Below are 56,138 nucleotides of genomic sequence, written 5' to 3'. Positions count from 1 at the left end.
CTCGCCGAAGATGTCGGTCTGCCGCTGCCGCCACGCGTCGTTGCCGATCAGCACCGGCGGGCTGTGGCGGTAACCGGCGAGCTGGTCCAGGCGGTGCTCGGTGAGGTCCCGCTCCCCCTGCACCCCGTACATGATCGGCACCGGCTCCTCGCCGATCCGGCCCATCGCCCGACTCACCCAGGAGAACTGCCGCTGCACCTCGTCGAAGCAGGCTGACCGCCACAGCGCCCGCAGGGTGAGGCTGAAGTCGCGCACCCAGACGTAGCGGTAGTCGTAGTTCCGGGTTCCGCCCAGCTTCTCCGGCAGCGAGGTGGTCGCCGCGGCCACCACCGCCCCGCTCGGCCGGTACGTCATGCCCTGCACCACCAGCGCGCTGCGCCGCACCTGCTCTGGGTAACACCCCTGGTAGGGGTGCTCCCGGGTCCAGGACCGCCACCCGGCGACGGTGTCGGCGATCGTCCGATCGGCGTCCGGCACCTCCGGCGGCGGGGCGTCGTAGGTCGGGGCGTACCCGAGGGTGAAGTTGTGCACCGAGCCGGCGCGGGCGGTGAACGTCGTGGTGGCCTCACCCTCGCCACAGTCGAGCCGCATGGTGCCGCGCAGGGTGAGCCGGGCGGCCCCGGCGGTGGCCTCCAGCGTGCCGTCCCGCTCGATGAGGAACGCGGTGGTCCGCCCGTACTCGAAGCGGGGCCGGTAGTGCATCCGCATCGGGACCTCGCCGGAGAGGCTCTGCACGCTGCGCACCAGCACCTGCGGCGAGCGCAGCCCGATGTCGTGACCCCGGGCGCCGGGCTCGAAGGCGAGCGCGTCGGTCAGCGCCACCTCCCCCTGCCCGGTACGGAAGACGGTCCGCAGCACCAGGGTGTCGTCGAGGTAGCAGCGGTCGACGGTGTAGTCGCCCTCCGGTCGGATCGACCAGTGCCCGGCGCCGTCGTCGAGCAGCCGCCCGAACACCGACGGCGCGTCGAACCGGCCCGGGCACCACCAGTTCACCGATCCGGAGCGGTCCACCAGCGCCGCGCTGCGGCCGTCGGCGAGGAAGCCGTGGTCGCTGATCTGTCCGCTCTGCACCTGGCTACCTACCCGGGGCGTCCGGGCGCATTCCTGCCAGACGCGACGGCATCAACGGCGGTAGCTGGCGTTATCGGGCTGCGCAGGCGGGAACCCGGAGGGTTGACGAGGGAGGATGCTCATGACGTCAGCTTCAGGGCCGGCCGCCGCCTGGCGGTCCGCCAACCAGGGCGACCTGCTTCCGTCCGGGCCGGCAGGCCGTCTGTCGGCGCCGGCCGGTGACGGGCACGGGCCGGAAACCGGCCCGCCGACGGTGACTATCGGCTCATACCCGGACTATCCGTCCGCCCAGCGCGTGGTCGACTATCTCGCCGACAACCGCTTCCCGGTAGAGAACACTGCCATCGTCGGCACCAACCTCACGCTGGTGGAGACGGTGCTCGGCCGGATGACCACCGGACGCGCCGCCCTGCTCGGGGCCGGCACCGGCGCCTGGTTCGGGCTCTTCATCGGCCTGTTGTTCGGCATCTTCACCGTCGGAAACTGGCTGGCGGTGATTCTCGTCGGGCTGGTCATCGGCGCGATCTGGGGTGCCGTGTTCGGCGCGGTCGCGCACGCGATGACCGGCGGGCAGCGGGACTTCACCTCGGCCAGCTCGCTACGCGCCGGCCAGTACGCGGTGACCGTCGACGCGCAGCTCGCCGACCCGGCACGGCAGTTGCTGGGCCGGGTGAACATGCCAAGCTCGGCCACGAACGCCGGCTGAGCCACCGGTCGACCGGCCGTCCCGGCAGCACGCCGGGGCGGCCGTCAGCCGTGGTACGCCAGCTCGCCGGCCCGCAGGGGCACGTCGACCCGGTTCTCCGGCGGGGCGAGCGGGCAGGCCCAGCGCTCGTCGTACGCGCAGCTCGGGTTGTAGAGGTAGTTGGCGTCGAGCCGCACCCGGTCGCCGGGCAGCAGCTCGACGCCCCGGCCGAAGGTGCCCTTCACCGTGTCGGTGAGGTACCTGCCACCGCCGTAGGTCTCCTGCCCGCAGGTGCCGTCGCGCAGCGGCACGAACAGCCCTCCCCCGTACGCCTCGATCCACCACAGGGTCAGCGGCCCCCAGGGCGTCTCGGCAACCGCCACCCGCCGGTACGCCACGACCCCGTCCGGGCCGCCGGTGTCCACCCGCAGCTCACCGCTGGCCGGCCGCAGCGGCACCTCCACCACGGCTTCGGGGTTGGCCGGGAAGTAGCGCACCCCGGTGAAGCCGGGCCGCTCCGCGGGCGGGATCGGGCTCTGCGGGTGAGTCGCGAAGAGGTTGTCGCGGCCGGCGCGGAAGCCGGTCAGGTCGACGTCGGACAGGTACAGCCGGGCTACCCGCTCCCGCCAGTCGGCCAGCTCCAGATCATCCACACGTCGAGCCTAGGCCGTTGCCGTCCGTCACCGAGCGGTCTCCGGATCGGCGCTCTGGGCGGGCGGCCAGTTGCTGAGGACGGCGTCGAGGGCGTCCAGGGTGCGGGACCACGAGTCGTCCGTCGTACGCGCCGTGTGGCGGAAACCGCCGGTCCTCTCCAGGCTCACGAAGCCGTGGAACGTGCTGTGCATCATCCGTACCGCATCGGTCTGGTCGGGCTCGGGCAGCCGGTAGCCGCGCAGGATCGCCCGCGTCATCTCCGCGTGCCGGACGCCGGCGCTCGCGGCCGCCGTCTCCGGGTCGAGGTCGATCTGCATCGCGGCGTACCGACCCGGGTGCTGCTTCGCGTAGCCCCGGTAGGCGTTGGCGAAGGCCACCAGCGCGTCCTTGCCCGCGCGACCGGCCAGCGCGGCGCCGACCCGGTCGGCGAGCTCCGCGAGCGCCAGCAGCGCCACCCTGACCCGCAGGTCCTGCCCGTTCCTGATGTGGAAGTACAGGCTCGCGTCCTTGACGCCGAAATGTCGGGCGAGCGCCGCGACGGTCACGTTCTCCATGCCCGCCTCGTCGGCCAACTCCGCCGCGGCCAGGGTCAGGCGTTCGGCGGTCACCCCCGCACGTGCCATGCAGCACACTCCAAACCTAGTCACCTTAATCGTTTGCCTAGGATGGCTAGGCTACTACCTATGCTAGCGATAACCGAGCCCGCCATCCGCTCGTCTTTCGTCAACTGCACCCAGGGCGAGACGAAGCGGCTGGCCGTACCGAACGATCTCGCCCTACGCCCCTGGCACGATCTTGACTTCCTCGGGTGGCGGGACCCCGCCGCGGCCCAGCGGGCCTACCTGGTCGCCGAGTCCGACAGCGGGCTGGTCGGGGTGGCGTTACGGGTGGCCGCGCAGACCACCCGTGTCCGGCGCAGCATGTGCTCGCTGTGCCTGACCACCCACACCGGGGACGGCGTCTCGCTGATGACGGCCCGCAAGGCCGGGCGGGACGGGCGCCAGGGCAACTCCGTGGGCGTCTACATCTGCTCCGACCTGGCCTGCTCGCTCTACCTGCGCGGGAAGAAGGCCGGCGGGCGACGCCTGCACGAGACCATCACCCTGGACGAGAAGATCGAGCGAACGACGACCACCCTCGCCGCCTTCCTGCGCAAGGTGGTCGAGTGACGGCCGGCCCGCGAGTCGCTCAGCGGTCGGTGGCCAGCCGGGCGTGCAGGTGCTCGTCGTGGCGGCGGCCATCGCCGTACCGGTACGACTCGCGCAGCGTCCCCTCGGCGGGATAGCCGGCCCGGTCGGCGACCCGGCAGGAGGCCGCGTTGGCCACCGCGTGGCACAGCTCCACCCGGTGCAGTCCGACCTCGGTGAATGCCCAGTCGGTGAGCCGGACGACGGCGCGTACCGCCACCCCGCGCCCGCGCGCCGCCGGCACCGTCCAGTACCCGATGGACGCGTCGCCGTGGTGGATGTGGTGCAGCGACACCGAGCCCAGCAGCACGCCACCGGCCCCGGCGGTCACCGCCATCGAGGCGTGGTCGCCGGCGGACCAGTCGGCCCGGCGGCGCACCCAGAGCAGGGCGCTCTCGTCGTCGATCGGTCCGCCACCCTGCGGGTTCCACTGGGCGATGGCCGGGTCGCGTAGGGCGTCGCGTACCGCCGGGGCGTCCGTCTCCCGCCAGGGACGCAGCAACAGGTCGGCGGCGGTGAGCTGCACGTGTTCCACGACGCCGGAGTCTGGCACATCGCGGCGCGGCTCCGCCGCGGGATTCCCGCCGGATTCCTTCAAAGCTGCACGAGCCGCTCCGGTAGACCGCCAGGACGTGACCCACACGACTATTCAAGGCACTAGTTAAGTTTTTAAAGAGTGCTACCGTCATGGACGTGACCGAGAACCTGGACAGTGCCCGATCGGCCGCCTGGCGCGCCTACATCGAGGCAAGCCAGCGCCTCTACACCCAGCTGGAAGAGGACCTGCGCGCCGACAGCGACCTCAGCTTCGCCGACTACCACGTGCTGGTCCTGCTCTCCGAGGTGCCGGGGCAGCGGCTGCGGATGGGCGAGCTGGCTGGCCGACTGGTCTTCTCGCCCAGCCGACTGACGTACCAGATCTCCTCGATGCAACGCCGCGGCCTGGTCAGCAAGGAGTCCTGCCCGGACGACCGACGGGGCAGCGAGGCGGTGCTCACCGCCGCCGGGCTGCTCGCCCTGCGGGAAGCCGCACCCCACCATCTGGCGTCGGTGCGTACCCACCTGATGGACGACCTCGACGACGCCGAGGTCGCCTGCCTCACCCGGGTCTTCGACCGGCTCGGCGCCCGCCTACGGGCGGCCCGGGCGACCTCGACCACCCACGCCACGAACTAGGAGCCTTCGATGCCCGCGATCACCGTTGACAACGTTCTCGTCCTGCCGCGCCTGCCTCAGCTCGACGAGTCCACCAAGATCCGCCCGGTCCGCAAGGTGACCACCGCGCCCAGCGGCTTCGAGGGTGAGGGCTTCCCGGTCCGCCGGGCCTTCGCCGGGGTGCCGACCAGCGACCTCGACCCGTTCATCCACCTCGACCAGATGGGTGAGGTGGACTACGCGCCGGGCGAGCCCAAGGGCACCCCGTGGCACCCGCACCGCGGCTTCGAGACCGTCACGTACATCATCGACGGCGTCTTCGACCACCAGGACTCGCAGGGTGGCGGCGGCACCATCACCGACGGGGACACCCAGTGGATGACGGCCGGCAGCGGCCTGCTGCACATCGAGGCCCCGCCGGAGCACCTGGTGATGAGCGGTGGGCTCTTCCACGGCACCCAGCTCTGGGTCAACCTGCCCCGCTCCGCCAAGATGAACCCGCCCCGCTACCAGGACATCCGGGGGCGGGAGTCGGCGCTGCTCACCACGCCGGACGGCGGCGCGCTGATCCGGGTCATCGCCGGTGAGGTGGCTGGGCACCGCGGCCCGGGTTCCACCTTCACCCCGATCACCATCACCCACGTGACCGTGCAGCCGGGGGCGCAGGTTGACCTGCCCTGGCAGCCGGAGTTCAACGCCCTGGTGTACGTCCTCGGCGGGCGCGGCACCGTCGGCACCGACCGACGGCCGGTGCGTACCGGCCAGCTCGCGGTGCACGGTCCGGGCGACGCGCTGCGCTTCAGCGCGGACACCACGCAGGACAGCAACACCCCGGCGCTGGACCTCTACATCATGGGTGGTCAGCCGATCCGGGAGCCGGTGGCACAGTACGGCCCGTTCGTGATGAACACCCGGGACGAGCTGATCCAGGCGTTCGAGGACTTCCAGGCCGGCCGGCTCGGCGTGATTCCCACCGAGCGGCTGCCGCACACCGGTGGTCAGGGCGCTCGGCCCTGACCACGGTCGACCTCTGAGATCGGCGCCGGCGCCCCCGCTTCAACCCGGGGCCCGGCGCCACCTCAGGAGACCGCAAATATCCCAGCGACTCCCAGAATCACCATCACCAACACCGCTACCAGCGCCCCCCGTTCGCTCTCCACCGCCGGCTCGCGGTACTCGGTCACGGGGTTCGTCGTCTCGCGGGGCATGGTGTGGCCTCCTCGGTTGTCGCGCGTCGAACATGGCGGCGGTCAGGTCGACGGGTCCGTCGACCTGGCGTGCGGTTGCACGGCCGGGGTCCTACCGTGAGGACGTTGTCGACCTCGGGGAGGGCTGGACGTTGCCATTGCAGGACTGGTTCCTCACCGCGCAGGAACGCGCCAACCCGGTCTCTGAGTTACCCGTCTGGACCACCGGAAACCTCGCCGAGCCGTTGATTCACGGTGCGGCGTACTTTGACCGGCTGGTCGACGAGGTGGAGGCACTCACCGAGGGCGACCACCTGTTCTTCACCGACTGGCGGGGTGACCCGGACCAGCGGCTGCGCCCGGACGGCCCGACCGTGGCCCAACTCTTCGCCCAGGCCGCCCAGCGCGGGGTGGTGGTGAAGGGGCTGATCTGGCGCTCACACCTCGACGCGCTGTCCTACAGCGAGGCGGAGAACCGCGACCTCAGCGAGACGATCTCCGCGGCCGGCGGCGAGGTGCTGCTCGACCAGCGGGTCCGGCGCGGCGGCTCGCACCACCAGAAGCTGGTGGTGCTGCGGCACCCGGGTGCCCCGGAGCGGGACATCGCGTTCGCTGGCGGGATCGACCTGTGCCACAGCCGCCGTGATGACGCCGCGCACCGCGGCGACCCGCAGCCGGTGCAGATGTCTCCCCGGTACGGCCCGAACCCGCCCTGGCACGACGTGCAGCTCGCGGTGCGTGGCCCGGTGGTCGGCGCACTGGACACGGTGTTCCGGGAGCGCTGGACCGACCCGATGCCGCTGGACTCGGAGAACCCGATGGCCTACCTGCGGGACCGGCTACGCGGCGCCGACCTGCGCCCCGACCCGCTGCCCGAGCAGCCGGCCGAGCCGCCGTCCTGCGGGCCGCACCAGATCCAGGTGCTGCGCACCTACCCCGCCGTCCGGCCGCGCTACTCCTTCGCACCGGACGGCGAGCGGACCGTTGCCCGGGGCTACACCAAGGCGGTACACCGCGCGCGCCGCCTCATCTACCTGGAGGACCAGTACCTCTGGTCGACCGAGGTGGCGGACCTGTTCGCACACGCCCTGCGGGACAATCCGGAGCTGCACCTGATCGCCGTGGTGCCCCGGCACCCGGATGTGGACGGCAGGCTCGCGCTGCCACCGAACATGGTCGGCCGCGAGCAGGCGCTGTCGCTGTGCGAGCGGGCCGCGCCGGAGCGGGTGCACGTGTTCGACGTGGAGAACCACGCCGGTGACCCGGTCTACGTGCACGCGAAGGTCTGCGTGGTCGACGATCTCTGGGCCAGTGTGGGCAGCGACAACTTCAACCGCCGTTCCTGGACGCACGACAGCGAGTTGTCCTGTGCGGTGCTCGACGACACCCGTGACCCGCGGGAGCCCACCGATCCCGCCGGGCAGGGCGACGGGGCACGGGCCTTCGCCCGGGAGTTGCGGCTGCGGCTCTGGCGCGAGCACCTGGACCGCGACCCGGCCGGCGCGGACGACGCCGACCTGCTCGACCCGGCAGACGCCATCGCGACCGTCACGGCCGCCGCCGACGCGCTGCAACAGTGGTACGACGACGGCCAGGTGGGCGACCGTCCGCCCGGCCGGCTGCGCCCGCACCGCCCCGAGCGGCTGCCCTGGTACACGCGCCTGTGGGCGTTGCCGCTGTACCGGCTGGTCTACGACCCGGACGGCAGGCCGCTGCGGGCCAGGTTGGCCGGCACCTGGTGAACCTGCCGGGTCGGCTCGGGTAGGACGGCGGCGCCGTGCACGGTCAGCCCGCCCGGGTAGGCGAACGAGGAGCGCGGCGAGTAGTAGCCGAAGCCGATGGTCAGCGGGTTGGCGGGGCGGAGCGCGTACATCGGGTGCCCGGGCTGCAGGAACTCCACCGACTCGATCTCGAACGGCGCGACCGGCTCCGCCACGAACGGGTAGACCGAGCTGAGCAGTTGCCCGTCGCGGCGGGTGAAGTAGCGGTGGTGACCGCTGCTGATCACGTGGCCGGTCTCCCCCACCCGACATCGGGCCCGGATGAGCGGCGCTCCGTCGACCTCAGTCTCGGAGAGCAGGTCCTCACCGCCCACCTCGATACGCGTCCGTCCGGCGACCGTCGGGGCGCCGCGGGCGGCGGCGTACTCCCGGACCAGCCGGCTGGAGGCCACGTAGTGGGTCCACCAGCCGCCCGGGCTGAGCCCGCCGGGGGCGTCCACACCGACCAGCGAGACACCGAGGTAGGTCAGCGAGTAGGCGCCGAAGCCGGAGGTCTGCGTCTCGTCGTCGACGACGTACTGGTTGAGGAAGACCTGCCGGTCCGGGCGGGGGCGCAGCCCGGGCGGGACCAGGGCGGCGACCGCGTCCGGATCCGCCGGCAGCCAGCTGAAGTAGAGCGTGCGACTGTTCACGACGAGCTGGGGAGCGGCTGGATCGAGCACGGTGCCTCCGAACCGGGTCTGTACGGGCAACGCTACGGCCGGTCCCGCCAGCGGGACAAGGACGGATAGTCGATACATCGGCCCTGATGTCGGATTTCCTGTTGACCACTCAGGCGATCGGGGTGGCCGATCGGCCGGCTCGGGTGGGACGACCGGGGGCGCCACCTACCAGGTAAGGATCCTCACAGGCATCCGAAGATCCGCCCTATCTGCTCCCTTCGCTACTAAAAACACCTTAAGTACATCAACCTTTCGGCTAGATTTCGGGGAGACGATCAGGTTAAGGTGAGTCCCGAACGGCCCATACGAAGCTAAACCAAAGCGTCACGTCTTTTATCCGCGGACGAGGTGCAGGGAGGACCACCCATGACCGCGCCAACGATTAGCGAGCAGCCGACCACCACGGCCCGGAGCACCACGAAGCTGGACCCGCGGGCGCTCACCGACAGCGCCGCCGACCTGCTCAACGCCATGGCCGCACTGCCCGCCAACCACCCGTCGCGCCCCGCGCTGCGGGACCGGGCCATCGAGGCCTGGCTGCCGCTGGCCAACCACCTCGCCCACCGCTACAGCGGGCGCGGCGAGCCGACCGACGACCTGGCGCAGACCGCCGCGATCGGCCTGATCAAGGCGATCGACAAGTTCGACCCGTCCCGCGGCGTCGACTTCGCCGGGTACGCCATCCCCACCATCATCGGCGAGCTCAAGCGGCACTTCCGCGACCGCACTTGGGACATCCGGGTGCCCCGCCGGCTCCAGGAGCTGCGGCTGGCCATCTCCGACGCCAACAGCTCGCTGCTGCAGACCCTCGGCCGGTCGCCGACGGTCGCCGACATCGCCGCCCACCTCAAGCTCACCGAGGAAGAGGTCCTGGAGGGCCTGGAGGGCGCCCGCGCGTACAACGCGGTGTCGCTGTCCACCCCGACCGGCGACGGCGAACGGGCCACCGAGCTGGGCGACATGCTCGGCGGCGAGGACTTCCAGTTCGAGCTGGCCGAGCTGCGGGTCGCCCTCGGCCCAGCGCTGGCCACGCTCGACGAGCGGGAGCAGAAGATCCTCACCCTGCGGTTCTACGGCAACCTGACCCAGTCGCAGATCGCCGACCAGATCGGCGTTTCGCAGATGCACGTCTCCCGGCTGCTGACCCGGGCTCTGACCAAGCTGCGCGGCCAGCTCGACGGCGCGTACTAGGCGGTTCGGCGGTTGAGGGCCGGGTCGGCGGACCCGGCCCTCAACCGTCCGCACCGGTTGTCACGCGAACGTGACAACGGGTCCGCTCGGCGTCCGGCCGGGTCGCTCCCCTCGGGGCAGCGACCCGGCCGGTCCCGTCAGCGGCCGACCGGCTCCCGCCACATCGGCCAGAACGGCGTGCCGTCGGGCACCCGGAACGGCTCGCCGGCCCGGTAGCCGTGCCGCGCGTACAGGTCGCGGCTGCGAGCGCTGCTCGCCTCCAGGTAACCCGGCATCCCGTTCTCGTCCAGCCACCCGTGGTGGTGCGCCAGCAGCGCGGTCCCCAGCCCCTGCCCCTGCCGGCCCGGCTGGGTCGCCAGGAAGGCCAGGTGGTGGTGGTCAGGATGCGGGTGATTGGCCGCGAACAACTCGTCGAGATGCTGGAACCGGTCGGTCCACTCGCCGCAGGCGGCGGCGAGCCGGGCGTCGTAGTCCGTCGGCGGCGGCGCCGGCTCACCGACCGACGGGAACCAGACGGCTACCGCGGACCGGTCCGCGGTGGCGTGGACGAGGCCGTGCCGCATCGCGTGCTCGACCAGGATCTCGAAGTTCCCCGCCAGCACGGCCTCGCGCTTGCTCGCGTCGGGCACCAGCCAGTGCGTCACCTCCAAGGCGGTGAACGCCTCGGCGATCCGGCCGGCCACCAGCGCGGTGTCCTCCGGCCCGAGCCGGTCGATGGCCACGCTCACCGGGATACCTCCGCGCCGGCCGGTGCCGGCGGCTGCTCCACCGGCGGCACCGCGGCAGCGGCGCTCGCGCCGAGGCCGATCCGGGCGTACGTGTCCGGACGCCTCTTGCGCAGCACCAGCGCCCAGTTGACGCCCAGGGCGGCCGCCACCGGGTAGACGGCGGGCAGCGCCCAGCGCAGCGGGGAGTCCGGCGCGACGCCGAGCAGGTTGGCGAAGTTCGACACGGCCAGCCAGATGATCACGACGAGCGCGACGGTGGCCAGGCCGGGTGCGATGAGCCGCCGCCACAGCGTCTCGCCGCCGCCGGACCGGACGAAGTAGGCGATCACCGCCACCGAGGTGGTGGCGATCAGCAGCAGCACGCCGAAGCCACCGGTGGTGCCGACCCAGAAGAACAGCTTGATCACCGGATCCCAGCCGTTGACCGCGTACAGCAGGATGACCAGCAGGCCGAACACGCTCTGCGCCAGCGAGGCGGCCCGCGGCGCGCCGCTGCGGGGCGAGGTCTGCCCGAACACCGCCGGCAGCACCCGCTCCCGGCCGAGCGCGAACGCGTAGCGGGCCGTGGTGTTGTGGAAGGAGATCATCGCGGCCAGCACCGAGGTCAGGAAGAGTGCCTGGCCGATGGTGACCGCGGTGTCGCCGAGGTGCTCCCCGGCCAGGTTGAAGATCAGCCCGACGCTCTGCTCGCCAGCCGCGGCGACGATCTGGTCCGGACCGACGGCGACCGTCATGGTCCAGGCGGAGAGCGCGTACAGCACGGCGATGATCCCCACCGAGAGGTACGTGGCCACCGGCACCGTCCGCTTCGGATCCTTGCTCTCCTCGCTGAAGACCACCGCGGACTCGAAGCCGACGAACCCGAGGATGGCCAGCACCAGCACCGCGCCGACCCCGGGCACGAAGAGGTTGTCCGGCGAGAACGCGGCGAAGCTGACCTCGCCGCCGGCCGGATTGCCGAGCTGTCCCAGGTCGAAGATCAGGATCACCACGATCTCGGCGACCAGCAGCGCCGCCAGCACCATGCCGTTGATGTCCACCCGGAGCAGGCCGAGCAGGCCGACCAGTGCCCACGCCACCAGGGCGACGATCGACCAGTGCGGGTGCCCGCCGAAGATCCGGTCGAGCACCGGCTCGGCGGCTACGCCGATGGTGCCGTAGAGCCCGACCTGCAGCGCGTTGTACGCGGTCAGCGCCACCCAGGCGGCGGCCACGCCGGCCGGTCGGCCCAGACCACGGGAAATGTAGGCGTAGAAGGCGCCGGCGTTCTCCACCCGGCGGGACATCGCGACGTAGCCCACCGAGAACAGGGCGAGCACCGCGGCGACCACCAGGAAGGCCAGCGGGATGCCGGTCACCCCGACCACGCCGTAGCCGGTGGTGACCACACCGGCCACCACGGTCAGCGGCGCGGCGGCGGAGAGCACGAAGAAGATCACCGAGGGGATGCCAAGGCGGCCTCGGGCAAGAGATTCGGAGACGTTGCTGGGTCGCTGGACTGTCGATGTCGGGGGCATACCACTACTCCGGTTGTCGAGGAGGGGGTTACCGGGGAATCAGGGGGCGCCACGCAGCACTGCGGCGCCAACGGCGGCCTCGGTGTGCCCGACGAGTTCCTTCAGGGGCGCCGGCAGCGCCGGGATGAGGACGTTCAACCGGTGGTGGGCGCGGGGTCCGGCGCTCCAGAGCACCTCTCGGGTCAGCCCGGCGGCCACGACCAGGCCGAGCAGCAGGGCGTCCGGCACGCTCGGTGGGTCCGGACGGTCCAGCAGGGCCCGCAGCCGGGTGGCTGGCCAGGCCACCGCGTTGAGGTCGATCGGCACGTAGCTGACCGAGGTGCGCAGCAGCCGGCGGCTCTCCTGGCGGCGCAGCACACCGGCCCGGGCCAGCCGCTCCCCCACCGAGGTCGTCGCGCTCTGCGCCAGGAAGCTGAGCCAGGTGCTGACCGCCTGATGCTGGGACTCGCCGATCATCTGGTCGAGCACGGTGTGCGCCAGCGCGTCGGCCGGTGGGCGTCGGTCGACGAGGGTGATCCGTCCGCTCGAGACGGTGATGTGTCCATACAGGATCAACTCACCGAGCAGCCCACCGGCCAGCCCGAGCCCGGTCGCGGCCGGATGCAGTTTGGCCTTGCCACGGCTGTCGTTGTGAGCGATCAGGAAGAACTCGTCGGCGATGAGCAACGGTCCTCCCGCACGGATGTGTCCACAGTGATCGCGACCGGGAAAGGATGCACCGACAGCTACTGCAATGCAACTCCCAGATTTGAAAGTTGCACTCCGTGCATGTGCGACCTGCGGATCTTGTCGTGACAGACTCGGACGGTGACCGCCACCCCCGCCATCCGACCCGCCGCCAGTCCGACCGTGCGCCGTCGACGAATCGCTCGGGAGCTCCGCCAGCTCCGGGAACGCGCGGGCATGACCCTCGATGTCGCCGCGCGCCAGCTCGACATGTCCAAGAGCAACCTCTCCCGGATCGAGACCGCCCAGATCGGCATCAAGCCGCGCGACGTCCGGGCGGCGCTCGCGCTCTACGAGGTGACCGGGGCGGACGCCGAGGCGCTGATCGAGATCGCCCGGGGTGCACAGCAGCGCGGCTGGTGGCAGAACTACAGCGACGTACTGCCCGAGTGGTTCGAGTTCTACGTCGGGCTGGAGGCCGAGGCGGCGGCGCTGCGCACGTACGAGGCCGAGTCGGTGCCGGGGCTGTTGCAGACCCAGGCGTACGCCCGGGAGATCTACCGGCGCACCGCCGGCGAGGACGGCGTGGAGCGCAAGGTGGCGGCTCGGCTGCACCGGCAGGAGGTGCTGCGCCGCGACAACCCGGTCCAGTTGTCGGCGGTGGTCAACGAGGCGGTGCTGTTGCGCCCGGTCGGCGGCGCCGCCGTGATGGCCGAACAGTTGGTCCACATGAGCCGGATCGCGCAGTTACCCAACGTCACAATCCAGGTACTGCCGTTCGCGGCCGGCGGGCACCCCGCGATGAGCACACCGTACGTGATCCTCAACTTCGCCGAGGCCGCCGACGCGTCCGTGGTTTACCTGGATAACCTCACGATGGGACTGGCGCTGGAGGATGCCGATCAAGTGCTCGGGTATAGCCTTCTGCACGAGGAGCTTTGCCGGATGGCGCTCGATCCGGCGGCGTCGTTGACCCGCATCGAGCAGGCTTCTCGTAACTTTGCGTGACCGCTTCTGCGGCACGCCGACGCAGACGAGGGGTATCGCGGATGACGGCGCTCGACCTGACCCGGGCGGACTGGCGCACCAGCACGCGCAGCAGTGGCAACGGCAACTGCGTGGAGGTCGCGACAGCCGACGGTCAGGTCGCCGTCCGGGACAGCAAGGACCGCTCCGGCCCGGTGCTCGCCTTCGGCCCGTCGGCCTGGCTTACCTTCCTGCGCGGCGTCGGCGAGGTGCGCCGCAACTGACCCACCCGGGCCGGTGCGAGACTTGGCCGTGCTCTCTGACGTAACCCTGGACCTGCCGGTACGCCCGGTGCTGCCGACGCTGATCGCGGCGCTCGACGCGGCCGGCGCCGGGGTCCTGGTGGCTCCGCCGGGCACCGGCAAGACCACCCTCGCGCCGCTGGCCGTGGCCGACCGGGTGACCGGCCGGGTGGTGATCGCGCAACCCCGCCGGGTGGCCGCGCGCGCCGCCGCCCGGCGGATGGCCGAACTGCTCGGCGAGCGGGTCGGCGACCGTGTCGGCTACGCGGTACGCGGCGAGCGCCGGGTCAGCCCGGCCACGCGGGTGGAGGTGGTCACCACCGGCCTGCTGGTCCGCCGGCTGCACCACGACCCTGAGCTGCCCGGCACGGGCGCGGTGCTGCTCGACGAGTGCCACGAGCGACAACTCGACGCCGACCTCGCACTGGCCTTCACGGTGGAGGCGCGGGCCACCCTCCGGCCGGACCTGTGGCTGCTGGCGATGTCCGCCACCCCGGACACCGACCGCTTCGCCGCTCTGCTCGGCGGGCCCAGCCCGGCCCCGGTCGTACGGGCCGAGTCCGCGCTGCACCCCGTGCAGCGAATCTGGGCGCCGCCGCCCCGGCCGATCGCCCCGCCCGGAGCCGGTCCGGTGGACCGGTCCCTGCTCGACCATGTGGCGGCCACCGTCCGGCGGGCGCTGCGCGAGCACGACGGCGACGTGCTGGTCTTCCTGCCCGGAGCCGGCGAGATCGCGGCGGTCACCGGCCGACTGGCCGACCTGCGGGACACTGTCGCGCTGCTCCCGCTGCACGGCCGGCAACGCGGCGCCGAGCAGGACGCCGCCCTGCGTCCGGCAGATCGACGCCGCGTGGTGCTGGCCACCGCGCTGGCCGAGACCAGCCTGACCGTGCCGGGCGTCCGGGTGGTGGTGGACGCCGGACTGTCCCGGGTGCCCCGCATCGACCTGGCCCGCGGGCTCGGCGCGCTGATCACCGTGCCGGTCTCCCGAGCCGCCGCCACCCAGCGGGCCGGCCGGGCCGGCCGCGAGGCCCCCGGGTCCGTCTACCGCTGCTGGTCCGCGGCGACCCACGAGCGACTGCCCGCCCGGCCGGAGCCGGAGATCGCCACCGCCGACCTGACCGGCTTCGCGCTGGAGCTGGCCGCCTGGGGCCGGCCGGACGGCGTCGGGCTCGCCCTGCCCGACCCGCCACCGGCTGCGGCGATGGCGGTGGCCCGGGACACGCTGACCACCCTGGGCGCGGTCGACGCGGACGGCCGGATCACCGGGCGGGGGCGGGCCATCGCCGCCACCGGCGCGCACCCGCGGCTGGCCCGGGCTCTGCTCGACGGCGCCGGACGGGTCGGCGCCGACCGGACGGCCGAGGTGGTGGCCCTGCTCTCCGAGGAGAGCGCGGCCGGCCCGGGCGACGACCTGACCGCCGGCTGGCGCCGGCTGCGGACCGGGGTCGACCCGGCCGCGACCGCCCGCTGGCGAGGCGAGGTACGCCGGCTGCGCGCCGCGCTGCCCGCCGGCTCCACACCCGAGGGCCGTGGCGACGCCGACCGGGCCGCCCGAGCGAGCGGTCCGGGAGCCGGCGGACGTGCCGGCTCAGCTGGGCTGACCGACGACCTGGCCGCCGGGCTGCTGGTCGGGCTGGCGTACCCGGAACGGCTGGCCCGGGTCCGGCGGCCGGGCGGGTCCGCGTACCTGATGACCGGTGGGACCGCCGCGGAGCTGGCGGCCGGGTCGGGGCTGACCGGGTCCGACTGGCTGGCGGTGGCCGTCGCGGACCGCACCCCCGGCGCGCCCTCGGCGCGGATCCGCCGGGCCACGCCGCTGGACGAGGCGACGGCCCGCGAGGCCGCCGGGCCGCTGCTGTCCACGCGCCGGGAGGTCGGCTGGTCCGACGGAGACGTGGTGGCCCGGGAGGTGACCCGACTGGGCGCGATCGAGCTGCAGGAGCGCCGGCTGGACCGCCCGGACCGGGCGCAGGTGGCGGAGGCGCTGCTGACCGGTCTGCGCCAGGAAGGGCTGGGACTGCTGCCCTGGACGCCAGCGGCCCGGGCCCTGCGCGAGCGGTTGGCCTTCGGCCGGCACCACCTCGGCGCCGAGTGGCCGGACGTGGGCGACGAGGCGCTGCTCGCCACCGCGCCGACCTGGCTCGGCCCGGAGTTGGCCGCCGCCCGGCGCCGCGCCGACCTGGCCCGGGTGGACGTCGCCTCGGCGCTGCGCCGGCTGCTGCCGTGGAAGCAGGCCGCCCAACTGGACGAGTTGGCACCGGAGCGGATCGATGTGCCCAGTGGTTCACGGATCCGGGTGGACTACAGCGACCCGGCAGCGCCGGTGCTGGCGGTGAAGCTCCAGGAGACGTTCGGCTGGCCCGCGGCCCCCCGCATCGGCGACGGGCGGGTGCCGGTGCTGCTGCACCTGCTCTCCCCCGCCGGGCGGCCGGTGGCGGTCACCGCCGACCTGGCGTCGTTCTGGCGCACCGGCTATCCGCAGGTCCGCGCCGAGCTGCGCGGTCGCTACCCCCGGCACCCGTGGCCAGAGGACCCGGCTACCGCGACGCCCACCCGGCGGGCCACGCCACGCCGGCGCTGAACGCCGGTTACTCCTCCTCCACGTCGGCCACCACCACGGTGACGTTGTCCGGCCCACCGGCGTGCAGCGCCAGGTCGATCAGCTTGCCAGCACAGGCGGCGCGGTCCGGGTAGCCGGTGAGCACCTCGGCGAGGGTGTCCGGACGGACCACGTTGGAGAGCCCGTCGCTGCACAGCAGCCACCGGTCGCCGACCCGGGGCACCATCGTCGCGTAGGACGGGGAGACGTCGTCGCCCTGGAGCGCCTGGGTGACCACCGCCCGGCGCGGATGGCTGCTGGCCTGGTCCGCGGTGATCACGCCCTGGTCCACCAGCATCTGGACGAAGGTGTCGTCCCTGGTGACCTGCTTGAGCACGCCCTCGCGGAACAGGTAGGCCCGGGAGTCGCCGACGTGCGCGAGGGCCAGGCAGCTGCCGGTACGGGCGAAGAGCAGGGCGGTCAACGTGGTGCCCATGCCCTGGCGCTCCGGATCCTCGGCAACCGCCTGCCGGATCCGCGCGGTGGCCACCGCGATGCCGCCCTGGAGCGCGGCCACCAGGGCGTCCTCGGGGGTCTCCACGTCGAGCGGGGCGACCGCGTCGATGGTGAGCGCGCTGGCCAGGTCACCGGCCGCCATCCCGCCCATGCCGTCGGCGACGGCGACGAGCCAGGTCCCGGCGTGCAGGGCGTCCTGGTTTCCACTGCGGATCAGCCCACGGTCGCTCGTTCCCACGGAACGCAGCTTCAGGGTCATGGGAGGCAGCCTGCCAGGCGAAGGGCGCAGTTGTCTCTAGGAGATCAGGACGACGGGGCGTGGCGCGGCCAATCTCACGTGTCCGCAACGGCGCGTCGCGGCACCCCGGACCGGCGTCGTGCTGGCCGGCCGCCCTAGTCGGGCACCGAAAGCCATCCAGTCAGATCGATTGACATGCCTCTGACGCGCTGGAAACATCGAGCCGACACCTGGGAGCGCTCCCAGCTTCCGCCGCCACCGTTTCACTTCCCGTCCCGGAAGGACTCCCCCGTGACGCCATCCCGACGCCGCCTCCTGCTGGCCGCGGCGACCACCCTGGCCCTCACCGCCGCAGGCGCCGGCCCGGCCCACGCCGACCCGCCACCGGACGCCCCCGAGCAGATCGACAACGGCGACTTCAGCGGCGGCGTGAGCCCCTGGTTCTCCTTCGGCACCGGCGCGCTCGCGGTGACCGACGGCCGGCTCTGCACCACCGTCCCCGGCGGGCTGGCCAACCCGTGGGACGCCGGCATCGGCCAGGACGGCGTGCCGCTGATCGCCGGAGCCGAATACACCCTCGGCTTCGCCGTCTCCGCCACTCCCGGCACCGCGGTCAAGGCCGTCCTGCAGCTCGGCAGTGCCCCGTACACGACGTACGCCGCCGTGGACGCCACCGCGACCGGCACCGCCCAGCGGGTCGAGCAGACCTTCACCGTCCCGAACGACAACCCCGCCGCCCAGCTGATCTTCCAGGTCGGTGGCGCCGTCGAGACGCAGACCGTCTGCCTGGACGACGTCTCGCTGCGCGGCGGCGAGCCGCCCGAGCCGTACGAGCCGGACACCGGGCCACGGGTGCGGGTCAACCAGGTCGGCTACCTGCCCGGCGGCCCGAAGAACGCCACCGTGGTCACCACGGCCACCGAACCGCTGCCGTGGCAGTTGCGCTCGGCCGGCGGCGCGGTCCTGGCCAGCGGCACCACCACCGCCCGCGGCGTGGACGACGCCTCCGGGCAGAACGTGCAGACGGCCGACTTCTCCAGCTACCGCACCCCAGGCAGCGGGCTGACGCTGACCGTGGACGGCGAGACGAGTCACCCGTTCGACATCTCCGGCACCCTGTACGACCGGCTGCGCGCCGACTCGCTCCAGTTCTTCTACGCCCAGCGCAGCGGCATCGCCATCGACGGCGACCTGATCGGCGACGAGTACGCCCGACCCGCCGGCCACCTCGGCGTGGCACCCAACCAGGGCGACACCAGCGTGCCCTGCCAACCGGGCATCTGCGACTACTCCCTGGACGTGCGCGGCGGCTGGTACGACGCCGGCGACCACGGCAAGTACGTGGTCAACGGCGGCATCGCCACCTACCAACTGCTGAACACCTTCGAGCGGACCAGAACGGCGGCCACCGCGGCCGGCGGCACCGGGTTGGCCGACGGCACACTGCGGGTACCCGAGCGCGCCAACGGCGTACCGGACATCCTCGACGAGGCCCGCTGGGAGTTGGAGTTCCTGCTGCGCATGCAGGTGCCCGCAGGCCAGCCGCTCGCCGGAATGGCGCACCACAAGATCCACGACCGGAACTGGACCGGGCTGCCGCTCGCCCCCCACGACGACCCGCAGCCCCGCGAGCTGCACCCGCCGTCGACCGCAGCCACCCTCAACCTGGCCGCCACCGCCGCCCAGTGCGCACGGCTCTACGCCCCCTACGACGCGGCGTTCTCGGGCCGCTGCGCCACCGCCGCGACGACGGCCTACGCCGCGGCCAAGGCCCATCCAGCGGTGTACGCCAGCCCCACCGACGGCACCGGCGGCGGCGCGTACGACGACTCGACCGTCACCGACGAGTTCTACTGGGCGGCGGTCGAGCTGTACCTGAGCACCGGCACGCAGACCTACCTGAGCGACCTGACCGCCTCGCCGCACCACACCGGGGACGTGTTCGGCCCGCAGGGCTTCGGCTGGCAGAGCACCGCCGCGCTCGGCCGCCTCGACCTGGCCACCGTGCCGAACGGGCTACCCGCCGCCGAGCTGACCCGGGTCCGCGCCTCGGTCACCGCCGCCGCCGACGCGTACCTCGCCGAGTTGCGCCGGCAGGCGTACGGGCTGCCGATGCCCGGGGACGCCGGCAGCTACTTCTGGGGCGCCAACAGCAACATCATCAACAACGCCGTCGTGCTGGCCACCGCCTTCGACCTGACCGGCGACGCCGACTACCGCGACGGCGCCGTGCAGGCGATGGACTACCTGCTCGGCCGCAACGCGCTGAACATCTCCTACGTCACCGGGTGGGGCGAGCACGCGGCGGAGAACCAGCACAGCCGGATCTTCGGCCATCAGCTCGACCCGAACCTGCCGAACCCACCCGCCGGCTCCCTCGCCGGTGGCGCGAACGCCGCCCTCCAGGACCCGTTCGCGGCGCAACTGCTCGCCGGCTGCGAGCCGATGTTCTGCTATGTCGACGACATCAACTCGTACGCGACCAACGAGGTGGCGATCAACTGGAACTCGGCGCTGGCCTGGATCGCCTCGTTCCTGGCCGACCAGGGTGACGCCGGCTCGGTGCCGGCCACCACCTGCGCGGTCCGCTACACCAACTACGGCGCCTGGCACGGCGGGACCGGGTTCACCGCACAGCTGACCGTGCGCAACACCGGCGCCACGGCCGTCAACGGCTGGAGCGTGCGATTCGCGTTCACCGGGGACCAGCGGGTACGCGAGGCGTGGCTGGCGAAGGTCACCCAGTCCGGCGCGACGGTGACCGCGCGCAACGAGTCGTACAACGCCCGGATCGTGCCCGGCGGCACCGTGACGTTCGGCTTCAACGCGACCACCGGCGGCGGCGCCAACCCCAACCCGGGCCTGGTCACCGTCAACGGGGCGCCCTGCACCCTCTCCTGACCCCGACTCCTGGTGGCCGTCCGCTGTGGGCGGCCACCAGCGGGGGCCTCGGGCCGCTGGCGGTCATCGTGTCTTTCGGCTGGCGCTTTCGAGCTGATGACGTGAACGACTCACCGAACACGCAAGAAACCCCGTTGGCCCTGCCCGCCCCGTGAGCCATTGTGAGGGCCGTGGATGGCGGCGAACTGACCGACGCGGAACGTCGGGTGTGGGCGGCGATGCCGGCAGGGACGCGGGCTGCGCTGGCCGGCCTGTCCGGCGCGGACCTGCGTACCCTGCTGCTGGGCGTGGCCAGGTCGAGGCGGCCGCGCGTCGCCGCCGACGTAGCGAGGTGCACATTGCCGCCGCCCATCGTGTGCTGCGGGCGCAGGACTTCGGCACCGGCGCGTCGGCGCACTTCCGGCTCTTCGCCCTGTTGTCCAGCGCCCGCGACGCGGGTTCGGGCGTCACAGAGGCCCGGCTACTGATCCGGCACCTCACCTACTGGAGGACCGTCCTCGCCGAGCTGACACCCGCAGCAGCGCCCCAGCTGCACATCACGGTCTTCGACGACCGGTTCGTCCGGGAGCGACTGGCCGACACCGTCCGACCGGCACTCGACGGGGGCGGTGCGGCTCGTGGATGAGCCGGAGCGGACGCGCGGTCGCGGCTACTACACCGGTTGTGCCCCACGGATCACCGTCCTGGGCGGCAGCCTGGAAGTCGGCGACGGCGGCCTCACCGACTGGACCGCCCGGCTGAGCGGCGACGCCAAGGAACGCTGCCTCGTCTCCTGCATGGCCACCGAACGCCGCGTTGACTACGCGGACCGCTGAGCCCGCCTGGCACAAACGCCAACACCTCCCGCGCCCGACCCACCGATGAGTACCCAGAACCGCGACCGGGCGGCTGCGCCTTCCCATGCTGCGACCGCCCGCCGCGCTGGTGCGACGCCCACCACATCCAGCGCTGGGCGTCACCGTAACGCCGGTCAGGGGCGATGTGACCGACCTCGCGTCGTTCGGGACTGCCGGCTCCGCCCAGCCTGCCTAGCGTCGGCACCATGACTGCCAACGGGGACATAACCTTCGATCTGGACACCGAGAGCGTTGAGCTGACCAAGGAGGTCCCGGCCACCCTGCCCTGCCGGCGCTGATGCGGGACATGTCGCCGCTTCCCCCGTCCGGGCGGCTGCGCACCCTCTCCCTCGCCACCCTGGCGAACTCCGTCGGCGCGGGGCTGTGGCTGACCGGCGCGGCTCTCTACCTCACCCGGGTCGTGGGACTCTCCGCTGTCCAGGTGGGCGCCGGGCTCAGCGTCGCAGGGCTGGTCGGGCTGACCGCCAGCGTGCCGCTCGGCGGGCTCGCGGACCGGCGCGACCCGCGTACGTTGCGAGCCGTCCTGCAGGTGCTCCAGGCGGCGGTTGCCGCGGCGTACCTGCTGGTCGGCTCGTTCCCGATGTTCCTGGTCGTCGCGGTGCTCGAGCTGCTGTTGACCTCTGGCAACCTAGCGGTCCGCGCCGCGCTGGTCGCCGCCGTTGCCGGCCCGCAGGGGCGGGTGCACGCCTTCGCCACGCTGCGGGCGGTGGCGAACCTGGGCATCGCGCTCGGGGCGGGGCTGGCCGGGTTCGCGCTGGCCGCCGACACGCATCTGGCGTACCAGATCCTGGTGGCAGGCAACGCGGCCAGCTATCTGGTGTCGGCGGCGCTGCTGTTGCGGCTGCCGGCCTTCCCGCCGCCCCCGCACCCCGCGACGGCCGCTGCTCTCCGCCGGGGTCGTCCGCTGCACAACGGCCGCTTCCTCGCGGTGAGCGGTGCGTCGGCGGTGCTCGCCCTCCACCAGACGGTACTCACGCTGGTGGTGCCGCTCTGGGCGGTGACCCTGGTCGCGGCGCCTCCGCCCGTCGTGTCGGCTGTGCTGCTGACCAACACGCTGCTCACAGTACTGCTGGCGGTGCGGCTGAGCCGGGGCGCGGACGCCGCAGCCCCGGCGGCCCGGAAGATGCGCCGGGCTGGCCTGGTGCTGGCCGCCGCGATGCTGCTGTACGCGGCCACCGCCACCCTGCCCACCGCTTCGGCGGTCACGCTGTTGCTGGTCGCCACCGTCGTCTACACCGTCGGCGATCTGTGGCACAGCACCGCCGGGGCCGGTCTCGCCTACGATCTCGCTCCGCCGGACGCGGTCGGCGCGTACCAGGGTGCCGATGGGATGCTCGCCGGTCTGGCCCGCGCCGTCGCCCCGGCCCTGCTGACGCTGGTGGTGCTCGACGGCGGTGTGCCCGGCTGGCTGGCCGTCGGCGGGCTCTTCGCCGTGGTGGGCCTGGCCATCCCGGCGCTGACCCGGTGGGCGTTGGCCACCCGCCCAGGGTGTAGCAGCATGGTGGGCGTGACCGACCAGCAGAGCATCATCACCATTCGCCCCGGTGGTCCCGACGACGCCGCGACCGTGCTGCGGCTGCTCGACGGCGCTACCGCCTGGCTGGCGGCGCGCGGCCGGACGGGTCAGTGGGGCACCGAGCCGGCGTCGACGGATCCACGCCGGATCGCCCAGGCCGACGGCTGGGCCTCGGGCGGCGGCCTGCACCTGGCGATGCGCGACGACCGCCCGGTCGGCGCCCTGGTGGTCGGCGCCGCCAGCGACGACGTGCCCCCGGCCACCGAGCCGGAACTCTACGTGCGGCTGTTGGTCACCGACCGGGAGCACGCCGGCCTGGGGATCGGGGCGCGGCTGCTGGAGTACGCCGCGGAACTGGCCCGGTCGCGGGGGCTGGGGCTGCTCCGGGTGGACTGCTACGGCGGCGACGATCGGGCGCTGGTCCGCTTCTATGAGCGCTGCAGCTTCACCACTACCGACTCGTTCACTGTCGCGCGACCGGGACGGGACCCGTGGCCCGGGCAGTTCCTCGTCCGTCGGCTCGGCTGAGGACTCGTCCCGACGCTGACGGCCGGGCCGCCTCCAGTCGTCGGGCCCGTCAGCCGATCTCTTCGTCGACGTAGCACCAGCGCCAGGTCTCGCCGGGCTGCACCGACTGGATCACCGGGTGGCTGGTGGACTCGAAGTGCTTCGTCGCGTGCTGGTTCGGTGACGAGTCGCAGCAGCCGACGTGCCCGCAGGTCAGGCAGGCTCGCAGGTGCACCCAGTCGGCGTCTCCGATGGCGACGCAGTCCGGGCATTCCTCGGTGGTGCCCGACTCCACGGCGCCGGCCTCGGTCAGGTGCTGACAGCTCACTTCTCGACCTCCTGCCGCAGCAACGACTCTTCCAGGTCCAGGTCACGATAGGCCCGCACCAGCACCTCCTCGGGGATCCGACCGGCGTCCCGGGCAGCCCGGAAGACGTCCCGCTCGGCGTCGATCATCTCTTGTCGAAGCCGACCGTACGCCTGGGACGGGGTCTCCCGCTCGGCGCCACCGAGGCGTTCCCAGGCCAGGTTCGTGCGGTCGTCCAGCGCCCGGCGCAGCCGGTCCACCACCGCCGCCGGTGCGTCGGCGGCCAGCGCGTCGAGGCGGTCCCGGGCGGCCCGGCTGGCCTGCTGCTGCACCCCGGCGGCCGACAGCGCGTCCTGCACCGGGTCGTCCTGCGGCAGCTTCAGCCGGCGGGCGACCAGCGGCAGCGTGGCTCCCTGGCCGACCAGGGTGACCACGATCACCGCGAAGGCCAACCAGATGAACAGCGCCCGGGGGTAGGGCGCGTCGTCGGCCAGGGTCAGCGGCAGGGCCAGCGCGGCGGCCAGGGTCACCACGCCACGCATCCCGGCCCAGCCGATGATGATCGGGAACTTCGGCGACGGGGTCTCGTCCCGGCGGCGGATCCGGGGCACCAGCCGGGCCAGGTAGGTGGCCGGGAAGAGCCAGACGAACCGGGTGAGGAAGACCGTGGCGAGCACCGCGAGGGTGATCGTGATGAGCGAGCCGATCGGCTCGTCGAGGTCCCGCAGCACCTCCCGCAGTTGGAGGCCGACCAGGAGGAACACCAGCCCTTCCAGCAGGAACCGGGCCAGTCGCCAGAACGCCCCGACCTGCAACCGGGAGGCCGCCGACAGCAACTGGGGCAGCTTGTGACCGAGTGCCAGCCCGGTGACCACCACCGCGACCACGCCGGAGGAGTGCACCGCCTCGGCGGCGAACACGACCGCGAACGGGATGATCAACGACAGCGCGTTGTCCAGCAGTGGGTCGTTGATCCGCCGGTGTAGGAAGCCGAAGACCACCGCACCGAGGGCGCCGATCAGGATGCCGCCGCCGGTGGCCCGCAGCACCTCGATGGCGACCTCGGCGGTGCCGACCGCCGAGCCGATGGTGGCCAGCGTCGCGACCCGCAGCAGCACCAGCGCGGTGGCGTCGTTGACCAGGCTCTCCCCCTCCAGGATGGTGACCACCCGACGGGGTAGGCCGACCCGCCGGGCGACCGCCGTGGCGGCCACCGCGTCCGGCGGGGCGACCACCGCGCCGAGGGCCAGGCAGATCGCGAACGGCACCTGCGGCAGCAGCAGGTGCAGCACGAGTCCGACCACGAACGCGGTGAACAGCACCAGGCCGACGGCGAGCAGCAGGATCGGCCGGATGTTGTTCTTGAACGCCGGCACCGAGGTTTCCAGCGCGGCGACGTAGAGCAGCGGCGGCAGGATGCCGACCAGCACCAGCTCCGGGTCGAGCCGGACCTGCGGGAAGCCCGGCACGAAGGAGAGCGCCAGGCCGAGTACGACCAGCAGGATCGGCGCGAGCAGGCCGAGCCGGCGGGCCAGCGCCGCGCCCAGGGTGGCGATCGCCAGGAAGACGACGACCGGAAACAGGCTCTCCATGGGTACGAGCCTAGGGGTCCGGGGGCCGGACCCCGATCAGCCGCCCGGGCGCAGCTTCGGCAGCACCTCGGCGCCGAACGCGTCGATGAACCCTCGCTGCTCCTGCCCGACGTGGTGCAGGGCGATCTGGTCGAAGCCGAGCTCCAGGTACTCCTCCAGCCAGCCGACGTGCCGGCCGAGGTCGGCCGAGACGTTCACCACCTCGGCGACCCGCTGGGCCGGTACGTCGGCCGAGACCATGTCGAAGTGCTCGGCGGTCTCCAGATCCCAGCAGACCGGCGGGGCGAAGACGTTGCTGCGCCACTGGTCGTACGCGATTGCTTCGGCCTGTGCCTGCTCCGGTGCCCAGCTGACGTGGACCTGCAGGTGCAGTGGCCCGCGCCCGCCAGCGTCCCGGTACGCGTCGATCATCTCGCGGAGGTGCGCCACCGGCGCGTTCACCGTGATCAGCCCGTCCGCCCACTCGGCGCACCAGCGGGCGGTGGCCATGCTGACCGCGGCACCGACCAGCGCCGGTGGCTCCTCGGGGCGGGTCCACAGCCGGGCGCGGTCCACCCGGACCAGGCCGTCGTGGCTGACCTCCTCGCCGGCCAGCAGCGCCCGGATCACGTCCACGCACTCGCGCAGCCGCGCCGCGCGTACGTCCTTGCGTGGCCATGGATCACCGGTGATGTGCTCGTTGCTGGCCTCACCGGTACCCAGCGCGGCCCAGAACCGGCCCGGGTACATCGCGCCGAGCGTGCCGATGGCCTGCGCGATGATCGCCGGGTGGTAGCGCTGGCCAGGGGCGTTGACCACGCCGAACGACATGCCGGTGGCCTGCAACGCGGCACCCAGCCAGGACCAGGCGAAGCCCGATTCGCCCTGCCGGACGCTCCACGGGGAGAAGTGATCCGAGCACATGGCGGCGTCGAAGCCGGCCCGCTCGGCGTGCATCACCGCCTCCAGCAGGGCACGGGGGTGGATCTGCTCATGGGACGCGTGAAACCCGAACACCGTCATGGGCGCACTTCCTACCCACGACGGCGTCCGGTTGAACCGCCCCGCTCCGGCCGCCCGGTCCGCGCCGGTTACTCGGCGTGCGCGCCGGCGCCGGCCGACGCGGCGCCCTCGCCCACCCAGACCGTCTTGGTGTTGCAGAACTCCCGCATGCCCAGCGCGGACAGCTCCCGGCCGTAGCCGGAGTTCTTCACGCCGCCGAACGGCAGCTCCGGGAAGGAGGTGGTCATCCCGTTGATGAAGACGTTGCCGGCGTCCAGGTCGGTGGCGAAGCGCTCCTGCTCGGCCGGGTCCCGGGTCCAGGCGTTCGAGCCGAGCCCGAACGCGGTGCCGTTGGCCACCTCGATCGCCTCCTCGTACGACGACACCCGGTACAGGCCGGCGACCGGGCCGAAGACCTCCTCGCTCCACATCCGCATCTGCGGCGTGAGGTCGGTGACCACCGTCGGTGGGTAGAACCAGCCGTCACCGGGCGGCAGCTCGCCGCCGCAGAGCACGGTCGCGCCGTTGTCCACGGCGTCGCGCACCTGGGCGTGCACCTCGTCGCGACCGCCCTGGCTGGCCAACGGTCCCACGTCGGTGTCCGGGTCCATCGGGTCGCCGACCCGCAGCGCCGCCATGTTCGCGGCGAACTTCTCCGCGAAGGCGTCGAACACGTCGGTGTGCACGATGAACCGCTTGGCGGCGATGCAGGACTGGCCGTTGTTCTGGCAGCGGGCGGTGGTGGCCACCTCGGCGGCCCGGTCCACGTCGGCCGAGGGCATCACCACGAACGGGTCGCTGCCACCCAGCTCCAGCACGGTCTTCTTCAGCTCCCGGCCGGCGACCTGGGCGATGGAACGGCCGGCGCGCTCGCTGCCGGTGAGCGTGGCGGCGCGTACCCGGGGGTCGCTGAGGATCCGGTCGACGGCGTCCGAACCGACCAGCACGGCGGTGAACGCCCCCTCCGGGAAGCCGGCCCGACGGAACACGTCCTCCAACAGCATCGCGGTCTGCGGCACGTTCGAGGCGTGCTTGAGCAGGCCGGTGTTGCCGGCCATCAGTGCCGGTGCGGCGAAGCGGATCACCTGCCAGAGCGGGAAGTTCCACGGCATCACCGCGAGCACCGCACCGATCGGCTGGTAGCGGATGAACGCCCGGGTCGCCTTGACCGCCGTGGCGTCGGCCGGCTCGTCGGCGAGGAACGACGGCGCCTGGTCGGCGTAGAACCGGCAGGCGGAGGCGCACTTGGTCACCTCGGCCTGCGCCGCGATGTACGTCTTGCCCATCTCCGTGGTCATGATCCGGGCGATCTCGTCCCGGTCGGCCTCCAGCAGGTCGGCCGCGGCGTTCATCCACCGGGCGCGCTGGCCGACGGTGGTCTCGCGAAGCTGCTGGTGCGCGAGGTCGGTGCGCTCGATGGCGGCGTCGAGCTGCTCGGTGGACATCGCCTCGTAGGTCTTGAGCACCTGTCCGGTGGCGGGGTTGGTGGTGGCGATGGGCATCTCGTCCTCCTGTCACTCGAACAGCGAGTGCTTGACGCCCGGCTCCTCGCGGTGGCGGGCGGCGCGGCGGCGCTGGATCACGACCAGGTCGACCACGGCGACCACGGCGAAGATCGCGCAGACCACGCCGAGCCAGGCGATGCCGGCCCAGAACGCCAACACCGCGAAGAGCGCCATGATCACCAACCCGAAGCCGGCGAGGGTGAGTCGGAGGTTGAGCGCGCTGTTCGCGTGGCCGACCGTGCCGCGGGCACGCCGGGGCTGCGATCTCGTCATGCCCTCCGACCTACCCCAGATCGCCAGCGTTAACCGGCCCCGGGCACCCCGGTCGGTCGCGCCACCGGGTGCGTCGGTGTGCTCGGTTACACCCGTTCGCCCCACGGCCCCGCCGACCGCAGGATGGACGCATGCCCATGACCCAGACCGTGCCGGTGACCGTCGCCATCGCCCGGCGCGCCGATCCGGCCCGGGCCAGCGAGATGGTGGCCTGGATGCGGGCCGGCACGGCGCTGGCCGAGGCGTTTCCCGGGTTCCTCGGCGCCGGCTGGGTGCAGAGCGGTCCGGGCTCGGCGGATTGGCACATGCTCTACCGCTTCGCCGACGCCGAGACGCTGCACCGGTGGGAGGAGTCGCCGCAACGGCGCTGGTGGCTCAGCTCGGCGCAGGGCATCGTCGAGCACACCCGGGTCGAGCGGCGCACCGGGATCGAGGGCTGGTTCGACCCGCCGCTGGAGCACTGGGTGGAACTGGTCGAGCCGATCCCGCCGGCGTCGCCGCCGAGATGGAAACAGGCGGTGACCATCTGGCTGGCGTTCTTCCCGCTGAGTCTCACCGCCACCCTGCTGACCACCCGGTTTCTCGCCGACGTGCCGCTGGCGGCCCGGGTGCTGCTGATGACGCTCTGCCTGACCCCGCTGATGACCTACCTGGTGCTGCCGCAGATCACCCGGGCGCTGCACTGGTGGCTGCACGGCCAGCCATGGCCCGCGTCGACGTGGCGGCGATCATCCAACCGTCCCGCCAGGCGCCCGGGCGGCATGCACAAAGGAGCGTGATACCTGTGAGGCATATTGATGACTCACAGGTATCACGCTCATTGGGACAGGTGGTCAGACGCGCCGTAGCACGCCCGAGGCGGCCATACCGACGCTCTGCCGCATACCCGACAGCAACTTCCCGACAAACCACGTCCTGCGCATAGAGTTACCGCGCTGTCGCTCTGTGCCGCGAAGACGGGGGATGTCATGCCTCGACGCTGGGTCGCCGCCCTGGCCTGTCTCGCGGCGCTGGTCGCGCTGGCCTGCGAGGGTGGCACCTCGGCGACACCCCGCCCGACCAAGGGCACCCCGCAGCCCGGCGGGCCGGGCGGCATCGCCGCGCTCGGCGACTCGATCAGCACCGGCTTCGCCTCCTGCCTGGTGCTCACCTCCTGCGAGCGCAACTCCTGGTCCACCGGGGACGGCCTGCGGGTGCGGAGCCACTACCGGCGGCTACTCGACCAGGACTCCGCGATTCGCGGCCGGACGTACAACCACGCCCGGCCGGGTGCCCGCGCCGACGCGCTGGAGGGCCAGGCGAAGGCAGCGGTACGCGACCGCGCCGACTACGTCACCGTGCTGATCGGCGCCAACGACGTCTGCCGGGGCGGGGTGGACGCGATGACACCGGTGGCGCAGTTCCGGGCCGACGTCGACCGGGGCCTGCGGGTGCTGCGGACCGGCCGGCCGAAGGCCCGGGTGCTGGTGGTGAGCATCCCCGACCTGAACCGGCTCTGGGAGGTCGGGCACGGCGACTCCCGGGCGGTACGCGCCTGGCGGCGGGGCGTCTGCCCGGCCCTGCTGGCCGAGGCGACCTCGACGGCGCCCGCCGACCGGGCCCGCCGGGCCGCCGTCCGGGACCGGATCGACGCGTACAACGCCCAGTTGGTGGCCGCGTGCCGGGCGTACGGCTCGCGCTGCCGGCACGACGGCGGCGCGGTGCACAAGGTCCGGTTCACGCTCGACATGTTGAACCCGCTGGACTGGTTCCATCCCAACGTCACCGGGCAGGGCCGGCTCGCCGACGTCACCTGGCGCTCCTCCGGCCTGGCCGACTGACCGGCCCCCACGCCCTCGGACGATCGCGGGGGTGCCGGTCAGGGGTGGCGGGGTTCCGGCACGGTGCTGCGCGGGCGGTAGAGAGCCCGGGAGCGCGCCGCCAACTCCTTGGTGGCCGACGAGTTGGCCCAGGTGCCGAGCACGATCGCGGCACCGGGCACGATCTTGGCGACCATCCGCTTGGCCGCCCGGACGCCGGCCATCTGGGCCAGCCGGACGCCCAGCTTCAGCATGACGTGGCCGAGCGGGCGCTGGCGCCCGCCCAGGCCGAAGAGCGCGTCGGCGCGTTCCCGGCCGGCGGCTACCCCGAGCGCCAGCCGGGCGCTCTCGGCGACCTTGTGCACCCGCTGGAGCACCAGCAGGTCGGTGGCCCGGTCGGTGTGCAGCGGGTCGACGTCGTAGGCGGCGGCGATGTGCAGCACCATCCGCGCCTGGGTCCAGGCCAGCACGCCCACGTCGAGCACGGCGCCGGGCAGCCCGGCCGCGCCGGAGACCGCACCGGAGAGGCGGGCCAGGTTGACGAACTTGCGGGCCGCCTGGTCGGCCAGGGCATCGGCCGAGACACCGGGCTGATCGGCCCGGGCCCGGCTGGCCCACTGCGCGGCCTCCGGGGCGAGCCGGCGCACCGCCTCCAGGGCGAGGTGCTCCGGGGCGTACTGCGGATCGTCACGCATCCGGTCCCAGAGCCGGGCCGGCGGGCCCTCGGGAGCGTCCGCCGGCCCGGCCGGCAGGCCGGCGGACGGTTGGGGGGTGGGTGCGGCGGGCGGGCCGCCGACGGGTGGGGTGTCGGTCACCGGGTCTCCCCAGGGGGTCGGTACGGCGGGCAGGACGGCCGGTGGAAGGGTCAGCGCCGGCGGTTGGACAGCCGGGCCGCCAACCCCTTGAGCTTCTGCTGGTTGCCGGGCTTGGCCATCTCGCGCCGGCCCCGGTCGACCAACTGCTGCCCCTTCGGCGATCTCAGAAATGCGCTGATCCGCTGCATTAGTGACATAACGTCCTCCTGTCGGTGATCCCTCTGTCATGTGTACCCCGAACCCGCAATGGATGTACCCGGGACGCGACAGGCTCAACCGCGACAGTCCACAGTGGTCGACAGGTTACCGCCCGGACGGCACGATGGCTTCGACAACCCGGGTGGCCCGCCACTCGTGCTGCTGGTAGTGCTCGGGGTACGCGGAGACCTGCACCGCCTGGGCGGCGTCGGTGAGCCGCATCTGCTGCCAGCCGGGCACCTGCTCCAGCGCGGTGAGGAACTGCCGGGTGGCGAACTCGGGGTCCATCAGCCGGCTGACCGGGCCCCAGCCGCTGCTGGAGCGCTGCTGGAAGAGCCCGACTGAGTCGTGGTCCCAGCCGATCGCCTGGTGCGGGTAGTCCTGCGACTCGGGCAGCACGCCACTGGCGTAGTTGTAGAGGTTGCTCTCCTGCATGGCGGTGGCCACCGCGATCACCAGGCCACGGCGGGCGACACCCATCTTGCGGCCGGTACGGACGATCGCCTCGGCGTTCTCCATCTGGTCCTCGTCCAGCCCGGCGACGGGCGCCGGGTCGGTCGGGAGCGCCGGCGCGGTCTTGCGGGCCTTCGGGGTGGTGTCCGGGTCGGCGGAGGTCGCGGCGGCGGAGGGGGTAGCGGAGGGGGTGCTCGAGGAGGCGACGCGCTCGAGGTCCCGGGAGGCGCGCTGCTGGTCGGCGCGCTGGAGCAGCTCCGAGCTGTTGGCGAGCGAATCGACCCGGGGCGCCCCGTCGGCGGTCTCGTGACGGACCTGCGCGACAGCGGCCAGGCCGAGGCAGCAGACCACGCCGGTGGCGAGAGCCACCTGGGCCCGGCGTCGACCGGTCAGGTCCCGGGCGTAACCCCGGAGCCGACTCGCGGCGGTTGTCCGTTCGGATGAGGTGCCATCCTCCGTACCGGTAGTGGGGCTGCTCGGGGCGTACGGGTCGTCGAGGGTTCCGTCGTCACGCATCAGCCGAGGCTAGGCAGGGGGAAACCCCGATCACGCACGGTGATCATGTGGCGCTCGCCACAGAATGGGGGTGCCCTGGTGGACGAGCGGGACGGCTCGACCCGCCCGGGGAACGAACCTCGCGTACCGGGTGAAGCTGGCGCGGCACGCAGGCCGGCACGGTCGGCGACAGGAGCGGACATCCGGCCCCGCCCAACGACATGATCGACAAACTCGGCCTTTGGGCCGAACCGCCCTCAGCCGATCGGCCCACGAGGGCCGACCTGGCGGGGTAATCAGGTGATTAGTCCAGTCCTGCCCATCAGACGGGCGACGAATTGCCCGCCGCAGGAATGCACCAGGATGGCGGGTACGTTGCCCGAACCGGGTGCCGTCCGTTGCGTCGGTATCCCGTAGGCACATTCCAGGGAGGTCCGCACCGGTGCTCGACCCACACGAGCTCTACGAGCTCACCGACGATCTGCCCGACCTCGGGCAACCGGTCCTGATCCAGGCCCTCACCGGGTTCGTGGACGCCGGCAACGCCAGCCGGCTGGCCCGCGAGCAGTTGCTCACCTCGTTGGAGAGCCGGCCGATCGCCACCTTCGACGTGGACCAACTCTTCGACTACCGCTCGCGGCGGCCGGTGATGACCTTCGTCGAGGACCACTGGGAGAGCATCGACGCGCCCAAGCTGGAGCTGCACCTGCTGCACGACGACGACGAGACCCCGTTCCTGCTGCTCACCGGCCCCGAGCCGGACCTGCAGTGGGAGCGCTTCGTGGCCGCCGTCGCCGGGCTCGCCGCCCGGCTGGACGTCCGCCTCACCGTGGGGCTCAACTCGATCCCGATGGCGGTGCCGCACACCCGACCGACCGGGGTCACCGCGCACGCCACCCGGCCCGAGCTGATCGGCGGGTACGAGCCCTGGCTGCAACGGGTCCAGGTGCCCGGCAGCGTCGGTCACCTGCTCGAGTTCCGCCTCGGCGAGCAGGGCCGCGACGCGCTCGGCTTCTCCGCCCACGTGCCGCACTATGTCGCACAGACCGAGTACCCGGCCGCCGCCGAGGTGCTGCTCACCTCGGTGTCGCGCAGCACCGGGCTGCTGCTGCCCGGCGACGGGCTGCGCTCGGCCGCCGAGGTGGTCCGGGTGGAGATCGACCGGCAGGTCGCCCAGACCGAGGACGCAGCCGCCCTGGTCCAGGCCCTGGAGGAGCAGTACGACGCGTTCTCCCGGGGACGCGGCGAGAAGAGCCTGCTCGCCCCGGACGCCGGCCCGCTGCCCACCGCCGACGAACTCGGCGCGGAGTTGGAACGGTTCCTGGCCGAACAGACCCGTCCCGGCGACACCCCGGGCAGCTGACCGGGCGTCACGGGGGCGGATGCGGCAGGCTGGGGACATGCGCCTGGCGACCTGGAACGTGAACTCGGTGAAGGCCCGGCTGCCCCGGCTGCTGGAGTGGCTGGCCGGCACCGGGCCGGACGTGGTCTGCCTGCAGGAGACCAAATGCCCGGACGGCGCCTTCCCGGTGGCCGAGGTGGGCGAGCTTGGTTACACCGTGGCCAGCCACAGCGACGGCCGGTGGAACGGCGTGGCCATCCTGTCCCGGGTCGGCCTGGCCGACGTCCGGGTCGGGTTCGCCGGTGAGCCCGGCTTTCCCGAGCCCGAGGCCCGGGCCATCTCCGCCACCTGCGACGGGGTGCGGGTCTGGTCGGTGTACGTGCCCAACGGCCGGACGCCGGACGACCCGCACTACGCGTACAAGCTGGCCTGGTTCGCGGCTCTGCGCGACGCGCTGGACGCGGAGCTGGCCGGCGGGCTGCCGCTGGCCGTCTGCGGCGACTTCAACGTCGCCCCGACCGACGCCGACGTCTGGGACCCAGCGGTCTTCACCCACTCCACGCACGTCACCCCGGCCGAGCGGGCGGCCCTCGCGGCCCTGCGCGACCTGGGGCTCAGCGACGTGGTGCCGACCCCGATGAAGGGCCCCCACCCCTTCACCTACTGGGACTACCGGGCCGGAATGTTCCACCAGAACAAGGGCATGAGAATCGACCTGGTGTACGCCTCCGCGCCGTTCACCCGCGCGGTCCGCTCGGCGTACGTGGACCGGGAGGCACGCAAGGGCAAGGGCCCCTCCGATCACGCCCCGATCGTGGTCGACGCCGATCTGGTACCCGTGGTCGAGGCGTTCTGAGCCCACCCCGGGCGGCGGCTAGGGTGGGCAGATGGCAGTCGTGAAGATCAACGCAATCGACGTCCCGGAAGGCGCGGGCGCGGAGCTGGAGAAGCGGTTCGCCGCCCGAGCCGGAACGGTGGAGAACTCCCCCGGCTTCCTCGGCTTCGAGCTGCTCCGGCCGGTGGCCGGCGAGACCCGCTACTTCGTCTACACCCGCTGGGAGACCGAGGAGGCGTACCAGGCCTGGGCCGCCGGCCCGTCCCGCGCCGCCCATGCCGCCGCCCCCGGCGAAAAGCCCCGCCCTCCGGTCGCCTCCGGCGCGACGCTGCTGGAGTTCGAGGTGGCCCTCCACGTCCCGCAGCCGTAGCTATCCCAGCCCTCTCGGGTCCGGGTCGGGGATATCGGGGTGTCCAGGCCGGCGCGATACCCCAACATCGCCGATCTCGTGTCGATCACCTCGGCGAACGGCTGAGGTCAGGGGTTCCGGGAGCTCTGCAGGGTGGCGAAGGCGATCACGTTGTCGGCGTAGCCGGTGCGGCCGCCGATGAACTGGCCTCCGCAGGTGATCAGCCGTAACACCGGCGGGCCGTCGTGGCCGTAGATCCGCTCGGCGGGCAGTTGGTCCTTCGGGAAGTGCTCGACGGTGTCGACCTTGAACACCACCACCGATTTGTCCGCCCGGGACACCTCGATCAGGTCGCCGGGCTTGAGCATGCCCAGGTCGTAGAAGACCGACGGGCCGCTCTTGGTGTCCACATGCCCGACGATCACCGCCGGGCCGGGCTCGCCGGGCGTGGGCCCGCGGTCGTACCAGCCGGTCTCGTTGTGCCGCTCCAGCGGCGGTACGGCGATCGAGCCGTCCCGGGCCTGCCCGACCGGCGCCACCGGCGCAGCGACCTTGATCGCCGGTACCGAGAGGCGCACCGGGCGGCTGGCCGACAACCCGACCGACTCGCTGCGGGGCGGCCGGTCACCGCCGGCCGGGGCCCAGTCGAGCGGGCCGACCGAGCGGCCGAGCCCCGCCCCGGTGGCGAAGACGCCAGCCAGCACCAGCACCACGGCCACCGGCAGGGACCAGGGGCTGCGGCCGGGTGCCCGGCTGCGCCGGGGCGCGACGGCGGTCGGCGGTCGGGCGGCCACCGGCGGGCGCTCGGTCACCGACGGGCGATCAGCGGGCGGGCGTGCGTCACCGGGCGGCTGCGAGGGGCGGAAGATCTCCATGGCGGGCTCAGTGGCGGACGGTACGCGGCCGACGCAGGGCCACCACGGCGAGGATCAGCCCGGCGATGGTCAGCGCCGCGCCTCCGGGCACCAGCAGCTTGCCGGTCATCCCGCCCTCGTCGGCGCCGAAGCCGGTGGCCGGCCCTCGACTGGGCTGGACCTTCTTGACCACCTGCAGCATCGTCGAGGCGGTCTCGCCGTCGCGGCACTCCAGCTTGACCCGGTAGTTGCCCGGGCGGGTGCGCTCGCGGACCATCGGGGCGGCGGTGAGCACCCCACGCTGCGGCTGCACGCCGACCGCGCCGAAGGCGTCGGAGACCACGGTGGCGCCGACCGAGTTGTCCCGGCAACTGGCCCGGATGCCGACCAGGTAGCCGGGCTGCACCGTGCTGGGGCTCACCTCGACGAAGACGTCCACCACTGGCCCCGGCTGCGGCGCACCACCCGGCGGGCCGGGCTGGGGCGTGCCGGGGGCGGGCGCGGCGAACGCGAGGGCGACAGGGCCGGCCGCGGCGGACCGGGGCACCGCGTGCGTGAGGGTGGCAGGCGCAAGGGAAGCGGACACGGCGGGCGCAAGAGGTGCGGCGTGCGCGGGAGCGGCGGCCAGCAGGGGGCCGGCGAGCATGGTCACCACCGACAGGGTCACGCCGCCGCGGGTCACTGTCACGATGCCCCCTCTCGACGCCGTGCGGCCGAGCCGAGCAGCGGACCGCCCGGTCTGCCGTACCAGATGGATCCTCTCATTCCCGGTCGCACATCACATCCGATCCGCCGACAGCGTCGCGTACGCTCGGGTCGCTGTGACCACCACCGACCATGACCCCGCCGCCCCGCCCGCGAGCCGGCCGATCCGCACCTTCCACCCCCGACGGGGCCGGATGAGCGGGCGGCAGACCGACGCGCTGGACCGCCTCTGGCCCGCCTACGGCCTGGACGTCCCGGACGGACCCGTCGATCTGGCCGACCTGTTCGGCCGCCGGGCGCCGGTGGTGTTGGAGATCGGCTCGGGCATGGGGGACAGCACCGCCGCGATGGCCGCCGCTGACCCGGATCGAGATTATCTGGCGGTCGAGGTACACACGCCGGGAATTGCGAACCTGCTCGACCTGGTGGAGCGCGGCGGCCTGAGCAACGTGCGGGTGGCCCAGGGCGACGCGTTGGACCTGGTCAGCGGCCTGCCCGAGGGTGTCCTGAACGCCGTGCACATCTTCTTCCCGGACCCGTGGCCGAAGTCCCGCCACCACAAGCGGCGGATCATCCAGCCGTCGCACGTGGCGCTGCTGCGCTCCCGGCTGACGCCGGGCGGCACGCTGCACTGCGCCACCGACTGGGCCGAGTACGCCGAGGCGATGCGGCACACCCTGGACGCGGACCCGGGGCTGGTGGACGCGTACGGCGGGTTCGCGCCACGTCCGGCGCACCGCCCGGTGACCAAGTTCGAACGGCGGGCGCTCACGGCCGGCCGGCCGGTGGCCGACCTGATCTACCGCCGACGGTGACCATCCGGGCGTCCACCGCGCCCGGACGGCGATCCAAAGGACTGCGGGTTGGCGCCCGGGGGCATGATCCAGGCACCATGGACACGTTATGACGCTCACCGCCGCGCTGCCGACAAGCGCCGACCCCGACACCCTCTTCGACGCGTTCGCCAGCTGGGCGAAGGAGCGCGGCCTCGACCTCTACCCCCATCAGGAGGAGGCGGTCATCGAGATCGTCTCCGGCGCCAACCTGATCATGAACACGCCCACCGGCTCGGGCAAGAGCCTGGTGGCGGTCGCCGCGCACTTCGCGGCGCTCGCAGACAGCCGGACGACCTTCTACACCGCCCCGATCAAGGCGCTGGTGTCGGAGAAGTTCTTCGCCCTCTGCGAGGTCTTCGGCGCCGAGAACGTCGGCATGCTGACCGGCGACGCCAGCGTCAACGCCGACGCCCCGATCATCTGCTGCACCGCAGAGATCCTGGCCAACCTGGCGCTGCGCGAGGGTGACCAGGCCGACGTCGGCCAGGTGATCATGGACGAGTTCCACTTCTACGCCGAGCCCGACCGGGGCTGGGCCTGGCAGGTGCCGATCATCGAGCTGCCGCAGGCCCAGTTCATCCTGATGTCCGCCACCCTGGGGGACACCACCCGGTTCGTCGACGACCTGACCCGGCGCACCGGGCGGCCGACCGCCGTCGTCCGCTCGGCCGAGCGGCCGGTTCCGCTGATCTTCTCGTACGCGATGACGCCGCTGCACGAGACGCTTGAAGAGCTGCTGGAGACCAAGCAGGCCCCGGTGTACGTGGTGCACTTCACCCAGGCCGCCGCGCTGGAGCGCGCCCAGGCGCTGATGAGCGTCAACGTCTGCACCCGTGCCGAGAAGGACATGATCGCGGAGGCGATCGGCGGCTTCCGGTTCACCGCCGGCTTCGGCAAGACGCTGTCCCGGCTGGTCCGGCACGGCATCGGCGTCCACCATGCCGGCATGCTGCCCAAGTACCGCCGGCTCGTCGAGACCCTCGCGCAGGCCGGCCTACTCAAGGTCATCTGCGGCACCGACACCCTCGGCGTGGGTATCAACGTGCCGATCCGCACCGTGCTGTTCACCGGCCTGTCCAAGTACGACGGGGTCCGCACCCGGCTGCTCAAGAACCGGGAGTTCCACCAGATCGCCGGGCGGGCCGGCCGGGCCGGCTACGACACCATCGGCCGGGTCGTGGTGCAGGCCCCCGAGCACGTCATCGACAACGAGAAGGCCCTCGCCAAGGCCGGCGACGACCCGAAGAAGCGGCGCAAGGTGGTCCGCAAGAAGCCGCCGGAGGGCTCGATCGGGTGGGGTCAGCCCACCTTCGACCGGCTGGTCGACGCCGAGCCCGAGCCGCTGACCTCCAGCTTCCAGGTCAGCCACTCGATGCTGCTCAACGTGATCGGCCGGCCCGGGGACGCGTTCCTCGCGATGCGGCACCTGCTCACCGACAACCACGAGGACGCCGCCGCGCGGCGCCGGCACATCCGCCGGGCGATCGCCATCTACCGCGCGCTGCGCGCCGGCGGCGTGGTCGAGGAACTGCGCGAGCCGGACGAGACCGGCCGGCGGATCCGGCTCACCGTCGACCTCCAGCTCGACTTCGCGCTCAACCAGCCGCTCTCCCCGCTGGCACTGGCCACCATCGAGCTGCTCGACGCCGAGTCCCCGTCGTACGCCCTGGACGTCCTTTCGGTGATCGAGTCGATCCTCGACGACCCCCGACAGATCCTCTCCGCCCAGCAGTTCAAGGCCCGCGGCGAGGCGGTCGCCGCGATGAAGGCCGAGGGCATCGAGTACGAGGCCCGCCTGGAGCTGCTCGACGAGGTGACCCACCCGAAGCCGCTCGCGGAGCTGCTGGAGGCCGCGTACGAGATGTACCGGCAGGGGCATCCCTGGGTCGCCGACCACCAGCTCTCCCCCAAGGCCGTGGTCCGCGACATGTACGAGCGGGCCATGACCTTCACCGAGTACGTGCAGTTCTACGGGCTGACCCGCTCGGAAGGGCTGGTGCTGCGCTACCTGGCCGACGCGTACAAGACGCTGCGGCAGACCGTGCCCGAGGACGCCAAGACCGAGGAACTGATCGACCTCATCGAGTGGCTGGGCGAGCTGGTCCGCCAGGTCGACTCCAGTCTGATCGACGAGTGGGAGCGGCTGCGCAACCCGTCCGACGTGGCCGAGGTGGCCCAGGCGCACGCCTCGCTGACCGACCGGCCACCGGCGGTGACCCGCAACGCGCGGGCGTTCCGGGTGCTGGTGCGCAACGCGCTGTTCCGCCGGGTCGAGCTGGCCGCGCTGCGCCGCTGGGACCTGCTCGCCGAGCTGGACGCCGGCGACGGCTGGGACTACGACGCGTGGGCCGACGCGTTGCGGCCGTACTTCGAGGCGTACGACTCGATCGGCGTTGGGCCGGACGCGCGCGGCCCGGCGCTGCTCATGATCGAGCAGGGCCGGGAGCGGTGGACCGTCCGACAGATCTTCGACGACCCCGACGGCGACCACGACTGGGGCATCAGCGCCGAGATCGACCTGGCCGCCTCGGACGAGATCGGCGCCGCGGCCATCCGGGTCACCGACGTCGGCCAGCTCTGACGCGTCTTTTCATGGGGGTCGCCCGGTTCGGGCGGCCCCCTTTCGCATCCTCCGACCTGGATTCTGTTCCTCGATGTCACCGATCCGGTGTCCCAACCAGTCATCACAGGTGGGAGTCCACCGGACCACGGGAGTGAACCTTGGACCAGAACCTGCGCGTCCTCTTCGACCGCGCCATGGCCGACGAGCCCGAGCCCCCGCCGGGTGACCTGGCCGACCAGGCCGTGGCGACCGGCACCAGCCTGCGGCGCCGCCGACATCGGCTGGTGGCGGCAGGTGTGGCGGGCGTGGCCACGATCGTGGCGTTGGGGGTGGTGAACGTGGCGACACCGCCGGACCGTTCGGCACCACCGACGGCGGTGCCAGCGGGGTTCGCGATGCTGTTGAACCCGGCGTGCGAGTGGCCGGCCCGGGACACCGCGACCGATGTTTCGATCTTCCTCACCGACGACGTCACCGATCAGCAGCGCAGCGCGGTGAACCGCGTGCTGGACGCAGATCCGGCGGTCCGGAGCCTGGACCACGAGACCCGCGAAGAGGCCTTCGCCAACTACCGGAAGATGTTCGAGGACGCGCCGGAGCTCGTCGCCGCCGTCAAGGCCACCCAACTGCCGGAGTCGTTCCGGATCAAGCTGACCGGTCGATCACCGTACGCGAGCCTGACGGCCCGCGTCGGTCCCATGCCCGGGGTCGACGAGATCGTCGGCAGCGACTGCCCTGCCGGCACGAACGCCTCGGCGGCCAACTGATGACAGATCCCCGGACCACCCCCCTCGCAGGATCGCCCCAGGAGCCCCGACACGGTCTGCTGGCCCGACTGGGCACGGCCCGGCGGCGCGAGCAGACCGCCCGGCAGGCGGAGTTCACCGCGTTCGTCGAGGCCACCGCGCCGAGGCTGCGACGTACCGCCTACCTGATGTGCCGCGACTGGCACCTCGCACAGGACCTGACCCAGATCACCTACGCGAAGATGTATGCGAGGTGGGGCAGGATCCGGGGCACCACGAATCTCTGGGCGTACAGCCGTCGCGTCCTGATGAACGCCGTCTTCGACCAGAAGAGGCGGCGTGGCGACTCCGAACTCGTGCTCGCCGAGCTACCCGAGGCTCCGCACCCATCAGCCGACGACACCGTGGAGCTGCACGTCGCCCTGTTGCGGGCCCTGGCCACCCTGCCCATCCGCGACCAGGCCATCGTGGTGCTCCGCCACTGGGAGGATCAGAGCGTCGAAGCCGTGGCCAGCACCCTCGACGTGTCCGTGTCGGTGGTCAAGACACAGAATGCCCGTGCCCTGAGTCGGCTGCGGGCGGTGCTGGGCGAGGGCTTCGTACGGATCTGACCGGGGGTTCGCCCGGGCGCCCGACGGCCCCCTTTGTCGCGTCTTCCGGACCCCCGTTTTCGCTGGGCGATGTCAGACCCGTCGATTAGAATGTATGTACTAATCGAGTTCCTGACCTGGGAGGACGCCCGTGACCGCGCCCGCCTCCACGCCCCTCACCCCCTACGCCACCCTGCTCGGCTTCACCCGCTACGTCGACCGCACCGGCCCCACCAAGGCGACCTTCGTTGGCGGCCTGCGCAAGCAGCGAGCCAGCCGCTCCGGCTTCAACCCGCACGGCCAGTTCGTCAAGGCACTCAAGGCCGACATCGCCTTCCACACCGGCGGCACCCACCTCACCGGCGTGGTCGACGTGGTCAAGCCGCGCTGGCGCCCGCTCTACCAGGCGCTGGTGCCCGGCGCGACCGCCTGGTTGCACTCCCTCGGCGATCCGGCCGCCGTCGACCTGGCCCAGACCCGCGACGCCCTGGCCATGCTGGGCGACCTACCCGTCAAGATCAACCCCCATTTCGGGGTACGCCACGCCGACGGCCGGGCCGAGGCCGTCCGCCTGCACTTCGACGAGACCCCGCCGAGTGAGGAGTCGGTGCTCGCCACCCTGCACCTGATGGCCCGACACATGGACGCGGTGCTGCCGCACGCCGACCCGGTCCTGGTCGACGTCCGGCGCGGCCAGGCCCACCGCATGCCCACCGACGCCAAGCCCGACCAGATCGAACGCTGGCTGGCCGGCGAAGCCGCCGCCTTCCGCGCCATCTGGTCCACCGCCGCCTAACCCGCCCATCGCCAAGAGCGTGCTCGATCCAGGATGTAGTGGCCTCCCCTCCCCGGGAGGCCACTACATCCATGTTCGGGCGCGATCATGGTGGCGGCGTGTGCCCGGCGCCGAGGCGTGGGCAGGTTATCCACAGGGACTGCGTGGCCCGGTGGTGATCGGTCAGCCTGGATGTCATGCCGAAAGCTCCCCACCGGCCGCCACAACTGCGCGGTCGGATCTTCCGTGGCTCCGTCGCCGTCTCGCGCGGCCTGCTGACCCGCAACGACCTGCGCAGCGCCGCGTGGCGGCCACTCTTTCGGGACGTCTACGCCGATGCGCGGCTGAGGGTCACCCACCGTGCCAGGTGTGCCGCCGTCGGACGCTGGCTGATCCCGCCGGGTTCGGCCATCGCCGGGCGGGCCGCAGCGGCCCTGTACGGCTGCCCAACACCGTCCCGGGCCGAGCCCGTCGACGTGCTGGCGCCCAAGGACAGCCGGATCGGGCCGACCGCCGGCCTCCAGGTCCACCACGGGGAGATCGACCTCGGCGACGTGGTGGAACGGGCGGGGGTCAGGGTGACCGGCCCGGCGCGGACCTGCTGGGACCTCGCCCGCTGGCTCGACCTGGTGGAAGCGGTGGTCCTCATCGACGCCCTGTTGGCTCGGCGGCTCACCGACGTGTCGACGTTGCGCGAATATGCGCTGGCCCGGGCCGGTCAGCGGGGCTGGCGGTCTCTGCTGCGCGCGGTTGACCTGACCGACGCGGGCGCCGAGTCGCCCCAGGAGTCCCGCACCCGGGTGCGGCTGGTGCTCGCCGGGCTGCCCAGGCCGCAGACGCAGTGGGTCGTCGCCGACCAGGGGCGGTTCGTGGCCCGGCTCGACCTGGCCTGGCCGGCGTTCAAGGTCGCGGTGGAGTACGAGGGGCTCTGGCACGACGATCCCGAGCAGTTCCACCGGGACCGTCGACGGCTCAACCGGCTGCTCGGCGGCGAGTGGATCGTGCTGCACGTGACCGGCAAGCGCCTCCGGGAGGACTTCGACGGCTTCCTCGCCGAGGTCCGGGCCGCCCTGCGGGCGCGCTCCCGCTCCCCCTGGACCCCATGATCGTGCTTGAACATGGATGTAGTTGCCTCCCAGAAGAGGGAGACCACTACATCCTGGATCGAGCACGATCATGGGGTCCAGGCGCCGACAGCCCGCACGCGCGGAGCGGGTGCGGGCTGTCGGGGGGCGCGGCATGGAGCGCGCGGGGCGGTTAGGCGGCGGGGAGGTACTTGGTCAGGTCGTCGAGGATCTTGTTGGCGGCGCCGACGCCGATGCCGGTCATCCAGACCTCGTCGGCGACCGGGTACGCCTTGCCGGCCTTGACGGCGCCGAGGCCCTTCCAGAGGGTGCCGGCGGTCGTCTTGGCCTGCTCGGCGGCGGCCTTGTCGCCGTACGCGGTCACGAAGATGACGTCACCGTCGACCTCGTTGATCCGCTCGGGGCTGACCAGGTCGAAGCGCTTGTCCTCCTTGTTGGCGAGCAACTGCCGCTCGGGGCGGCCCAGGCCGGTGTCGCCGATGACGATGCCGGAGAACGACTGCGGGCCGTACACCCGGATGTTGCCGGGGAGGAACCGCACGATCGACACCTTGCGGGTGGCGGCGTCGCCGAGCGTCGCACCGAAGTCCTTGGCCCGCTTCTCGTACGTGGCGAGCAGATCCTTGGCCTGCTGCTCGTGGCCGAGCGCCTTGCCATCGAGGAGGAAGTTCTCCTTCCAGGTGATGCCGACCTTGTCGGTGAACACGGTCGGCGCGATGGCGGCCAGCTCGTCGTAGAACTTCTCCTGGCGGAACTTGCTGCCGAGGATAAGGTCCGGCTTCAGCGCGTTGATCGCCTCCAGGTCGGGCTCGGTGAGCACCCCGACCTCCTTGATGCTGGCGAGCTTGTCCGCGCTGAAGTAGGTCGGCCAGCCCTTGGCCTCACCGGCGGTGGCGGCACCGACCGGCGTGATGCCCAGTGTGAGCGCCGTGTCGATCTTGTCTGTGTCGAGCACGACGACGCGCTTGGGCTCCGCCGGGACCTTGGTGGTGCCCATGACGTGGGTGATCTCCCGGGTCTCCCCGGCGGTGGAGCCGGCGACCGGGTCGCTCTCACCGCAGGCGGTGAGTCCGACGCCGAGGGCGGCGGCCGCGGTGAGGGCGGCGACGAGACGACGCATCAGAGTCCTTTCGAGGGGTACGAGCCGGCGAGCGGGATGCTCGCGTCGTCGGTGGATGTGGCGGAGGGGGTGACCGGGCGGGCGGTGGTGCCGCCGGTCTGGGCGGGCACCACCAGCGGCGCTCCGGTCACCGGGCAGGGCACGACCACGCAGGCCAGCCCGAAGACGTCGCGGACCAGGTCCGCGGTGAGGATCTCCCGGGGCGGTCCGGCGGCCACCACCGTGCCGGCGCGCATCGCGACCAGGTGGTCGGCGTAGCGGGCGGCCTGGTTCAGGTCGTGCAGCACGGCCACCACGGTGCGGCCCCGCTCGACGCGCAGCCGGTGCAGCAGGTCCAGCACCTCCACCTGGTGGGCCAGGTCGAGGAAGGTGGTCGGCTCGTCCAGCAGCAGGGCGTCGGTGTCCTGGGCCAGCGTCATGGCGATCCACACCCGCTGTCGCTGGCCGCCGGAGAGGCTGTCCACCGGCCGGTCGGCCAGGCTGGCCACGTCGGCCAGGGCCATCGCCTGGTCAACTGCCGCGCCGTCCTCCGCCGACCACTGCTGCCACCACCGCTGGTACGGCTGCCGACCGCGCCCGACCAGGTCGGCCACGGTGACGCCCTCGGGCACCAGCGGGCTCTGCGGCAGTACGCCGAGACGGCGGGCCACCTCCCGGGTCGGCAGGTCGCGGATGGCGCTGCCGTCGAGCAGCACCGTGCCGCGGCGGGGGGTGAGCAGTCGGGCCATGGTCCGCAGCAGGGTGGACTTGCCGCACGCGTTCGGACCGACGATCACGGTGAACGCGTCCGTCGGCAGGTCGAGGTCGAGCCCGTCGAGCACGGTCCGCTCGTCGTAGCCGACGACCAGGTCGCGGGTGGAGAGCATCACGACTCCTTCAAGGGGCCGGGGCGGGTGACGGTCACGAGGACCGCCGCCGTCCACGCAGCAGCAGGAAGATCAGGTACGGCCCGCCGATCGCGGCGGTCAGCACGCCGGCTGGGAGTTGGGTGGGCGCGATCAGTCGCCGGCCGGCCAGGTCGGCCAGCACCAGCAGCAGCGCGCCGAGCAGCGCGGCGCAGACCAGCGGCGGTCGTTCGGCCCGGACCAGCCGTCGGGCCACCTGGGGGGCGACCAGGGCCACGAAGTCGACGGCGCCGACCTGGGCGGTGACCATCGCGGCGACGAGCACGCCGGTGCCGGCGAGCCCGATACGGCGCGCCACCGGGCGCAGCCCGACCCCGCGTGCGGTGTCGTCGTCCAGGGCGGTGCTGTTCAGTGCCCAACCGGCCCAGGCGAGCACCGGCAGCAGCACCAGCAGCGTGCCGCCGATCCAGGCGGCCTCGGTCCAGCCCTTGCCGGCCAGGGTGCCGATCAGCCAGATCTGCGCGCGCAGCCCGTCGATCGGGTCGGCGGTGAGCATGACCACCTCGGTCAGCGCCCGGAAGGCGAAGGCGACCGCCACCCCGGCGAGCACGAACCGCTGCGCGGCCAGCCCGTGCCGGGCACCGAGGGCGAACAGCAGCACCGCGGCGAGCAGCCCGCCCACCAGCGCGGTGGGGGCCACCAGCACGGCGGCCGCCCCGCTGGTCAACGCCACGGTCGCGGCGAGTCCGGCACCCTGGGTGATGCCGATGACGTCCGGGCTGGCCAGCGGGTTGCGCGCCACGCTCTGGATCAGCGTGCCGGCCACACCGAAGGCCGCGCCGGCCACCGCGGCCAGCATGATCCGGGGCAACCGCAGATCAAAGACGACCAGGTCGTACGGGGTGCCGGCGCCGGAGAGCGCGCGCAGCACGTCGGCCGGGGCGACGTACGGGGTGCCCAGGGAGAGGCTGAGCACCACGGCCACCAGGAGCAGCACGGTCAGCGTGGCGGCCACCAGCACCGCACGGCGGCGGACCTGCAGGCTGACCGGGCCGATCCGCAGCAGCGACCGCCCGGGCAGTCGCGCGCCGGGCGACGTGTCGGAGCCGATGGTCGAGAGGTCGGACGGGCGGTCGATGGTGGTCATGCGGTCACCACCCGGGCGCGGCGGACCAGCACGGCCAGCAGCGGCGCGCCGATCAGGGCGGTGATGATCCCGGCCGGTATCTCGCCGGGCGGGGCGACGAGCCGGCCGACGACGTCGGCGCCGAGCAGCAGCGCCGGCCCGAGCAGGGCGGAGACGGCGAGGGTCCAGCGGTGGTCCGCGCCGACCAGGGCGCGCGCCAGGTGCGGCACGGCCAGCCCGACGAAGGCGATCGGCCCGGCCGCGGCCACCGCGGCTCCAGTCAGCAGCACGGCGGCGAGGCCACCGCCGAGGCGGACCAGGCCAACCCGGTTGCCGAGACCGCGGGCCACGTCGTCACCGAGGGCCAGCGCGTCGAGGCCTCGGGCCACCAGGACGGCCAGCACCAGCCCAGCGAGGACGAACGGCAGCACCTGCGCGGTGACCCCCAGGTCCCGGCCGGCCAGACCACCGACCACCCAGAACCGGTACTCCTCGAACGTGCGGGTGTCGATGCTGAGCAGCGCGTACACCCCGGAGGCGAGGCTGGCGTCGAGGGCCGCGCCGACCAGCGCGAGGGTGACCGGGCTGGCGCCCTCGCGTGCCCGGGCGGCGATGGCGAAGACCAGCACCCCGGCGAGCAGCGCCCCGGCGATGCCGAACCAGACGTACCCGGCGAGGGTGCCGACGCCGAAGACGGAGATGGCCAGCACCACGCCGAACGACGCACCGGCGCTGATGCCGAGGATGCGCGGTTCGGCGAGGGGGTTGCGGGTGAGCGCCTGGAACAGCACACCGGCCACGGCGAGCGCGAGCCCGACGGCGAGGCCGAGCGCGGTGCGTGGCATCCGCATCTCACGGACGATGGTGCTGGCGTCACCGCTGTCCGGCGCGACGAGGGCGTTCCAGACCTGGTCCACGCCGAGTTGCCGGCTGCCCAAAGCGAAGCTGGCCAGCACGGTGAGCAGCAGTACCAGCGCGGCGCCGACGGTGACGGCCACCCGGCGGCCGGTGCGGGTGCCGGTCCGTTTGCCGGCCGGGGCCGGCCGGATGGCGAGGGTGGTCACGAGTCTCCTGCATGTTCGCGCTTAGGTTCGCCTTACCTTAGCCGACGTGCTGAGGGCCGCCTAACTCGTAGTCATCGATCCGGGAGCCGCTGACCAGGACGGACGCCCACGCCGAGGGCCACCCGCGCCTAGGGTGGGGGCATGCGATTCGACCAGCACACGGTCGTACTCCTGGTGCGGCCGGCGGACGCCCCGGAGCTGCCGCTGGACGCGGTCGACCGGTTGCAGAACGCCCACCTGGCCCATCAGGCAGGGCTGGTGGAGCAGGGCCTCGTACTCGCGGCCGGTCCGCTCCTGGACACCGACGACGAGCGGCTGCGCGGCTTCGTCGTGCTCTCGGTGGACCCGGACGCGGCCCGCGAGCTGTACCACAACGATCCGGCGGTGCGGGCCGGGCGCCTGGCCGTGCAGGTGATGAGCTGGATGGTGCCGGAGGGCAACGTACGGTTCGAGAGCGTGCCGATGCCCCGGTCGATGCTGGAGGCGGCGGCCGGCGACTGATCCGACGCCGGCGGGCTCAGCCGGCCGCGCCGGTGCGCGCCACGGGCACGACGCCCCCGGTCGCCCCCGGGTCGACCTGGTGGTCGGCCCAGACGTACGTCTCCGGCAGCAGCTCGTCGATCTCGACGACCCGCAGGGCGTCCGCCGGACCGACGATCACCCGCAGGGCCGGGAAGTAGTCGCGCAGCACCTGCCGGCACCGTCCGCACGGCGGAATGACCCCGCGCCCCCGGTCCCCCACCGCGACGATGGTCTCCAGCTCGGTCACGCCCTGGGTGGCGGCGGCGCCGACCGCGACGATCTCCGCGCACGGGCCTCCGGTGAAGTGGTAGACGTTCACCCCGGTGAAGACCCGCCCGTCGGCGGTCCGGACGGCCGCCGCCACGCTGTGGTTCTCGCTGCGGCAGCGCAGCTTCGCGACCGCCGTGGCGGCCTGCACCAGCGCCCGGTCGGTGTCCCGCAGCTCCATACCGGCCCCCCAGCGCTCGACGTCGGCCGCCAACTCTAGACCGCCGTCCGGCGGTCGAGAGACCGCCGTCCGGCCGTCGAAGGACCGGCCGCGCGATAACCCGGCGGCGGTACGTCGTCGGGCTGCCTATCCTTGGGCACGACATGCAGAATCCAGCCGCCTCCGCCGCGACCGACCCGGTTCGCGAGCTGCACCGCCGCCTCTCCCCTCTGATGTTCCGCGACCAGCGCCGGCTCCAGCGGCGCCTGGACGGTGCCCGCAAGCTGCGCGACCCGCAGCGCCGGGAGGCCGCGCTGGCCGAGATCACCACCGACCTGGCCCGTGCCGAGCAGCGGATCGCCGCCCGGCGGGCAGCCGTACCTGTGATCACGTACCCGGCGGGGTTGCCGGTCAGCGAGCGCAAGGACGACATCGCCGCCGCCATCCGTGATCACCAGGTGGTGATCGTGGCCGGCGAGACCGGCTCCGGCAAGACCACCCAGATCCCCAAGATCTGCCTGGAGCTGGGGCGTGGGGTGCACGGGTTGATCGGGCACACCCAGCCTCGGCGGCTGGCCGCCCGTACGGTGGCCGACCGGATCGCCGACGAGCTGGGCACCGAGCTGGGCGACGTGGTCGGCTACAAGGTGCGCTTCACCGACCAGGTCAGCGAGCGCAGCCTGGTCAAGCTGATGACCGACGGCATCCTGCTGGCCGAGTTGCAGACCGACCGGATGCTGCGCCAGTACGACACGTTGATCATCGACGAGGCGCACGAGCGCAGCCTCAACATCGACTTCATCCTCGGGTACCTGCGCGAGCTGCTGCCCCGGCGACCCGACCTCAAGGTGATCATCACCTCGGCGACCATCGAGACCGACCGTTTCGCCCGGCACTTCGCCGGGCCGCCGACCGCCGACGAGCCGCAGGGCGTACCGGCGCCGGTGGTGGAGGTCTCGGGGCGAACCTATCCGGTGGAGGTGCGCTACCGGCCGCTGGTCGAGGTCGCCGAGGGCGAGGAGGACGGCGACGAGGAGACCGTCCGCGACCAGATCCAGGCGATCGGCGAGGCCGTCGAGGAACTGGCCGCCGAAGGTCCCGGCGACATCCTGGTCTTCCTCAGCGGGGAACGGGAGATCCGGGACACCGCCGACGCGCTGGGCAAGCTGGTGCAGACGAAACGTTCGCTGCTCGGCACCGAGATCCTCCCGCTGTACGCCCGGCTCTCCAGCGCCGAGCAGCACCGGGTCTTCGCCGCGCACACCTCGCGCCGGGTGGTGCTCGCCACCAACGTCGCGGAGACCTCGCTGACCGTGCCCGGCATCAAGTACGTGGTGGACCCGGGCACCGCCCGCATCTCCCGCTACTCCAGTCGCCTCAAGGTGCAGCGGCTGCCGATCGAGCCGGTTTCCCAGGCGTCGGCCAACCAGCGCAAGGGGCGTTGCGGCCGGACCTCGGACGGCATCTGCATCCGGCTCTACGACGAGCAGGACTTCCTCTCCCGGCCGGAGTTCACCGACCCGGAGATCCTGCGCACCAACCTGGCGTCGGTCATTCTCCAGATGACCGCGATCGGGCTCGGCGATCTCGCGGCGTTCCCCTTCATCGACCCGCCGGACCGACGCAACATCACCGACGGCGTCAACCTGCTGCACGAGTTGGGCGCGCTGGACCCGGCCGAGACAGACCCGGCGAAGCGGCTCACCGCGCTGGGCCGGCGGCTGGCCCAACTGCCGGTCGACCCGCGGCTGGCCCGGATGGTGGTCGAGGGCGAGCGCAACGGCTGCGCCACCGAGGTGTTGGTGATCACCGCCGCGCTGTCCATTCAGGACCCCCGGGAGCGGCCGGCGGAGAAGCAGGCCCAGGCCGACCAGGCGCACGCCCGGTTCGCCGACAAGGAGTCGGACTTCGTCGCCTTCCTCAACCTCTGGCGCTACCTGCGGGAGCAGCAGCGGGAACTCTCCTCCAGCGCGTTCCGCCGGATGTGCAAGGCGGAGTACCTGAACTACCTGCGGGTCCGCGAGTGGCAGGACATCGTCGCCCAACTGCGCCAGGTGCTGCGTACCCCGGAGGACGGCGACCGGCGCGGCGGGCGACCGGCGCGCGACACGGCGGACAGCGCGGACGCCGGCCCGGGTGCGAGCCGCCGCGGCGGCGCCGACCTGCCGGAGGAGATCGACACCCCGAAGGTGCACCAGTCGCTGCTGCCCGGCCTGCTGTCGCACATCGGCCTGAAGGACGCCCAGAAGCACGAGTACCTGGGTGCCCGAGGCGCCAAGTTCGCGCTCTTCCCCGGCTCGGCGCTGTTTAAGAAGCCGCCGCGCTGGGTGATGGCCGCCGAACTGGTGGAGACCTCCCGGCTCTGGGGCAGGATCGCCGGCCGGGTCGAGCCGGAGTGGGTCGAACCGCTCGCGCAGCACCTGGTCAAGCGCAGCTACAGCGAGCCGCACTGGGAGAAGAAGCAGGCCGCGGTGATGGCCTACGAGAAGGTCACTCTGTACGGCATTCCGCTGGTCACCTCCCGCAAGGTCAATTTCGGGCGGATCGACCCGGCGCTGAGCCGGGAGCTGTTCATCCGGCATGCCCTCGTCGAGGGCGACTGGCAGACCCACCACCAGTTCTGGGGTGACAACCAGCGGCTGCTGTCCGAGATCGAGGAGTTGGAGAGCCGGGCTCGGCGCCGGGACATCCTGGTCGACGACGAGACCATCTTCGGCTTCTACGACCAGCGGATCCCGGCCGACGTGGTCTCCGGGCGGCACTTCGACACCTGGTGGAAGAAGACCCGCCGGGACCAGCCCGACCTGCTCACCTTCACCCGCGACCTGCTGGTCAACGACGGCCGGCTGGGTGTCGACGAGGACGACTACCCGGACGAGTGGCAGACCCAGGGGGTGACTCTGCCGCTGACCTACCGGTTCGAGCCGGGTACGCCGGCCGACGGCGTCACCGTGGACATCCCGCTGCCGCTGCTCAACCAGGTGCCGGCGGAGAGCTTCGACTGGCAGGTGCCGGGGCTGCGCGAGGAGACGGTGATCGCGCTGATCCGCTCGCTGCCCAAGCCGGTGCGCCGCAACTTCGTTCCGGTGCCGGACTACGCCCGGGCCGCCCTGGCGGCGATCACCCCGGGCGAGGAGCCGCTGCTGGACGCGCTCACCCGGCAGCTGCGCCGGATGACCGGGGTGACCGTGCCCCGCGACGCCTGGGAACCGGCCAAGCTTCCGGCCCACCTGCGGGTCACCTTCCGGGTGCTCGACGCCGACGACAAGCCGGTCGCCGAGGGTAAGGACCTGACGGCTCTGCAACGCCAGCTCCGCCAGGAGGTACGCCAGGTGGTGGCGGCCGCCGCGCCGGAGGTGGCCCGCACCGGGCTGCGCGAGTGGAGCATCGGCACGCTGCCGCGCACCATCGAGCAGGTCCGGGCCGGCTACGCGGTGACCGCGTACCCGGCGCTGGTCGACGAGGGCGCCACGGTCGGGGTGAAGGTCTTCGACTCCCCGGCCGAGGCGGAGGCGGCGCACTGGGCCGGCACCCGCCGGCTGCTGCGGCTCACCGTGCCGTCCCCGGCGCGGTTCCTGCAGGGCCGGCTGAACAACGAGGCGAAGCTGGCGCTGAGCCGCAACCCGCACGGCGGCGTGCAGGAGCTGATCGAGGACGCGGCGGGCGCGGCCATCGACCGGCTGATCGGCGCCGCCGGTGGGCCCGCCTGGGACGCCGAGGGGTTCGCGGCGCTGCGCGAGAAGGTCCGCGCCGACCTGGTCGACACCGTGGTCGAGGTGATGGACCGGGTACGCAAGGTGCTCGCCGCCGCGTACGCCGTCGAGCAGCGGCTCGGCGCCACCCGGAACCTCGCCGTGGTGGCCGCGCTGGCCGACATCCGCAACCAGCTCGCCGGGCTGGTGCACGCCGGTTTCATCACCGAGACCGGGTACGCCCGGCTGCCCGACCTGCTGCGGTACCTCACCGCCATCGAGCGCCGGCTGGAACGGCTGGGTGGCAACCCGCAGCGGGACCGCCAGCAGCAGGACCGGGTCGCGGCGGTGCAGAAGGAGTACGCCGACCTGCTCGCCGCGCTGCCGCCGGCGCGTCGGCAGGAGACGGCCGTCCGGCAGATCCGCTGGATGATCGAGGAGTTGCGGGTGAACGTCTTCGCCCAGGCGCTGGGCACCCCGTACCCCGTCTCGGAGCAGCGAATCTACCGGGCGATGGACGATGCCGAGGGCCGCTGACGGTGGTCAGAGCGGATCCACCCCGGGCGGGAGCTCGTCACGATCGATCGCCGACTGTATGTAGTCGAGCAGGATCCGGCGAAGCTCCCGGCCGGCGTGGGTCGGCACGACGTCGCGCCGACGGGCCACCGCGATGGTCCGCCGCACCCCGGGTGCCGCCAGCGGCGTGATTCGCACCCCCGGCCGGCGGGCCAGCACGATGCCGGGCACCAGCGCGATACCGAGCCCGGCCTCGACGAAGCTGAGCACCGCGTCCATCTCGCCGCCGTCCACCGCGAAGGTCGGCTCGAAGCCCGCCTCCCGGCACGCCTGGATGGTGGCGTCGCGCAGGTCGTAGCCCTCGCGGAACATCACCATCGGCTGGCCGCGCAGGTCGGTGATGCGTAATTCCCCGGCTGCCGAGGCGGTCGGCACCTCCTCCACCGACGCCACCACCAGGCTCTCGCGCAGGATCGGGTCGACGCGCAGCCCGGGGTCGGCGCCCTGGGCCGGCATGATGATCAAAGCCAGGTCGAGGTCGCCGCGGAGCAGGTCGCGCACCAGGTCCTGGGACCCACCCTCCTCGACCTTGAGGTCGACGGTGGGGTGCGCGTCGCGGAACCGGCGCAGCACCGGCGGGGCGAGCGAGGTGGCCAGGCTCGGGGTGGCGCCGAGCCGGACCCGACCGCGGCGCAGCCCGACCAACTCCTGCACCTCGCGGGTCGCGGTGTCCACGTCGGCGAGGATCCGGGTGGCCAACGGCAGCAGCACCTCACCGGCCGCGGTGAGGGTGATGTTGCCCCGTACCCGCTCGAACAGGGGCGCCCCGAGGTCGGTCTCCAGAGCGTGAATTTGCTTACTGAGAGATGGCTGAGTGATGCCGACGATGTCGGCGGCTTGGGTGAAATGTCGTACTTCCGCCACCGCAACGAAGTACCGGAGCTGATGGAGCTGCATCTACATAGCTTACGGCTATCAAGACTGCGAGTTTGATGCATTGGACGACTGATCCGAGTGCTCCTAGCGTCGGTTGCGTGGTAATGACGAAAACTCGGTCGCCCATCCGCTCGAACGTCGGCCTCAAGGCCGTCATGGCGGTGACGGGCATCCTGCTGGCGCTGTTCCTGATCGCGCACATGCTCGGAAACCTGAAGGTGTTCACGGGCGAGACCTCGTTCGACCACTACGCGCACTGGCTACGCGACATCGGCAAGCCGCTGCTACCGGGCGTGTGGTTCCTGTGGATCCTGCGCATCGGGCTGGTGGTGGCCGTCGTCGCGCACATCGTGGCCGCGACCGTGCTGGCCCGGCGAGCCCACGCGGCCCGCCCGGTCAAGTACGCCCACCGCAAGAAGGTCAACGGCAGCTACGCGGCCCGCACGATGCGCTGGGGCGGGGTGATCATCCTGCTGTTCGTGATCTACCACCTCCTGGACCTGACCACCGGCACGCTGAACCCGGTCGGCGACCCCAGCAAGCCGTACGGCAACGTCGTCGCCGACTTCGCGCCGGAGCGCTGGTACGTCACGCTCTTCTACACCCTCGCCATCGTCACGGTGGGCTTCCACGTGCGGCACGGTGCCTTCAGCGCGTTCCGCAGCCTCGGCCAGCAGACCCCGCGGGGTGAGCGCCGGGCGCGCACCGCCGCGCTCATCTTCGCCGTCCTGCTCTGCGCCGGGTACCTGGTGGTCCCGTTCGCCGTACTCACCGGATTGGTGTCCTGACATGGAACTCTTCACCGAGGGCGACCCGATCGCCGACACGAAGGCTCCCGACGGCCCCATCGAGAAGCGCTGGGAAACCCGGCGCTTCGAGGCCAAGCTGGTCAACCCCGCCAACCGCCGCAAGATGACGGTGATCGTGGTCGGCACCGGCCTGGCCGGCGGCTCGGCCGCAGCCACGCTGGCCGAGCAGGGCTACCACGTCAAGTCCTACTGCTACCAGGACAGCCCGCGCCGCGCGCACTCGATCGCGGCACAGGGCGGCATCAACGCCGCGAAGAACTACCGCAACGACGGCGACTCGGTGCACCGGCTGTTCTACGACACCGTCAAGGGCGGCGACTTCCGCTCCCGGGAGTCGAACGTGCACCGACTGGCCGAGGTATCGGTCAACATCATCGACCAGTGTGTCGCCCAAGGCGTGCCGTTCGCCCGCGAGTACGGCGGCCTGCTGGACACCCGCTCCTTCGGCGGCGCCCAGGTACAGCGCACCTTCTACGCCCGGGGCCAGACGGGTCAGCAGCTGCTGCTCGGCGCGTACCAGGCGCTGGAGCGGCAGATCGGCCTCGGCAACGTCGAGATGAACACCCGGCACGAAATGCTGGAGCTGGTCATCGTGGACGGCAAGGCTCGGGGCATCGTCGTCCGGGACATGGTCACCGGCGAAATCAGCACCGAGATGGCCGACGCCGTGGTGCTCGCCTCCGGCGGCTACGGCAACGTCTTCTACCTCTCCACCAACGCCAAGGGCTGCAACGTCACCGCCACCTGGCGGGCGCACCGCAAGGGCGCGTACTTCGCCAACCCGTGCTACACCCAGATCCACCCGACCTGCATCCCGGTCTCCGGCGACCACCAGTCGAAGCTGACCCTGATGAGCGAGTCGCTGCGGAACGACGGCCGGGTCTGGGTGCCGAAGACCAAGGGCGACGACCGCAACCCCCGGGACATCCCCGAGGACGAGCGGGACTACTACCTGGAGCGGATCTACCCCTCCTTCGGCAACCTGGTCCCCCGGGACATCGCCTCCCGTGCCGCGAAGAACGTCTGCGACGAGGGCCGGGGCGTCGGGCCGACCAAGCTCGGTGTCTACCTGGACTTCGCCGACGCGATCGGTCGGCTGGGCCGCAAGGCCATCGAGGCCAAGTACGGCAACCTCTTCGAGATGTACGAGCGGATCACCGGCGAGGACCCATACGAGGTGCCGATGCGGATCTACCCCGCCGTGCACTACACAATGGGCGGCCTCTGGGTCGACTACGACCTCCAGTCGAGCATCCCGGGCCTGTTCGTGATCGGCGAGGCGAACTTCTCCGACCACGGCGCGAACCGGCTCGGCGCCTCGGCGCTGATGCAGGGCCTGGCCGACGGCTACTTCGTGCTGCCCACCACCATCGCCAACTACCTGGCCTCGGGCTCGCTGGACAAGGTCGACGCCACCCACCCGGCGGCGATCGAGGCGCGCACCGACGTCGAGGACCGGATCCAGCGGCTGCTGGCGATCAACGGCGACCGGACCGTGGACTCGTTCCACCGGGAGCTGGGCCAGGTCATGTGGGAGCACTGCGGCATGGAGCGCAGCGAGGCCGGGCTGCGCAAGGCGATCGACGAGATCCGCGCCCTGCGCGACCAGTTCTGGCAGCGGGTCAAGGTGTCCGGCGAGGGCGAAGGGCTCAACCAGTCGCTGGAGAAGGCCGGCCGGGTGGCCGACTTCTTCGAGCTGGCCGAGCTGATGTGCATCGACGCCCTGCACCGCGAGGAGTCCTGCGGCGGCCACTTCCGGGCCGAGCACCAGACCCCGGACGGTGAGGCGCAGCGCGACGACGACCGGTTCGCGTACGTGGCGGCCTGGGAGTTCACCGCCACCGGTGAGCCCTCGGTGCTGCACAAGGAAGACCTGAAGTTCGAATACGTCCACCCCACGCAGCGGAGCTACAAGTGAACCTGACCCTGCGCATCTGGCGCCAGAAGGGCCCTGAGGACAAGGGTCGGATGGTGACCTACCCGGTCAACGACGTGTCCCCGGACATGTCGTTCCTGGAGATGCTCGACGTGCTCAACGAGCGGCTGATCCTCGACGGCGAGGACCCGGTGGCGTTCGACCACGACTGCCGCGAGGGCATCTGCGGCATGTGCGGTCTGATGATCAACGGTGACGCGCACGGGCCGCAGCGCGGCACCACCGCCTGCCAGCTGCACATGCGGCAGTTCAAGGACGGCGAGACGATCGACATCGAGCCGTGGCGGGCCAGCGCCTTCCCGGTCATCAAGGACCTGGTGGTCAACCGGGGCGCCTTCGACAAGATCATCGCCGCCGGTGGCTACATCACCGCGCCGACCGGCAGCGCGCCCGAGGCGCACTCCACGCCGGTGGCCAAGGCCAACGCGGACGCCGCCTTCGAGTCGGCGGCCTGCATCGGCTGCGGCGCGTGCGTGGCTGCCTGCCCGAACGGCTCCGGCATGCTCTTCACCGCCGCCAAGCTCACCCAACTCTCGCTGCTGCCGCAGGGCCAGCCCGAGCGGTACACGCGAGTGATCGGCATGGTCGACGCGCACGACGAGGCCGGCTTCGGCGGCTGCACCAACGCCGGCGAGTGCACCCCGGCCTGCCCGAAGGGCATCCCGCTGAACACCATCGGTCGACTCAACCGCGACTACCTCAGGGCGACCGCCACCCGCGGAGACACCCCCGGCTCCTGAGCTGGCCGGCGGGTCCGCCCGCCACGGCCCGCACCGACCGCCGTACCTCCCGCCGGGGGGTGCGGCGGTCGGCATTTGCGCGGACCCCACCGACGCTGAGCTGCACGAGCACCTGATCCGCCTCCTGAGCCTCGCTGTTCCGACGGTGCGCACGGCCGCCAGGACGTCGGAGTGGATGACTCCTTCGACGTCCTGTAGAGCTGCCCCAAATATGGGGCGGCGCGGCCAGGGGCACATGCCCGACCACGGACACGCGCCCGGCGGCGAACGCACACCCAGCCACACGCACGCCCGACCACGAACGCACCGTTCCTGAACAGTGGTCAGAAGTGACTATGAAGATCAAACTGACACTGCGTCCATCCCGAACGGTCTTGGATGGGCTGGTCCCCCGCGTTCGCTCCCGCGGTCGGCGGCACGGATCGTGTCCGTGGTCCGGTCTGAGGAGGGCGGGTTCCCTCACGTCCCCGTCCACCGG

At 72.3% G+C, this 56,138-nt stretch carries 55 protein-coding genes (1 of these 55 running past the window's edge); 29 read left to right on the top strand and 26 right to left on the bottom strand.

Annotated elements, in window-relative coordinates; all coding sequences use genetic code 11:
* Positions 1-1,071 carry the 5' portion of a glycoside hydrolase family 15 protein gene (locus ABZV00_RS24550; protein ID WP_355609956.1) on the bottom strand. Its footprint begins 759 nt before the window's first position, so the window shows 1,071 of its 1,830 coding nt (coding positions 1-1,071); it begins with the start codon at positions 1,069-1,071; its stop codon lies off the left edge, out of view.
* A 121-nt stretch (positions 1,072-1,192) separates the two neighbouring features.
* On the opposite strand from ABZV00_RS24550, the gene ABZV00_RS24545 reads away from it, so the two are divergent.
* Positions 1,193-1,777, top strand: a complete 585-nt coding sequence (locus ABZV00_RS24545; RefSeq protein ID WP_355609954.1) for a general stress protein — start codon at positions 1,193-1,195, stop codon at positions 1,775-1,777.
* 44 nt (positions 1,778-1,821) lie between these two features.
* Here the strand turns inward: ABZV00_RS24545 and ABZV00_RS24540 are convergent, their stop codons facing one another.
* Both ABZV00_RS24540 and ABZV00_RS24535 read right to left on the bottom strand, forming a co-directional pair.
* Positions 1,822-2,409: a DUF1684 domain-containing protein gene (locus tag ABZV00_RS24540; protein ID WP_355609952.1), complete on the bottom strand. Its 588-nt coding sequence runs from the start codon at positions 2,407-2,409 to the stop codon at positions 1,822-1,824.
* 27 nt (positions 2,410-2,436) lie between these two features.
* Positions 2,437-3,033 carry a TetR-like C-terminal domain-containing protein gene (locus ABZV00_RS24535; RefSeq protein WP_328425823.1) on the bottom strand — a complete coding sequence of 199 codons (597 nt, stop codon included), beginning with the start codon at positions 3,031-3,033 and terminating at the stop codon, positions 2,437-2,439.
* 60 nt (positions 3,034-3,093) lie between these two features.
* Between ABZV00_RS24535 and ABZV00_RS24530 the strand changes: the two genes are divergently transcribed.
* Positions 3,094-3,579: an FBP domain-containing protein gene (locus ABZV00_RS24530; protein ID WP_328425821.1), complete on the top strand. Its 486-nt coding sequence runs from the start codon at positions 3,094-3,096 to the stop codon at positions 3,577-3,579.
* 19 nt (positions 3,580-3,598) lie between these two features.
* On the opposite strand, the gene ABZV00_RS24525 is transcribed toward ABZV00_RS24530, so the two are convergent.
* Positions 3,599-4,132 carry a GNAT family N-acetyltransferase gene (locus tag ABZV00_RS24525; protein ID WP_355609949.1) on the bottom strand — a complete coding sequence of 178 codons (534 nt, stop codon included), beginning with the start codon at positions 4,130-4,132 and terminating at the stop codon, positions 3,599-3,601.
* A gap of 158 nt (positions 4,133-4,290) precedes the next feature.
* Between ABZV00_RS24525 and ABZV00_RS24520 the strand changes: the two genes are divergently transcribed.
* Both ABZV00_RS24520 and ABZV00_RS24515 read left to right on the top strand, forming a co-directional pair.
* The gene (locus tag ABZV00_RS24520) at positions 4,291-4,773 is read left to right on the top strand and encodes a MarR family transcriptional regulator (RefSeq protein WP_328425817.1); all 483 of its coding nucleotides are present in this window, start codon (positions 4,291-4,293) and stop codon (positions 4,771-4,773) included.
* Positions 4,774-4,782: 9 nt separating this feature from the next.
* Positions 4,783-5,769: a pirin family protein gene (locus ABZV00_RS24515; protein WP_328425815.1), complete on the top strand. Its 987-nt coding sequence runs from the start codon at positions 4,783-4,785 to the stop codon at positions 5,767-5,769.
* Between the two features lie 62 nt (positions 5,770-5,831).
* Here ABZV00_RS24515 and ABZV00_RS24510 read toward each other — a convergent pair whose 3' ends face one another.
* A complete protein-coding gene (locus tag ABZV00_RS24510) occupies positions 5,832-5,960 on the bottom strand; it encodes a hypothetical protein (RefSeq protein WP_255421212.1) in 129 nt (42 codons plus the stop codon).
* A 131-nt stretch (positions 5,961-6,091) separates the two neighbouring features.
* Here ABZV00_RS24510 and ABZV00_RS24505 point away from each other — a divergent pair, with 131 nt between their 5' ends.
* Positions 6,092-7,681: a phospholipase D-like domain-containing protein gene (locus tag ABZV00_RS24505; RefSeq protein WP_355609947.1), complete on the top strand. Its 1,590-nt coding sequence runs from the start codon at positions 6,092-6,094 to the stop codon at positions 7,679-7,681.
* On the opposite strand, the gene ABZV00_RS24500 is transcribed toward ABZV00_RS24505, so the two are convergent.
* Complete coding sequence (locus ABZV00_RS24500; RefSeq protein WP_328425808.1) at positions 7,630-8,382, bottom strand: hypothetical protein; 753 nt, start codon at positions 8,380-8,382, stop codon at positions 7,630-7,632. The two genes, ABZV00_RS24505 and ABZV00_RS24500, sit on opposite strands and share 52 nt — an antisense overlap.
* A 366-nt stretch (positions 8,383-8,748) precedes the next feature.
* On the opposite strand from ABZV00_RS24500, the gene ABZV00_RS24495 reads away from it, so the two are divergent.
* A complete protein-coding gene (locus ABZV00_RS24495; protein WP_355609945.1) occupies positions 8,749-9,573 on the top strand; it encodes a SigB/SigF/SigG family RNA polymerase sigma factor in 825 nt (274 codons plus the stop codon).
* 137 nt (positions 9,574-9,710) lie between these two features.
* Here ABZV00_RS24495 and ABZV00_RS24490 read toward each other — a convergent pair whose 3' ends face one another.
* From ABZV00_RS24490 to ABZV00_RS24480, 3 genes are read right to left on the bottom strand one after another with little or no spacing between them, the layout of a single operon-like run.
* Complete coding sequence (locus tag ABZV00_RS24490; protein WP_355609943.1) at positions 9,711-10,301, bottom strand: GNAT family N-acetyltransferase; 591 nt, start codon at positions 10,299-10,301, stop codon at positions 9,711-9,713.
* Positions 10,298-11,818 (bottom strand): APC family permease, encoded by a 1,521-nt coding sequence (locus tag ABZV00_RS24485; protein ID WP_355609941.1) that lies wholly within the window; start codon positions 11,816-11,818, stop codon positions 10,298-10,300. The genes ABZV00_RS24490 and ABZV00_RS24485 overlap by 4 nt, the downstream gene beginning before the upstream one ends.
* A 39-nt stretch (positions 11,819-11,857) precedes the next feature.
* Positions 11,858-12,484 carry a GPP34 family phosphoprotein gene (locus ABZV00_RS24480; protein WP_355609939.1) on the bottom strand — a complete coding sequence of 209 codons (627 nt, stop codon included), beginning with the start codon at positions 12,482-12,484 and terminating at the stop codon, positions 11,858-11,860.
* 183 nt (positions 12,485-12,667) lie between these two features.
* Here ABZV00_RS24480 and ABZV00_RS24475 point away from each other — a divergent pair, with 183 nt between their 5' ends.
* Genes ABZV00_RS24475 through hrpB form a run of 3 tightly spaced genes read left to right on the top strand, consistent with a single transcriptional unit; the run spans position 12,668 to position 16,336 of the window.
* The gene (locus ABZV00_RS24475; RefSeq protein ID WP_355610018.1) at positions 12,668-13,492 is read left to right on the top strand and encodes a helix-turn-helix transcriptional regulator; all 825 of its coding nucleotides are present in this window, start codon (positions 12,668-12,670) and stop codon (positions 13,490-13,492) included.
* 41 nt (positions 13,493-13,533) lie between these two features.
* Positions 13,534-13,734 carry a DUF397 domain-containing protein gene (locus ABZV00_RS24470; RefSeq protein ID WP_355609937.1) on the top strand — a complete coding sequence of 67 codons (201 nt, stop codon included), beginning with the start codon at positions 13,534-13,536 and terminating at the stop codon, positions 13,732-13,734.
* Between the two features lie 28 nt (positions 13,735-13,762).
* Positions 13,763-16,336, top strand: coding sequence for an ATP-dependent helicase HrpB (gene hrpB / locus ABZV00_RS24465; RefSeq protein ID WP_355609935.1), 2,574 nt, complete (start codon positions 13,763-13,765; stop codon positions 16,334-16,336).
* Between the two features lie 7 nt (positions 16,337-16,343).
* On the opposite strand, the gene ABZV00_RS24460 is transcribed toward hrpB, so the two are convergent.
* Positions 16,344-17,069: a protein phosphatase 2C domain-containing protein gene (locus ABZV00_RS24460; RefSeq protein WP_355609933.1), complete on the bottom strand. Its 726-nt coding sequence runs from the start codon at positions 17,067-17,069 to the stop codon at positions 16,344-16,346.
* Between the two features lie 270 nt (positions 17,070-17,339).
* Here ABZV00_RS24460 and ABZV00_RS24455 point away from each other — a divergent pair, with 270 nt between their 5' ends.
* From ABZV00_RS24455 to ABZV00_RS24440, 4 genes are all read left to right on the top strand, one after another.
* A complete protein-coding gene (locus tag ABZV00_RS24455) occupies positions 17,340-19,949 on the top strand; it encodes a glycoside hydrolase family 9 protein (protein WP_355609931.1) in 2,610 nt (869 codons plus the stop codon).
* Positions 19,950-20,280: 331 nt separating this feature from the next.
* Positions 20,281-20,574, top strand: a complete 294-nt coding sequence (locus tag ABZV00_RS24450) for a hypothetical protein (protein WP_355609929.1) — start codon at positions 20,281-20,283, stop codon at positions 20,572-20,574.
* Complete coding sequence (locus ABZV00_RS24445) at positions 20,567-20,764, top strand: hypothetical protein (protein ID WP_355609927.1); 198 nt, start codon at positions 20,567-20,569, stop codon at positions 20,762-20,764. Before ABZV00_RS24450 ends, ABZV00_RS24445 begins: the two co-directional genes overlap by 8 nt.
* A gap of 328 nt (positions 20,765-21,092) precedes the next feature.
* Positions 21,093-22,850, top strand: coding sequence for an MFS transporter (locus tag ABZV00_RS24440; protein WP_355609925.1), 1,758 nt, complete (start codon positions 21,093-21,095; stop codon positions 22,848-22,850).
* 49 nt (positions 22,851-22,899) lie between these two features.
* Here the strand turns inward: ABZV00_RS24440 and ABZV00_RS24435 are convergent, their stop codons facing one another.
* From ABZV00_RS24435 to ABZV00_RS24415, 5 genes are all read right to left on the bottom strand, one after another.
* Positions 22,900-23,157 (bottom strand): UBP-type zinc finger domain-containing protein, encoded by a 258-nt coding sequence (locus ABZV00_RS24435; RefSeq protein WP_355609923.1) that lies wholly within the window; start codon positions 23,155-23,157, stop codon positions 22,900-22,902.
* Positions 23,154-24,728 (bottom strand): Na+/H+ antiporter, encoded by a 1,575-nt coding sequence (locus ABZV00_RS24430; RefSeq protein ID WP_355609921.1) that lies wholly within the window; start codon positions 24,726-24,728, stop codon positions 23,154-23,156. Before ABZV00_RS24430 ends, ABZV00_RS24435 begins: the two co-directional genes overlap by 4 nt.
* 36 nt (positions 24,729-24,764) lie before the next feature.
* Complete coding sequence (locus ABZV00_RS24425) at positions 24,765-25,730, bottom strand: TIGR03885 family FMN-dependent LLM class oxidoreductase (RefSeq protein WP_355609919.1); 966 nt, start codon at positions 25,728-25,730, stop codon at positions 24,765-24,767.
* A 68-nt stretch (positions 25,731-25,798) separates the two neighbouring features.
* Positions 25,799-27,211, bottom strand: a complete 1,413-nt coding sequence (locus ABZV00_RS24420) for an NADP-dependent succinic semialdehyde dehydrogenase (RefSeq protein WP_328425780.1) — start codon at positions 27,209-27,211, stop codon at positions 25,799-25,801.
* Between the two features lie 12 nt (positions 27,212-27,223).
* Positions 27,224-27,487: a DUF6343 family protein gene (locus ABZV00_RS24415; protein WP_328425778.1), complete on the bottom strand. Its 264-nt coding sequence runs from the start codon at positions 27,485-27,487 to the stop codon at positions 27,224-27,226.
* 131 nt (positions 27,488-27,618) lie between these two features.
* Here ABZV00_RS24415 and ABZV00_RS24410 point away from each other — a divergent pair, with 131 nt between their 5' ends.
* Positions 27,619-28,266 (top strand): antibiotic biosynthesis monooxygenase, encoded by a 648-nt coding sequence (locus ABZV00_RS24410; RefSeq protein ID WP_355609917.1) that lies wholly within the window; start codon positions 27,619-27,621, stop codon positions 28,264-28,266.
* A 189-nt stretch (positions 28,267-28,455) separates the two neighbouring features.
* Complete coding sequence (locus tag ABZV00_RS24405; protein ID WP_355609915.1) at positions 28,456-29,307, top strand: GDSL-type esterase/lipase family protein; 852 nt, start codon at positions 28,456-28,458, stop codon at positions 29,305-29,307.
* 38 nt (positions 29,308-29,345) lie between these two features.
* On the opposite strand, the gene ABZV00_RS24400 is transcribed toward ABZV00_RS24405, so the two are convergent.
* From ABZV00_RS24400 to ABZV00_RS24390, 3 genes are all read right to left on the bottom strand, one after another.
* Complete coding sequence (locus ABZV00_RS24400) at positions 29,346-30,101, bottom strand: EcsC family protein (protein ID WP_328425772.1); 756 nt, start codon at positions 30,099-30,101, stop codon at positions 29,346-29,348.
* Positions 30,102-30,151: 50 nt separating this feature from the next.
* Positions 30,152-30,298 carry a hypothetical protein gene (locus ABZV00_RS24395; RefSeq protein ID WP_355609913.1) on the bottom strand — a complete coding sequence of 49 codons (147 nt, stop codon included), beginning with the start codon at positions 30,296-30,298 and terminating at the stop codon, positions 30,152-30,154.
* A 106-nt stretch (positions 30,299-30,404) separates the two neighbouring features.
* Positions 30,405-31,268, bottom strand: a complete 864-nt coding sequence (locus ABZV00_RS24390) for a peptidase M23 (protein ID WP_355609911.1) — start codon at positions 31,266-31,268, stop codon at positions 30,405-30,407.
* A 421-nt stretch (positions 31,269-31,689) separates the two neighbouring features.
* Between ABZV00_RS24390 and ABZV00_RS24385 the strand changes: the two genes are divergently transcribed.
* From ABZV00_RS24385 to ABZV00_RS24375, 3 genes are read left to right on the top strand one after another with little or no spacing between them, the layout of a single operon-like run.
* Positions 31,690-32,610 (top strand): PAC2 family protein, encoded by a 921-nt coding sequence (locus tag ABZV00_RS24385; RefSeq protein ID WP_328425766.1) that lies wholly within the window; start codon positions 31,690-31,692, stop codon positions 32,608-32,610.
* Between the two features lie 37 nt (positions 32,611-32,647).
* Entirely contained in the window at positions 32,648-33,445 is a 798-nt protein-coding gene (locus tag ABZV00_RS24380) for an exodeoxyribonuclease III (protein ID WP_328425764.1), read from the top strand.
* A gap of 31 nt (positions 33,446-33,476) precedes the next feature.
* Positions 33,477-33,794: an antibiotic biosynthesis monooxygenase gene (locus ABZV00_RS24375; RefSeq protein WP_328425762.1), complete on the top strand. Its 318-nt coding sequence runs from the start codon at positions 33,477-33,479 to the stop codon at positions 33,792-33,794.
* Between the two features lie 107 nt (positions 33,795-33,901).
* On the opposite strand, the gene ABZV00_RS24370 is transcribed toward ABZV00_RS24375, so the two are convergent.
* The gene (locus tag ABZV00_RS24370; RefSeq protein WP_328426437.1) at positions 33,902-34,567 is read right to left on the bottom strand and encodes a class F sortase; all 666 of its coding nucleotides are present in this window, start codon (positions 34,565-34,567) and stop codon (positions 33,902-33,904) included.
* Positions 34,568-34,655: 88 nt separating this feature from the next.
* Positions 34,656-35,318: a hypothetical protein gene (locus tag ABZV00_RS24365; RefSeq protein WP_355610016.1), complete on the bottom strand. Its 663-nt coding sequence runs from the start codon at positions 35,316-35,318 to the stop codon at positions 34,656-34,658.
* Between the two features lie 130 nt (positions 35,319-35,448).
* Between ABZV00_RS24365 and trmB the strand changes: the two genes are divergently transcribed.
* From trmB to ABZV00_RS24335, 6 genes are all read left to right on the top strand, one after another.
* On the top strand, positions 35,449-36,147 hold the full coding sequence (gene trmB / locus ABZV00_RS24360) for a tRNA (guanosine(46)-N7)-methyltransferase TrmB (RefSeq protein WP_355609908.1): 699 nt from the start codon (positions 35,449-35,451) through the stop codon (positions 36,145-36,147).
* 88 nt (positions 36,148-36,235) lie between these two features.
* Positions 36,236-38,749, top strand: a complete 2,514-nt coding sequence (locus tag ABZV00_RS24355) for a DUF3516 domain-containing protein (protein WP_328425758.1) — start codon at positions 36,236-36,238, stop codon at positions 38,747-38,749.
* A gap of 140 nt (positions 38,750-38,889) precedes the next feature.
* Positions 38,890-39,498 (top strand): permease-like cell division protein FtsX, encoded by a 609-nt coding sequence (locus tag ABZV00_RS24350; RefSeq protein WP_355609906.1) that lies wholly within the window; start codon positions 38,890-38,892, stop codon positions 39,496-39,498.
* Positions 39,498-40,088 (top strand): SigE family RNA polymerase sigma factor, encoded by a 591-nt coding sequence (locus tag ABZV00_RS24345; protein ID WP_355609904.1) that lies wholly within the window; start codon positions 39,498-39,500, stop codon positions 40,086-40,088. Before ABZV00_RS24350 ends, ABZV00_RS24345 begins: the two co-directional genes overlap by 1 nt.
* A gap of 130 nt (positions 40,089-40,218) precedes the next feature.
* Positions 40,219-40,863 carry a hypothetical protein gene (locus tag ABZV00_RS24340; protein WP_355609902.1) on the top strand — a complete coding sequence of 215 codons (645 nt, stop codon included), beginning with the start codon at positions 40,219-40,221 and terminating at the stop codon, positions 40,861-40,863.
* 176 nt (positions 40,864-41,039) lie between these two features.
* Positions 41,040-41,948: a hypothetical protein gene (locus ABZV00_RS24335; protein WP_355609900.1), complete on the top strand. Its 909-nt coding sequence runs from the start codon at positions 41,040-41,042 to the stop codon at positions 41,946-41,948.
* Between the two features lie 151 nt (positions 41,949-42,099).
* Here ABZV00_RS24335 and ABZV00_RS24330 read toward each other — a convergent pair whose 3' ends face one another.
* From ABZV00_RS24330 to ABZV00_RS24315, 4 genes are read right to left on the bottom strand one after another with little or no spacing between them, the layout of a single operon-like run.
* Positions 42,100-43,047 (bottom strand): iron-siderophore ABC transporter substrate-binding protein, encoded by a 948-nt coding sequence (locus tag ABZV00_RS24330; protein ID WP_355609898.1) that lies wholly within the window; start codon positions 43,045-43,047, stop codon positions 42,100-42,102.
* Entirely contained in the window at positions 43,047-43,913 is an 867-nt protein-coding gene (locus ABZV00_RS24325; RefSeq protein ID WP_328425749.1) for an ABC transporter ATP-binding protein, read from the bottom strand. Before ABZV00_RS24325 ends, ABZV00_RS24330 begins: the two co-directional genes overlap by 1 nt.
* A gap of 34 nt (positions 43,914-43,947) precedes the next feature.
* Positions 43,948-45,039 (bottom strand): iron ABC transporter permease, encoded by a 1,092-nt coding sequence (locus tag ABZV00_RS24320; protein WP_355609896.1) that lies wholly within the window; start codon positions 45,037-45,039, stop codon positions 43,948-43,950.
* Positions 45,036-46,082: an iron ABC transporter permease gene (locus ABZV00_RS24315; protein ID WP_355609894.1), complete on the bottom strand. Its 1,047-nt coding sequence runs from the start codon at positions 46,080-46,082 to the stop codon at positions 45,036-45,038. The genes ABZV00_RS24320 and ABZV00_RS24315 overlap by 4 nt, the downstream gene beginning before the upstream one ends.
* 141 nt (positions 46,083-46,223) lie before the next feature.
* Here ABZV00_RS24315 and ABZV00_RS24310 point away from each other — a divergent pair, with 141 nt between their 5' ends.
* Positions 46,224-46,583, top strand: a complete 360-nt coding sequence (locus ABZV00_RS24310; RefSeq protein WP_328425743.1) for a YciI family protein — start codon at positions 46,224-46,226, stop codon at positions 46,581-46,583.
* A 16-nt stretch (positions 46,584-46,599) separates the two neighbouring features.
* Here the strand turns inward: ABZV00_RS24310 and ABZV00_RS24305 are convergent, their stop codons facing one another.
* Complete coding sequence (locus ABZV00_RS24305) at positions 46,600-47,052, bottom strand: cytidine deaminase (RefSeq protein WP_328425741.1); 453 nt, start codon at positions 47,050-47,052, stop codon at positions 46,600-46,602.
* 143 nt (positions 47,053-47,195) lie between these two features.
* Between ABZV00_RS24305 and hrpA the strand changes: the two genes are divergently transcribed.
* Positions 47,196-51,260: an ATP-dependent RNA helicase HrpA gene (gene hrpA, locus ABZV00_RS24300; RefSeq protein WP_355609891.1), complete on the top strand. Its 4,065-nt coding sequence runs from the start codon at positions 47,196-47,198 to the stop codon at positions 51,258-51,260.
* Between the two features lie 6 nt (positions 51,261-51,266).
* Here the strand turns inward: hrpA and ABZV00_RS24295 are convergent, their stop codons facing one another.
* Positions 51,267-52,196 carry a LysR family transcriptional regulator gene (locus ABZV00_RS24295; RefSeq protein WP_328425737.1) on the bottom strand — a complete coding sequence of 310 codons (930 nt, stop codon included), beginning with the start codon at positions 52,194-52,196 and terminating at the stop codon, positions 51,267-51,269.
* A gap of 83 nt (positions 52,197-52,279) precedes the next feature.
* Here ABZV00_RS24295 and ABZV00_RS24290 point away from each other — a divergent pair, with 83 nt between their 5' ends.
* Genes ABZV00_RS24290 through ABZV00_RS24280 form a run of 3 tightly spaced genes read left to right on the top strand, consistent with a single transcriptional unit; the run spans position 52,280 to position 55,660 of the window.
* Positions 52,280-52,963, top strand: coding sequence for a succinate dehydrogenase cytochrome b subunit (locus ABZV00_RS24290; RefSeq protein WP_355609889.1), 684 nt, complete (start codon positions 52,280-52,282; stop codon positions 52,961-52,963).
* 1 nt (position 52,964) lies between these two features.
* Positions 52,965-54,902 (top strand): fumarate reductase/succinate dehydrogenase flavoprotein subunit, encoded by a 1,938-nt coding sequence (locus ABZV00_RS24285; protein ID WP_355609887.1) that lies wholly within the window; start codon positions 52,965-52,967, stop codon positions 54,900-54,902.
* Positions 54,899-55,660 carry a succinate dehydrogenase/fumarate reductase iron-sulfur subunit gene (locus ABZV00_RS24280; RefSeq protein ID WP_355609885.1) on the top strand — a complete coding sequence of 254 codons (762 nt, stop codon included), beginning with the start codon at positions 54,899-54,901 and terminating at the stop codon, positions 55,658-55,660. Before ABZV00_RS24285 ends, ABZV00_RS24280 begins: the two co-directional genes overlap by 4 nt.
* The last annotated feature ends 478 nt before the right edge of the window (positions 55,661-56,138 follow it).

The sequence above is a fragment of the Micromonospora sp. NPDC005173 genome, assembly GCF_040608515.1.
In the GTDB taxonomy this organism is placed as follows: Bacteria; Actinomycetota; Actinomycetes; order Mycobacteriales; family Micromonosporaceae; genus Micromonospora.
The sequence above is the reverse complement of the archived record's forward strand: the minus strand, read 5'-3'. Positions and strand labels throughout refer to the sequence as shown.

Coding starts and splice junctions, on each gene's coding strand:
- ABZV00_RS24545 (WP_355609954.1), top strand. CDS start 1,193: ATGACGTCAGCTTCAGGGCCGGCCGCCGCCTGGCGGTCCGCCAACCAG.
- ABZV00_RS24535 (WP_328425823.1), bottom strand. CDS start 3,033: ATGGCACGTGCGGGGGTGACCGCCGAACGCCTGACCCTGGCCGCGGCG.
- ABZV00_RS24530 (WP_328425821.1), top strand. CDS start 3,094: ATGCTAGCGATAACCGAGCCCGCCATCCGCTCGTCTTTCGTCAACTGC.
- ABZV00_RS24515 (WP_328425815.1), top strand. CDS start 4,783: ATGCCCGCGATCACCGTTGACAACGTTCTCGTCCTGCCGCGCCTGCCT.
- ABZV00_RS24510 (WP_255421212.1), bottom strand. CDS start 5,960: ATGCCCCGCGAGACGACGAACCCCGTGACCGAGTACCGCGAGCCGGCG.
- ABZV00_RS24495 (WP_355609945.1), top strand. CDS start 8,749: ATGACCGCGCCAACGATTAGCGAGCAGCCGACCACCACGGCCCGGAGC.
- ABZV00_RS24485 (WP_355609941.1), bottom strand. CDS start 11,818: ATGCCCCCGACATCGACAGTCCAGCGACCCAGCAACGTCTCCGAATCT.
- ABZV00_RS24470 (WP_355609937.1), top strand. CDS start 13,534: ATGACGGCGCTCGACCTGACCCGGGCGGACTGGCGCACCAGCACGCGC.
- ABZV00_RS24460 (WP_355609933.1), bottom strand. CDS start 17,069: ATGACCCTGAAGCTGCGTTCCGTGGGAACGAGCGACCGTGGGCTGATC.
- ABZV00_RS24440 (WP_355609925.1), top strand. CDS start 21,093: ATGTCGCCGCTTCCCCCGTCCGGGCGGCTGCGCACCCTCTCCCTCGCC.
- ABZV00_RS24430 (WP_355609921.1), bottom strand. CDS start 24,728: ATGGAGAGCCTGTTTCCGGTCGTCGTCTTCCTGGCGATCGCCACCCTG.
- ABZV00_RS24425 (WP_355609919.1), bottom strand. CDS start 25,730: ATGACGGTGTTCGGGTTTCACGCGTCCCATGAGCAGATCCACCCCCGT.
- ABZV00_RS24420 (WP_328425780.1), bottom strand. CDS start 27,211: ATGCCCATCGCCACCACCAACCCCGCCACCGGACAGGTGCTCAAGACC.
- ABZV00_RS24415 (WP_328425778.1), bottom strand. CDS start 27,487: ATGACGAGATCGCAGCCCCGGCGTGCCCGCGGCACGGTCGGCCACGCG.
- ABZV00_RS24410 (WP_355609917.1), top strand. CDS start 27,619: ATGCCCATGACCCAGACCGTGCCGGTGACCGTCGCCATCGCCCGGCGC.
- ABZV00_RS24405 (WP_355609915.1), top strand. CDS start 28,456: ATGCCTCGACGCTGGGTCGCCGCCCTGGCCTGTCTCGCGGCGCTGGTC.
- ABZV00_RS24395 (WP_355609913.1), bottom strand. CDS start 30,298: ATGTCACTAATGCAGCGGATCAGCGCATTTCTGAGATCGCCGAAGGGG.
- ABZV00_RS24390 (WP_355609911.1), bottom strand. CDS start 31,268: ATGCGTGACGACGGAACCCTCGACGACCCGTACGCCCCGAGCAGCCCC.
- ABZV00_RS24380 (WP_328425764.1), top strand. CDS start 32,648: ATGCGCCTGGCGACCTGGAACGTGAACTCGGTGAAGGCCCGGCTGCCC.
- ABZV00_RS24375 (WP_328425762.1), top strand. CDS start 33,477: ATGGCAGTCGTGAAGATCAACGCAATCGACGTCCCGGAAGGCGCGGGC.
- ABZV00_RS24355 (WP_328425758.1), top strand. CDS start 36,236: ATGACGCTCACCGCCGCGCTGCCGACAAGCGCCGACCCCGACACCCTC.
- ABZV00_RS24345 (WP_355609904.1), top strand. CDS start 39,498: ATGACAGATCCCCGGACCACCCCCCTCGCAGGATCGCCCCAGGAGCCC.
- ABZV00_RS24335 (WP_355609900.1), top strand. CDS start 41,040: ATGCCGAAAGCTCCCCACCGGCCGCCACAACTGCGCGGTCGGATCTTC.
- ABZV00_RS24330 (WP_355609898.1), bottom strand. CDS start 43,047: ATGCGTCGTCTCGTCGCCGCCCTCACCGCGGCCGCCGCCCTCGGCGTC.
- ABZV00_RS24325 (WP_328425749.1), bottom strand. CDS start 43,913: ATGCTCTCCACCCGCGACCTGGTCGTCGGCTACGACGAGCGGACCGTG.
- ABZV00_RS24320 (WP_355609896.1), bottom strand. CDS start 45,039: ATGACCACCATCGACCGCCCGTCCGACCTCTCGACCATCGGCTCCGAC.
- ABZV00_RS24310 (WP_328425743.1), top strand. CDS start 46,224: ATGCGATTCGACCAGCACACGGTCGTACTCCTGGTGCGGCCGGCGGAC.
- ABZV00_RS24305 (WP_328425741.1), bottom strand. CDS start 47,052: ATGGAGCTGCGGGACACCGACCGGGCGCTGGTGCAGGCCGCCACGGCG.
- hrpA (WP_355609891.1), top strand. CDS start 47,196: ATGCAGAATCCAGCCGCCTCCGCCGCGACCGACCCGGTTCGCGAGCTG.
- ABZV00_RS24295 (WP_328425737.1), bottom strand. CDS start 52,196: ATGCAGCTCCATCAGCTCCGGTACTTCGTTGCGGTGGCGGAAGTACGA.
- ABZV00_RS24290 (WP_355609889.1), top strand. CDS start 52,280: ATGACGAAAACTCGGTCGCCCATCCGCTCGAACGTCGGCCTCAAGGCC.
- ABZV00_RS24285 (WP_355609887.1), top strand. CDS start 52,965: ATGGAACTCTTCACCGAGGGCGACCCGATCGCCGACACGAAGGCTCCC.